This window comes from Stenotrophomonas sp. LC732 (assembly GCF_052446685.1).
Classification (GTDB): domain Bacteria; phylum Pseudomonadota; class Gammaproteobacteria; order Xanthomonadales; family Xanthomonadaceae; genus Stenotrophomonas; species Stenotrophomonas muris.
Window position 1 is genome coordinate 1113671 of sequence record NZ_CP199214.1, and the last position, 56380, is coordinate 1170050.

Genomic DNA, 56380 nt, shown 5'->3' on the forward strand with positions numbered 1-56380 from the left:
CGCGAGGCGCGCTCCAAAGACCTCCAATCCCCACAGCAGGAGACCAAGCAATGAACAATCACAATCATCACGAGAAAGATCAACAGTTCCGCGCTCAGATGGCATCGAGCAAGGAGCCTGTCGCAGAAAAATGGACGGAGTTGGACCGGAAGGCCCAAGAGTAAAAATCCGAAGTGGAGCGCATGCAGCGCTCCATGGAGCGACGTTTGGACCCGGAGCGGCTGGTGGCGCTGGAGGAGCGAGCAGCGGACTTGGCCAATCAGCGCCATGAAATGGAGGTGAGAGGGCGACCCAATCTCTTCCTGGTCAAGCAGCGGGCAGCGTATGACAAGCAAATGGCGGAGCTGGAGGCTGGTCTCAAAGAGACCCGCAAAGACATTCGAACGTGGCTTCGAAAGTCGGATCCGGCGGAGATTGCGAAGCATCAAGAGCGGATGGCGAGCAAGCAAGAGGAGCTAGTGAAGACCATCGAGCAGCGCCAGGGAGTGAGCCAGATGCCCTCTGAGCGCGCCAAGGAAGAGCAGCAACGCGCGGGACAGGTGGAGATTCCCATGATGCGCCTGGACGAGTGGCGCAAGCAGCGCCAGCGTAGCGATGACGTGCAGGTGGACTTTCCGAAATACGGCGCGGGCAAGTGGGGTGGGGCCACCTTTGCCGCAACGGCCTTGGCCGAGCAGAAGAAGATGCGCCTCTATGAGGAAGAGTTCGATTGGCAGAAGCAAGGTCGCGAGCGCCAACCCAATGTGTTCCGCCAGTAAACACACCACTCAGGGCCCTTCGGGGCCCTTTTTATTGGGCACGTTCCCTTGTTTGTGAGTGGATCGATCTACCCATAAAAGCAAACGTCGAAAGCGGCTCAAAGCAAGAGACGGGGTGGGGGTTGGGAAAGAGAAAAAAGGTTTTGACTAAACATCAAAAGTGTCGATCAATCGAGATTTTTAGGGTTGCCAGTTTTATGAGATGTGGTTGACTGTAATCAGTCAAACACAACCGGGGGAGGCCCTTATGTATATTTTTGCCGATGCTTACGAGTTCGCCGTGGACAACGTGGGGAACCTGCTGATCACCTTGCTTTCGTTTTCGGTGGTGAGCTACGTGGCCGCCAACGTGGCAGGGTTGCTGTCATGATGGCGTGGCTGAGGGAGGATTTGGAGCAGATGGATCTGCACACCGTCTCGCTTTTCCTTCAAACCGGAGTTCTGGTTGGCGTGGCTTTCATCATCAAGATCGCTTGCTGATTGCCAAAAACGAAAAACACGGTATGCAATGGGGATGGAACCCCAACGTGACAACGCAGCAGGCAACCCAGGTGGGGGCGATTTCTTGAATCGTGTGCAGGGGTGGGATATATGGGGGGCGGGGCTGAGATATATGCCGGAAGAACCCGTCCGTCCGATGGAGTCTCCGGAAGGGCCGTGGCACGTGATTGCGGCTCACGCAATCGAAGGGCATAAGATCACGCGGCCCTTCAGGTAATGGCTCGGCCTTGTCCTCATCACTGGGCTTGCGTGCCGAGATTCCAAGAGCAGAAGAGCCATACGCCCCTGTGCACATTAACGCGATCCAGCGCCGTGCCGAGGACAAACTTTCCAGGCTGACACGTCGCGCCATAGCAACATTGGCAGGCTGGATTCATGATGCGTGCTCGCGCTACATCGCTGAAAAATGGATGCCTCAACATCAGCGGCGTGAATCGCCCAGGGTTCCGTAGACACCTCGCAGCCATAAACTATGGCTTAGGCGGAGGTGGTTATGAGCACGAAGCGGTACACCGATGAGTTCAAGATCGAGGCGGTCCGACAGATCGTTGAGTACGGCCGTCCGGTAGCGGAGGTTGCCGAGCGACTGGGCGTGTCGATCCATAGTCTTTACGGCTGGAAGCGGCAACAAGGCAAAGGCGATGTTGGCCGGCGTGTCGAGCAGGACCAGAACGCGGAAGTGCGCCGCCTCAAGGCTGAGCTACGCAGGGTCACTGAAGAGCGAGACATCCTAAAAAAAGCCGCCGCGTACTTTGCAAAGGGGTAAGAGCAAAGTACGCCTTCATGAAGCAACACGCAGATGAGTTCGGCCTCGCGGCGATGTGTCGGATGCTTGGCGTCCATCGCAGTGGCTACTACGCCTGGCTAAAAGAGCCGGCAAGCGCTCGCGACAAGGACGATCAGCGGTTGCTCGGCCTAATCAAGCACAGCTGGCTGGAAAGCGGCTCTGTGTATGGCCACCGCAAAGTGACCACAGATCTGCGCGAGCTTGGCGAGACGTGTAGTCGTCATCGCGTGGCACGCTTGATGAAGAGCGAGGGGCTGCGGGCAATGGTCGGCTACGGTCGGCGACCACGCCCATTGAGCGGCCCTGTTGGATCAGTCGCCAAGAACGTTCTGGCTCGCGGCTTCAAAGTCAGTGAGCCAAATCGCGCGTGGGTCACGGACATCACCTACATCCGCACGTACGACGGCTTCCTGTACTTGGCGGTAGTGCTTGATCTGTTTTCGCGTCAGGTCGTTGGATGGGCAACCCGACCAACTCAACATACGGACCTGGTTTTGCAGGCGCTATTGGCTGCAGTGTGGCGGCGCAAGCCAAGCCCCGGGCTTCTGCTTCACTCCGACCAGGGAACCCAGTTCACCAGCGAAGACTGGCAGAGCTTCCTGCGCGAGCACGACATCGTGTGCAGCATGAGTCGACGAGGAAACTGCCATGACAACGCAGCGATGGAGAGCTTCTTCCAGCTACTGAAGCGGGAGCGTATTAAGCGGAGGATCTACAGCAATCACGACGAGGCACGGGCCGACGTCTTCCAGTACATCGAGATGTTCTACAACCCAAAACGGCGGCACAGTTCCAACGACGGGCTGTCCCCGGTAGAGTTCGAGAAGCAGTACGCACTAAACGGCTGACGACTGTCTAGAAAACCCTGGGCGATTCACTTCGCTGCTATAGGGGTCTCTCCGTTCAGAGACCTTGAGCGGTATCTTGAGGAAATTTCCGTCGCCCCGTCCTGGGAGTCAATTTCCGTGGACAGGCATGAGTAGAAAGTACGCAGTTTCCATGCACTCCTCGATCGTATTGCCTCAGCGCAGCGCGTGGGTCCGTGCAGCATGGGGTGACCTTCCCGTCTCCTACTTCCAGAGTGACGAGAATCTCAATGACTGCGGTTTTATTGACTTGAAGGTCAATAAGTGGGAGATCAGTGGCAGTCGATTGTAATGGGGTCTGGACCCCTTCATCAGGGTTGAAATACTCAAGGGTCGGGGCCCTGCGATGGCAGATGCCAGATTGCAGCCCTGACGGTAGTCGCGAAGCAGCGCGTTGTTCCTCTGGACAGAAGGGTGCCGGGATCGATGGGCTTCATCCTCCCCCTCCGTGCATCAAGTGACGGTTTCCGCGGTCACGACTCGCGAGCGCTGCGTGATGACTGCGATTGATGTGCTCGTACATTGATATGCCCGGCAGGAATAACCACCTCCATTAAGTGTGTCCTTCACACCTGTCTGCATAGTTCCAGAGATTTGGATCGATACAATAATATCGACCCATAAAGTTTCCCCGCGCTGCGCCGCCATCGATCGTACGGCCATGATCAAGGGAATTGAGATGCTCGCCTTACGCAACCTCCGAGTGGGATCCCGGCTGGGTGCCGGGTTTGGATTGCTGCTGCTGTTCATCGTGGCCATCGTTGGCCTGGCGCTGTACGGAAATCACCTGAAGTCCGCCCAGTTCGAGAAAGTGGTGGACGTCAACATGGTGAAGATGCGGCTGTTGAACGACATGCTGGATACCAACAACGCGCTGTTGATGCACCGACGGCTGATGGTGATCAAGCGCGGCGAGGATTTCGACAAGGATTATCAGAAGGCGCAGGAGCTGTCGCAGACCTACGACGGTATCTGGGCCAGGTACATCAGGATTCCGCGCGACGCGACCGGCGATACCCTGGTGGCGAAAATCGACGCGGCACGCAAGGCCACCGACGCCTCCACCCGGCATCTTCACGAGCGCATGAAGGCCGGGGATTTCGACGGCGCGGCCAAGGAACTGCTTGCCGAGCAGGGGCTGGCAACCGCGTGGAACGAAGCGATCTCGACCCTGCTGCGGCATCAGGAGACACTGACCGAGCGCAGCCGCGAGGAATACCGTTCAACCGAATCCTGGACCGGCACGCTGTCGATCGTGTTCGGCGTGTTGAGCCTGGTACTGGGCTCGCTGGCCGCGTGGGCCATCACCCGCAGCCTGACCCGCCCGCTGGAAGGCGCGGTGAAGCTGGCCGACGGCATCGCCAATGGGCGGCTGGACAACAGCATTGACGCCTCCGGCAACGATGAGGTCACGCAGCTGCTCAGGTCGATGCAGCGCATGCAGGCGCAGTTGCAGTCGGTGATGGCGGCGCAGGGCGAGTTGGCCCGCCAGCACGATGCGGGCAGCCTCAGCTATCGCATGGACGAGAGTGCCTTCCCTGGTGACTACGGGCGCATGGTGCACGAGACCAACGCGCTGGTCGGCTCACACGTGCAGGTACAGAACCGGCTGATCGAAGTGATGAAGCATTACGCCCGTGGCGACCTGTCGGTGGACATGGATCCGCTGCCGGGCGAGAAGGCGGCGATCACCCAGGCAATGGACGAGACCAAGGCCAGCCTGTCGGCGATCAACAGCGAGATCCGCCGGCTGGCGACGGCCGCGGCGGCGGGCGACTTCAGCCTGCGCGGCGATGAAGATCGCTTCGCCTACGATTTCCGCGACATGGTGGCCGGGCTCAATCGCCTGATGCAGACCACCGACCAGAACCTGGTGCAGGTGTCGAGCCTGCTGCAGGCGATCTCGCGCGGTGACCTCACCGTACGCATGCAGGGCGACTTCCACGGCGTGTTCGCCCGCATGCGCGATGACTGCAATGCCACCGTCGATCAGCTCAAGCAGATCGTCGGGCGCATCCAGGCCAGCGCGTCCAGCATCAATCTGGCGGCAGGCGAAATCGCCTCGGGCAACACCGATCTGTCGCGGCGCACCGAGCAGCAGGCGGCGAACCTGGAAGAGACGGCGGCGTCGATGGAGGAACTGACCTCCACCGTGAAGCAGAACGCCGAGCACGCCCGCCAGGCCAACCAGCTCGCCATCGGTGCGCACGGTGTCGCCTCGCAGGGCGGCGAGGTGGTCGGCCAGGTGGTCACCACGATGTCGGCCATCGAGGCCTCGTCGAAGAAGATCGCCGAGATCATCTCGGTCATCGATGGCATTGCCTTCCAGACCAACATCCTGGCGTTGAACGCGGCGGTGGAAGCCGCGCGTGCCGGCGAGCAGGGCAGGGGCTTTGCGGTGGTGGCCAGTGAGGTGCGCACGCTGGCACAGCGCTCGGCCGGTGCGGCCAAGGAGATCAAGGGGCTGATCGAGGATTCGGTTGGCAAGGTCGCCGATGGATCGGCGCTGGTCCGACAGGCAGGCACCACGATGGGCGAGATCGTTGCTTCCGTGCAGCGTGTGACCGACATCATGGCCGATATCTCTGCTGCCTCGCAGGAGCAGAGTTCGGGCATCGAACAGGTGAACCAGGCGGTGGTGCAGATGGACGAGACCACGCAGCAGAATGCGGCACTGGTGGAAGAGGCCAGTGCTGCGGCGCGTTCCATGGAGGAGCAGGCGAGCCTGCTGGCCGAGGCGGTTTCGGTGTTCCGCACCGGCGCGGTAACGGCGGCTGCAGCCGTGCGTCCGGCCCTGGCTGCGGTGGCCGCGAAGGTCACCCCGGTGCGCAGGGCGGCAACGCTGTCGCCGCGCATCGAGCCGACACTGGCGGCCAATGCCGGGGGGTGGGAAGAGTTCTAGCAGAGGGCAAATGCCGGCAGGGAGACGGCGCCCATCACGATGGCTGATCGTGATGGGCGCGGATTTTCTTCCTGAACGCGCGATGGCCGATGAGGCCGCGGACACGCGCATTTCACTTCCGGTTGCCAGCCGCGGGAGGACACTTGCGCCATACCGGAACCTAGGAGATGGCCATGAAGACCTCGACCCGATTGCTTGTGCTGGGCACCCTGCTGGCGGCTTCGTCGGTGGCCGGCGCGCAGACCTATGGTCCGCGCGATGAGGGACGCCGATTCAACGATGGCAGCCGCGTGGTCTGCAAGAACGTGGAAGTGCAGCGCAACTCGCGCGATCCGAACCGCATCGCCGGTACGGCCACTGGCGCGGTGATCGGCGGCCTGCTGGGCAACCAGGTGGGCGGCGGCAATGGCAAGAAGCTCGCTACCGTGGCCGGTGCTGTTGCCGGTGGTGCGGCGGGCCGCCAGATCCAGGGCAACAGCCAGCAGAAGAACGGCGACCGCGTGGTCGAGCGCCGCTGCGAACGCGTCTATCGCTGATCGATCGCCGACGGCCCCGTTTTTCCCCTTCCACATCGCAGTACTCGAACGCCGGCCTCGCGCCGGCGTTCTTCATTGCAGGAAAAGGGGACGGAGGGGATTAAGTCGCAATCCCCCCAACCGGCCGCTTACGACTTAATCCCCTCCGTCCCCTTTTTTGCGAGGAGGCGCCAGGTGGCGAGGCTGCCGTAGAGCAGCAGCAGGACGGTGAGGGTGATCAGTTCGTGGCAGACTTCGGCCAGGCTGGCGTCCATCTGGTTCAGGCGCACCATCAGGTTGATGCCGGAGGTGGTCGGCAGCAGCTGCGCCAGCCAGACCAGCGGTTGTGGCGTCATCACCGAGGGCCACGACAGGTTGGCGAGGAAGAACAGCGGGATCGAGGTGGCGATGATGTACTGGAAGGCGCGTTCGCGGGTGCGGAAGAAGCTGCCGACGAACAGGCCGAAGGCCACCGTCGCCGCGATGAACAGCGTGCCACCCAGCAGCTGGCCCAGCGGGTTGCCTCCGCGTGGATAGTCCTGCACCCAGGCAGTGAACCCGGCATACCAGAACAGACCGAACAGGCCGATCAGGCCGAAGCCCAGTGCCATGCCGGCCAGGGTCGGCAGGTCGAAGCGCAGGCGCCGGCCGAGCGCGAGGCGGCGGCCGCCGAGCAGGACGCCGATGCCCATCAGCAGCGTCTGGTGCACGATCAGCTCGGCCACGCCGGGAACGATGGCGCTGCCATAACCTTCCTGCGTGTTGTACAGGGGGCGCTGCACAAGCGTGACCGGCGGTGCCTGCGGTGCGCCCATGAAGGCCGCCTGGCCGACCACGGCATCACGCCCGAACGCACCCAGCGCGTCAGCCACGCTGCCCAGCACCCAGCTGGCGCGGCCCAGGTAGGCACCGTTGCCAAGCAGTACCAGCTTGGCCGGGTGGCCGCGCAGGATGTCGCGCTCCAGATTGGCCGGGATCACGACGATCCCCTCGGCATGGCCGGCTTCCAGCTGCCGGCGTGCGCTGTCGACGTCCGCGGGTTGACCGACCACGCGCGCAACGCGCAGTGCGTCGAGCTTGCGCAGCAGCTCGCGGCTGGTCGCGCTGTGGTCTTCGTCCACCACCAGCACCGGCAGGTTGCCGGCCACCTGGTGCCGGTAGGCGGCTGGATAGAAGAACGAGTACAGGATCACCGCCCCGACCATCACCACGATCGCGTAGCGGTCGCAGAGCACTGCCATCAGGGTCTGCCGCAGGCTGCGCCAGAGTGCGCTCATGCGTCGGCCCCTGCGGGTTGTGCGGCGGCAGGTGTGCGCGCAAAGGCGATCAGGCGCAGGCCGCCGACGCCTCCTGCCACCACCGCCATCAACAACAGCGTGGCCAGCGGCCACACCGAAACCTGCAGCGGCGAACCGATGAACTGCTGCTGGGTCTGCAGCTTGATGTAGGCGCTGAGTGGCAGCAGTTGATGCCAGATGCGGGTGAACAGAGGGCCGTCCAGCACCGGGAAGGTGGCGCTGGAGAAGGCCAACGCGGTGCCGATGCTGAGGCCGACTGCGGACAGCGCGGTACCCATGTCGCGGGTGACGCCGACGAAGAACAACGCGTAGGCGGCCGTGGCCAGGTAGAACAGTGGCTGTGCGAGCAGCAGCAGGAGCACGCTGCCGGCCACGCCGTCACCGCGCAGCCAGGCCAGGTAACCGATGCCGAGCGCGCCATACAGCGAGAACAGCAGGATGTATGGCGCGACCTTGCCGGCAATCGCCGGCCATGGCGTGCGGCCCAACGAGGCGGGCAGGGTGCCGTCGCGGATCTCGCGGCCAAGGCTGCCGGCCACTGCAAGTGCCAGTACCAGCGACAATACCGCCGGGAAGATCAACGGCAGCAGGAACAGCTCGTAGCTGCGTGCCGGGTTGTACAGAATGTCCGACTGCACCGCGATGGGTGCCGCGCGCAGCTTGCCCGGGCCGACCTGCAGGCCGATGCGCTCGCGCAGCAGGCGCGCGTTCCAGGCCGAGACCGCGTCGCCGATATCGCGCGACGCGGACTGGCCGGTGGTCATGTAGGTGGCGTTGTAATAGGCGAACACCGTGCCCTGGCGTCCACGCAACGCCTGCCGGGTGACATCGCGCGGCACCAGTACGATGGCGAACACATCCAGCCGACGCAGCTGCGAACGTGCGTCTTCCAGGTCCACCGGCTGGCTGGCGACGCGCACGCCGGGGCTGGCATCGAGCATGCGCAGCAGCAGGCGGCTGTCACTGCTGTGGTCGAGGTCGACCACCGCGATCGGGATGTCGCGCATCACCGAAGGCGTGAACATCCACGCCATCACCACCAGCATCAGCAGCGGCAGCACGGTGACCAGCAGCAGGTCGGCGCGGTTGCCGCGCAGCGACTGCAGCTCGCGCCGCCAGCTGGCGGCGAAGCCGCCGCGGCCGGGGCTCAGTGCTGGGGCCATGCGAACAGCACGCTCATGCCGGGGCGGAAGCCCTCGATGCGGCGTACCGGGCGCACCCGCACCTCGAAGCTGCGGACGTCGTAGCCGGACGACTGGCGGGTGGTACGCCAGGTTGCATAGTCACCGGCCGGATTGATGAAGTAGACCTCGAATTCGCCGTCCAGGCCGAGCGCCGGCACGCTGCCCTGCAGCTTGCTGCCGACCTTCAGGCCCTGCATCTGCGATTCGCGCAGGTTCATGGCGACCCACATGCGGTCGATGTCGACCAGGGTGAACACCGGGTAGCCGGCCGGCACCAGCTCGCCCGGGTCGGCCATGCGCTTGTTGATCTCGCCGGCCACCGGCGCGCGCCCTTCCACTTCGACACGCGCGGCGTTGACTTCGGCCACCGCGCCCTGTGCCTGTTGCACCTGGCCCTGCGCGGCACGCTTGTCCTGCTCGCGCGCGCCGGCCAGGGCCATGTCGTACTGCGCGCGCGCGGCACGGGCCAGCTCACGCGAACTGGTGGCCTGGGCATGCGCTTCATCACGCTTCTGCCGGGTCATCACCCCTTCGTTGAACAGGTTCTGCACGCGCTGGTAAGTGGCTTCAGCCAGCGCCGCACCGGCTTCGGCCCGCTTCCAGTTCGCTTCGGCGGCGCGGATGTCTTCGCTGCGCGCGCCTTCGTCGGCCTTGTCGGCCACTGCCTGTGCGGCGGCCAAAGCGCCGTGCGCCTGCTGTTCCTTGGCGGCCACTTCGGGGCTGTCGAGCAGGAACAGCACCTGCCCGGCCTGCACGCGGTCGCCCTCGCGCACCTTCAGTTCGGCCACGCGCGCGGTGATCTTGGCGGCCACGTTGATCGTGTCCGCATCGGCCATGCCCTGGATCTGGTCGGCCGGGCTGCGCCAGGCCAGCCACAGGCCGAGCACCACCACGACCAGCAGCACCACTACCAGGATCGGTCCCAACCGGCGCTTGCCCGGGGGCGTCGTCGCATCGTCGTGCAGCACATCACTCATGGTCGATCACCTCGTCCGCCCGCCGCCGGAACTCTTCGAAACGGTCCATCTGTCCACTGATCTCCAGCAACTGTGCCAGCGCAATATCGTATTGGTAGGCGGCCTGTGCGCGCTCGACGCGGGCGCCGCCCAGGCCGAGCCGCGCGTCGATCACATCCAGCGAAGTCGCCTGGCCTTCGCGGAACGCCAGCTCCTGCAGGCGCAGGTTTTCCTGTGCCTGGGCGATGCTGCTGTCGAGCAGCACGTACTGCTGGCGTGCGGTTTCCAGCTCGTTCCAGGCCTTGCGCACACCCAGCGCGACCTGGTTCTCGGCCTCGCGCAGGCCCGCTTCGGCCTGGTCCTGCTGCGCACGCGCGGCGCTGATCTGCGCCGGCCGCGAGTTCGGCGACAGGAAGGTGTACTTCAGGCCGATGCCGAACGCCCAGTCCGGATCGGTCAGCATCTCGTCGCGGCGACGGAAGTCGTACTGGCCGAAGGCGAAGATCTGTGGTTTCAGCTTGGCCTGCTGCACGCGCACGCCCTGTTCGGCCTGCGCCACCATCGCCCGCAGGCGCGCGATCTGCGGCTGCCGCGCCTGCGCGGTGCGTTCGAAGCTGGCCACCGGTTCCAGTGGCACGCGCTGCACGAACAGCGGCGACACCGGCTGCACCTCGCCGCCACTGCGCAGCAGCGTGGCCAGTGCGGCCTTCAGCGTGGCCAGGTCGTTCACCGTCTTCTGGTATTCGCGCTCGGCCTTGTCGCGGGCCACGGTGGCCTGCAGGCGCTGCGCGCGGGTGGCGAAGCCCTCGCGTTCCAGCTTCTCTGCGTCGGACAGGTGGCGGTTGAGGCCATCGCGCACATCGCGGCGCACGTCCACCGCCTGCTCGGCCAGGCGCTGGCCGAAATAGGCCTGGGCCAGCTGCACGGTCAGCGATTGGCGTTGTGCTTCGCGCTCGGCGCTGGCCTGTTCGTGGGCGGCACTGGCCGCACGTTGCGCGGCCGGAATCACGCCGCCGGTGTACAGCGGCAGCACTGCAGTCACCACCGGGCGGGTACGCCAGTCGCGTTCGGTGAACGACAGCGGCGAGTCGATGCCAAAGGCCTCGGCCACCGGAGCCAGCGAACCCAGGGGCAGGGTGAGCGTCTTCTGGAACTGCAGCCGGCGCACTTCGCCGGTGATCTCCGGCAGGCGCAGCAGGCGGGTCGCGTCCTGCAGGTCCTGCTTGTTGCGCACGGCGGCGTCGGCAGCGGCCAACGCATCGGAGACCTGCTCCAGGCGTTGCCGTGCCTGTTCCCAGTCCAATGCCGGTGCGTTGCTGGTGGGCTGCGCGGCGGCAGCGAATGGCAGGCAGGCTGCCAGCGCCAGCGCGGCCTTCGCGCGGTGCATCCTTGTACGTCGGCCGATCACGCCCATGCCGTCCCAGTAGTGAAGAAGTGCGCAAACGGTAGTGCGTGCAGCGTGAAGCCCGGGTCTGCGATCATCGGTTTGTCCTCAACGAAGGGTGCCTCTGGCCGCAGTGCGCAGCGCCTGGGTGATGTGCTGCAGCGTGCTTGAGCGCACGGCGGCATGCTGCCAGTACAGCGGCACATCGAGCCAGCGGCGGGGTTCCAGTACCACCACGCGGCCGGCGCGCACGGCGGGCGCGACCAGGGTTTCCGGAGCCATGCCCCAGCCGAGTCCGCACGCGGCGGCTTCGACGAAACCGGTGGAGGAGGGCAGGTAGTGTAGCGGCGGCTGCAGCCGCGCGCGGGTCAGGCGCCGCACGAAGCGCCACTGCAGTTCATCTTTGCGGTTGAACACCAGCATCGGTGCGTGCGCCAGGGTTGCGGCCTGCATGCCATCGCGGAAGTACTGGCGGGCGAAGCCGGGCGAGGCGATGGCGTGGTAGCGCATCGCGCCGAGCGGGTGCACGTTGCATCCCTTCACCGGTTGGCTTTCGGCGGTGACCGCGCCGAGCACGCTGCCATCGCGCAGCAGCTGCAGGGTGTGGTCCTGGTCGTCCATGCGCAGGTCGAACAGATAGCCGTGGCGCTGGTGCAGGTCGGCGATGGCCGGTACGAACCAGGTATCAAGCGAGTCATCGTTGACCGCCAGCGGGATCGGCGTGCGCGCAGCGTCGCTGCCACGCTCGGGTAGCAGCTCGGCCAATGCCTCGGCCTCCAGCGCCTGCATCGGTCGCACCCGGCGCAGCAGCGCTTCACCCGCGGCGGTCGGCCGGCAGGGTGCCTGGCGCACCACCAGTACCTGCCCGAGCCTGTCCTCCAGGGCCTTGATCCGCTGCGACAGTGCTGACGGGCTGATCGACAGGCGGCGTGCCGCAGCCTCGAAGCTGCCTTCCTCCAGCACCGCGGCAAACGCGGCCAGTTGCGGGTGTACCAGGTCCATGCCGGTGCCTCTTCAGTTTTCCTGCACAGGATAAAGAAAAATCAGTTTGTCTAATCAAGGCTGTTGGCCGCACCCTGCGCGTCCCCTCGCTGCCTGGCCTGTCCCGATGTGGATTGCCGCTACCGCCGCCGGCCTGTTCGCAGGTGCCGGCCTGATCATCGCCATCGGCGCGCAGAATGCCTTCGTGCTGCGCCAGGGCCTGCAGCAGCGCAATGTGGGGACGGTAGTGCTGGCCTGCGCCGGCGCGGATATCGCGCTGATCCTTGCTGGCGTTGGCGGCATGGGCGCGCTGGTGCTGCAGTGGCCGCTGCTGCTGCAGGTGCTGCGCTTCGGTGGTGCGGCCTTCCTGTTCTGGTATGGCCTGCGGGCGGGGCTGCGCGCGTGGCGCGGTGGCAGTGCCCTGGCCGCCGCCGAGGCGCAGGGCGGCAGCGGACGGCAGGTACTGCTGACCTGCCTGGCGTTCACGCTGCTCAACCCGCACGTCTATCTGGATACGGTGGTGCTGCTGGGCAGTCTGTCCACGCGCTACCCCGGTGACCTGCGCTGGGCGTTCGCCGCCGGTGCCTGCGCCGCCAGCGTGGCCTGGTTCTGCACGCTGGGCTATGGCGCGCGCCTGTTGCAGCCGGTGTTCCGCAGGCCGGGCGCCTGGCGGGTGCTGGATGCCGCCGTGGCGGTCTTCATGTCCTGCCTCGCCACGCTGCTGCTGTTGCGCCCGCTCTAGGCCGCGTCCACCGCGCACTGCGGGGTTTCGCCGGGGCGCAGGGTCAGCACGCGCACGCCGCTGCGGGTGACCGCCACGGTGTGCTCGAACTGCGCCGACAGCTTGCCGTCGCGGGTGTAGACCGGCCATTGGTCCGGCTGCTGACGGATGGCCGGCTTGCCCTGGTTGAGCATCGGCTCGATGGTGAACACCATGCCTTCTTCCAGCACCATGCCGGTGTTGGGATGGCCGTAATGCAGGATCTGCGGTTCCTCGTGCATCTGCTGGCCGATGCCATGGCCGCAGTATTCCTTCACCACGCTGTAGCCGTGGCTGCGCGCGTGGCGGGCGATGGCGTGGCCGATATCGCCCAGGCGCGCTCCCGGGCGCACCGCAGCGATGCCTTTCCACATCGCCTGGTAGGTGGCCTGCACCAGCCTGCGCGCGGCGTAGTCGACCTCACCGACCAGGTAGGTGGTGCTGGAGTCGGCGATGTAGCCGTTCTTCTCCAGGGTGATGTCGAGGTTGACGATCTGGCCGTTGCGCAGCACGTCGGTGGTGCTGGGAACGCCGTGGCAGACCACGTTGTCGATCGAGGTGTTGAGCACATACGGGAAGCCGTACTGGCCCTTGCTGGCCGGCCGCGCCTGCAGCTCATCGACGATCATGCGCTCGACGAAGTCGTTGATCTCCATCGTGCTGCGTCCCTGCAGCGGCAGCTGGTCGAGCGCGGCGAACACCTGCGCCAGCAGGCGCCCGGATTCGGCCAGCAACGCGATTTCGTGCGGCTGCTTGATCATCGTCATGTCAGGCCCGCCCGGGCGCCAGCGCCTGCGGCTGCACCCCGGCTGCCCGCAGTTCGCTGGCGACGATGTCCTGGAAGCTCAGCGTGGGGTTCATCTCGCACAGCATGCCGACCCGGATCCAGAAGGTGGCCTGGGCGTTGATCGAACGGCTGGAGACGGTGCAGGCACGGCGCAGCTGGTCGTGCAGGGTGTCATCGATGTTGACGATGCCCATGGGCGGTCCTGGCGGAATGGATATACGAAGCATATATGTTCCGTATATTCGCCTCAAGCCCGCATCGTTCAGTCCACGTGGGTGGCAAAGCGCAGTCGGTTGCCGTCCGGGTCACGCAGGAGCATCTCGCGGCTGCCCCATCCGGTGTCGTGCGGTGGCTGCTCGATCGGTACGTTGGCGGCACTGAAGGCGCGGTGCAGGGCGTCGACGTCTTCAACGATGAAGTACACCGCGCCGCCGACCTCGCAGTCGCCGCTGTGTTCGGTGAGGAAGATCGTCTGGCCGTCGCGGGTGAGCTGGGCGAACAGCGGGAAGCCGGGTTCGAAGCGGTGTTCCCAGTCGACCACGAAACCCAGCCCCTGCACGTAGAACGGCAGGGTGGTGTCGCCATGGCGCATGCGCAGTTGCGGGATGACGGTCTGGGGCATCGCGAGGCTCCGCGGCGGGAGTCCAGTGTAGTGCCGGCCGCTGGCCGGCATCCCGGCGAGCCTGGGAACGATGAGGTTGCCGGCCAGCGGCCGGCACTACCGAAGCCACGCCGGCCAGCGGCCGGCACGACCGGCGCGGTCAGCAGGCGGTCGGCACGGCGGCCATCGCCGCCAGCAGTTCGCGATTCACCTGCTGGTGCCGTGCCTGCCACATCGGCAGATCCTCGGCGCTGACGTCAGGTTGACCATCCAGCGACGACAGCCAGCGCTTGAAGCGGCTCTGGTAATTGGCCAGCGACACTTCGCCGGTGATGTCGCTGCCGACCAGGCCGCCGGCGCGCAGCGCTTCGATCACCACCAGTGCGTGTTCCAGCTGGAAGCGGCCCTGGTCCCAGTTGCTGCGGGCGACGTCCTCGGCGAACACATCCTTGTCGATCGACAGGTAGGTCGGTTGCGGCGACTTGGCCTGCTCGGCGGCGAACGCGGCAACCAGTGCCTCCGGGTGCTCGAACCGTCGGAATGCACGGCCGCTGCCGAGGCGGTGGCCCCAGCCCACGTCCACATCCATGCACCAGTAAGTCAGGCGCCCGCCCATCAGCGGGCGCCAATGGTTCTCCCAGGCGTGGCCCAGGCCGATGTCACTGGAGGTGATGCCGAGCACATGGATGTGCGAGATCTGCGGCAGCTTGCTGGCCGCGTTCACCCACGACCCGCAGTGCATGCCGAACGGGAAACGCATGTTGTCCGGATGGTTGTCCAGCACCACCAGCTGGAACGGCTGGTGCGCGCGCATGCGACGCAGCAGCGGCAGGCTGAGGTGGTGGAAGTCGCCACTGCCGAGCATCACCGTGCCGAGCTGGGCCGGCAGCGGTGCCAGCACTTCAGCGGCGAAACGGTCCAGGGTTGAAGTGCTGCAGGCGAAGCGCAGCGGATCGTGCCACTGCGGCAGCGCCAGGGTCTGCGCCTGTGGCAGCGGCAGTACGCCACCGTCCAGGTCCAGGATCAGCGGAAAACGCGACGACATCGTTCAACCGCCTCCATCAGGTTCGCCCTGCAGGTACGGGGCCAGCTTGCGCAGGGCAGCGCGCAGCAGCGGGGAGCGGGCGTGGATCGCGTGCCGGGTGGAGGTGAAGCGGGCGCCCAGCTCGGCCTTGATCCGCGAGTCGGTCCAGCCGGCCACGTAGTGGCTCAGGCCGTGCTGCAGCGCGTACTCGAGGTTGTGCATCCAGCTGACCGCGTACAGGTTGTGCTCGCGTGATTGCGGGTAGGCCAGGCCGATGTACTTGTCCACCAGCTTTCCGGCGTGGATGTAGCACAGGTTCCAGCCGATCAGCAGACCCTGGTGGCGGTACAGGAACATCCGTCCCTGGCCCTGGCTGTCGGCCAGCAGGTGTTGGAAGTAGGGCAGGTCGAGCTGGTCGAAATGCACCGCGCTCTGCGCGAACACGCCCAGGTACAGCGCGTACAGTTCGGCCTGCAGTTGCGGGTCGGCGAGGGCCGGATCGCCGGTGGCGATGCAGTCGATCTGCAGGCCATCGCGCGAGCGCAGCTTGCGCCGGATGTTCTTGCGGCGCGAGGACGACAGGCGTCCGAGATAGCCATCGATCGAATCGAAATCGATCGCCACCCAGGCCAGCGGCATGCCTTCCAGTTCGACGAAGCCGCGTGCCAGCAGCGCCTGCAGGAAGGCGCTGCTGTGTGCATTGGCCGCGTCGTCCAGCAGCGGCGAATCGATTGCCAGGTCCTTGACCACCAGCAGCCGGGAATCGCCGATCGCGTGACGCGTCACGTCCTCGGCCAATGCCTCTGGTGCGACGTGCGCGGGCAACGGGGTGTACTCGGTGCTGGTGGCACCGACGAAGCGGGTCTTCCAGGTGATCCAGGGCCGCCACAGGCGCGACAGCGGCAAGCCAAGCAGCTTGCCGCGCAGGTCGTCGTCCATCGTGGTGGTCAGGTCGAGCGGCGCACGGAAGGTCGGCAGGCCGCTGGGAAGCAGGCCTGCCTCGAATCCAAGCGGCGGGTGGGCCAGGAAGCCCTCCAGCAGCGCGGCCGGTTCCAGCGCGGTGCTGGATGCGCGTGACGTCATCTCCATCGGCACGGGAACCGGCAGCGCATCGACCTCAGCCCTTGGCCTTGGTCAGCGCCTGGTCGAGCAGGGTGATCGCCAGGTCGATCTCTTCGTAGCTGATGTCCAGCGACGGCGCGAAGGTGATCACGTTCTTGTACCAGCCACCCACGTCGAGCACGAGGCCCATGCGCTTGCCGTCGTGCAGGAGGTCACCGGCCAGGCCGATGTCGACCATGCGGTCCAGCAGTTCCTTGTTGGGGGTGTAGCCGTCGGTCTGGCAGATCTCGGCGCGCAGGGCCAGGCCCAGGCCGTCGACGTCGCCGATCTCCGGGTGACGCTTCTGCAGGCCACGCAGGCCGTCCAGGAAGTACGCGCCCTTCTCCGGCACGGTGCGCTCGTAATCCATTTCCTTGCCCAGCTTCAGCACTTCCAGGCCGAGGCGGGTGCCCAGCGGATTGGAGTTGAAGGTGGAGTGGGTGGAGCCCGGCGGGAACACGGTCGGGTTGATCAGTTCTTCGCGCGCCCACAGGCCCGACAGCGGGTTCAGGCCGTTGGTCAGCGCCTTGCCGAACACCAGCACGTCCGGGGTAACGCCGAAGTGCTCGATCGACCACAGCTTGCCGGTGCGCCAGAAACCCATCTGGATTTCATCGACGACCATCAGGATGCCGTACTTGTCCAGCACGCGCTTGAGGCCAGTGAAGAAGTTGCGCGGCGGGATGACGTAGCCGCCGGTGCCCTGGATCGGCTCGACGTAGAACGCGGCGTACTCGGCCTGGCCGACCTTGGGATCCCACACGCCGTTGTACTCGCTTTCGAACAGGCGCTCGAACTGCCACACGCAGTGGTCGGAATACTCGTCCGGGGTCATGCCCTTCGGGCGACGGAACGGGTACGGGAACGGGATGAACATCGCGCGCTCGCCGAAGTGGCCGTAGCGGCGGCGGTAGCGGTAGCTGGAGGTGATCGACGAGGCACCCAGGGTGCGGCCGTGGTAGCCGCCCTCGAAGGCGAACATCAGACTCTTGCCGCCGCGCGCGTTGCGCACGATCTTCAGCGAATCTTCAATGGCCTGCGCGCCGCCGACGTTGAAGTGCACGCGGCCGTCGAGGCCGAACTTCTGGTGCATGTCCACGGCAATGGTCTTGGCCAGCTGCACGCGGGTCGGGTGCAGGTACTGGCTGGCGACCTGCGGCAGGGTGTCGATCTGGTCCTTCAGCGCGTCGTTCAGGCGCTTGTTGCTGTAGCCGAAGTTGCAGGCCGAGTACCACATCTGAAGGTCGAGGTAGGGCACGCCCGCACCATCGAACATGTAGCTTCCTTCGCCGCGCTGGAAGATCTTCGGCGGGTCGACGTAGTGGACGGTGTCGCCGAAGGAGCTGTAGCGGGCTTCGTCGGCCAGCAGCTGCGCGTCGGAGGCAGCCGCGTCGGCGTTCTTGTCAAAAATGTTCATGCAGTTCGGTTCCGTGAAGGACGTTCGAAAGGGGTGACGGGGGAGCGCGCCTGGAAGGGAGTGCTCAGGCGGTGGCCAGCAGCAGGGGCAGTGCGGCGGGCTGCGGGCTGGCGTCGAGGCGACGTGGCTGCAGCAGGCTGCCATCGAGCAAGCGCGGCAACAGTGCGATTGCATCGTGGAAGGTATCGATGGCGGCATGCTCGATGCCGGCCTTCGTGCAATGCGTGATCAGGCGGCGCTTGGCGAACACGAAGTCGGCATCTTCGGAGACGCAGAAATCCGAGCTGCCATCGCCGATCATCAGCACGCGTGGTGCTTCGTCGGCACGCGCCTGCGCGGCGCAGGTGCACTTGCAGGTACCACTGCGGCATCCTTCGGCCTGGTAGGGCGACTCCAGTTCCCAATGGTCTTCGCACCAGCGCAGGTGGTTGGCCACCACCGGCAGTCGCGACAGGCCGTGGTTGGCGAGGATGCGGTGGATCGCATAGTCCAGCCCGTCGCTGACGATGCGCAGCGGCACGCCCAGCTGTTCGGCACGGCTGACAAAGGCGGCGAAGCCCGGATCGATCTGCACCTGGTCCAGGTGCGCGTCGAGCGTGGCCGGGTCCAGCTTCAACAGCCGCACCTGGCCCTGCATGCATTCACGCGAGCCGATCTTTCCCGCCTTCCACTGGTCTTCCAGTTGCTGCCAGCCCGGCTGGCCGTACTTCTCCAGCAGCGAGTCGATGACATCTTCGAGGCTGATGGTGCCATCGAAGTCACACAGGATGCTCCAGTGCATGGGCAGGTCCGTCGATGAAAGAAACGTCCGGCACGATGCCGGGGCAGGCTCAATGTAGGCAGGCAGCCTTTCTCGTTCCTTTCCTGTTGAAAGCCTGCACCGCCGGGTGGGGAAAGTGTTCAGGAATCGAGCGTGCTGAATGGGCGTGATGCCGTGAAAACCGCGCTTTCAGGGCTGCGCAGCGGCCAGCGCCCGCAGGATCTGCGCGGTCTCTTCCCGGGTCTGCCAGGCGCTGTTGCCGAGGGTCAGCATGCGTGCGGCGAAGTCGCGCGCGTTCGGCATGTCGTCCTGCGGCACGATGCCACGCAGGTAGGCGTAGTCGGGCAGGGCATGGATGAACATGCGGCTGGCACCGAGGCCGCGCGGCCACAGTTCGTCCAGTGCGGCATCGCGCGCGCGCTGGCTGGGCAGCAGCAGCATCAGCATCGGCCAGGTGCCGCCGGTGCCGGCCAGGCCATCGACCACCTCCACCGCCGGCAGCTGTGCCAGCTGCACACGCAGCTGCAGTGCGCGCAGGCGCCCGGCCTGCAGGAACGCAGGCAGCCGCCGTGCAGCGTGGGCGCCCACGTTCTGCCGCCACTGACTGACCCGGTGCTGGGGGATGTCCAGCGGGAAAATGTCTCCGACCGCGTCTTCCAGATCGCCGCGTTGCAGGGCGCTGCGCAGCGGATTGCCGTACACCAGCGACAGCAGCGAGGGGCGGTAACAGGCGGCAAGACCCAGCAGCTGCACGCTGCGAAGCAGCTCCCAGCGCAGGCTGAAACGTACCTGTTCGGCGGCATGTTCGGCCAGCGCGGCGCGCAGCTCGTCATCGCGGCTGACCAGCAGGCCGCCTTCATGCAGGCTCAGCCCCTTGCCGGCGGCCAGGCTGAAGAATCCGATGTCGCCACGCAGGCCCACGCTGCTGTTGCCGACCCGTGCGCCCAGCGCCTGTGCGGCATCTTCGATCACCCAGGCGCCGGCGCCGCGTGCGACCTCGCAGGCCCGTTCGACATCGGCGATGCGCCCGCCGAGGTGGGTGGGCAGGATCGCCAGCGTCCGCGCGTCGGCCAGGCGCGAGAGCTGTGCCGGATCAAAGTCGAAATGGCCACGCCGGGTATCGCACAGCTGCACGCGCAGGCCGAGGCTGTGTACCGCGATCGGCACCAGCGGACAGGTATAGGCCGGCAGGATCACGGTATCGCGCTTGGGCGCGCGCTTGCGCAGGGTGCGCAGCGCGATCAGCAGCGCGTGGGTGCCGGAACAGGTCAGCTGCAGCGGCGGTGTGCCGAGCTGGGTGGCCAGGATGTCGCGCAGGTCGCCGCCGCCGGGAAGGAAGTCGCTGGCCTGCATCGGCAGGCCAGCGGTCGGCGGCAGTTCGCGCGCGAACAGGCTCATCGCAGCCCGCTCACGAAGTGCTGTCGGCGGGGCTGTGCGGGTCGTCCGCTTCGGCGCGGCCGAGGCAGACGATGCCAGCCACGATCAGTACCGCACCGACAAGGTGGTGCAGGGTGAGCGGCTCTTTCAGCAGCCAGGCCGACAGCAGCAGCACACTGATCACCTCCAGGTGCGAGGCCGCGAACGCCGGGCCGATCGGCGCATGGCGCAGCAGGCTCATCCAGGTGAAGAACGCGCCGATGTAGCCGAGGACCGCGCCGTATACCCACGGCTGCGACAGCACGCGCAACAGCCACGCGGTGTTGGCCTCGACCGGCATCGCGGCGTCACCGGCGTACTTGAAGCACAGCTGGGCCAGCGTGTCGAAGGCCATCAGCAGGGGAAAGCCGATCACATACAGGCGCCTCATGAGCCGGCCCCCACCACCGCCACGCCCGCCGTGACCAGCAGCATGCCGGTCACCCGCAATGGCGTGAGCTTTTCGCGGAACAGGATGCGGCCGGCGATCATCAGCGCGACGATGTTGATCGAGCCCAGCAGCACGCCCTTGGACAACGGCACCAGCGACAGGAACGCGATCCAGGCAACGAACTCAAGCACGTAGCAGGCGATGCCGATCCACAGCCAGGGGCGGCTGAGCATGTGTTTCCAGCGTTGCAGTCCTTCGCCATCCTGCGGGTCGCTGGCGGCGGCCTTGAAGGCGAGCTGGCCACCGGTATCGAGCACCACATTGGCCAGCCACAGCAGCGTGGCGAGTGCCCCCATCTCAGGCCACCGCCTTGAGCACGCCGCTGCGTTCACCTATTTCGGTGAAGAATCGCGCGCTGCGGCGGATCACCTCGCGGCGTTCGCGGTCGATCGTGATCATGTGGTAGCTGTCTTCCAGCACCACCAGTTCCTTCGGGCCGCTGACCCTCGATATCACCAGTTCGGCGTTGCCCATGCTGGCCACGTCGTCTTCGCGGGCGTGCATCACCAGGCACGGTGCGGTGACGTGGTGCAGGTGGCGGCGGGTCCAGTTGCTCAGGGCGCGCATCTCGGCCAGCGCGTGCCAGGGGTTGCCCGGCAGGCCGGCCGCGGCGCTGTCGCCGGACAGCATGGCGGCACTGACCTGCGCACGCAGGCGCTCGTCACGCAGGCCATAGGGCGGTTCTTCCATGAACATGCGGTCGCGGCCGATGTTGAAGCGCTTGAACCACGGCAGCAGGAACGACAGGCGGGCCACGGCGGGAATGTTCCAGCCGTCGTAGCGGAAGGTGGCGCCATACACGCCGACGCCGGACACCCATTCGGGGCGGCGTGCAGCCAGCGCCAGCGCCAGTACCGCGCCCATCGACAGGCCGCCGACGAACAACTGGTCGACCTTGCCACGCAGGCTCGCCGCTGCATCTTCCACGCCCTGGTACCACTGTTCCCAGGTGGTCGCCAGCAGGTCATCCACGGTGCCGCAATGGCCGGGCAACTGCACGCCGTGTACGGTGAAGCCGGCGTTGTTCAGGTCCTTGCCCAGCATGCGCATTTCCGCCGGGGTGCCGGTCAGGCCGTGGACCAGCAGCACGCCCTGCGGGCCACCGGGGAGGAAGAAGTCGTGCGATTCGGTCACCTGGCGGCTCCGGGACGGCAGTGGGGATGGTCAGGATCGCAAGCGCGATTTTCGCCAGCCTTTCAGCGCCCCGGTACGGGTCAGGGGGCCTTCAGCAGCGGCAGTGTGATGGCGACCTTCAGGCCCCCACCGGCGCGGTTGAGGAAGGTCAGGCGGCCGCCGGAATGCTCCACCGCTTCGTGCGCGATGGCCAGGCCCAGGCCGGTGCCGCTGGCTGCGGTGCCAGGCGCTCGGAAGAAGCGCTCGCCCAGCCGTGGCATCACGTCCTCGGGCACGCCGGGGCCGTTGTCCTCCACGTACAGTTCGACGTCATTGTCATCCAGCGCATGCACGCCGACCGTGACGGTCGCATCGCGGCCGGCATAGCGCAGCGCGTTGTCGATCAGGTTGTCCAGTGCTTCGTGCAGCTGGGCACCATTGCCGAGCACGCGCAGCGGGTGGGGGCTGCCGCGGTAGCCCAGATCGATGCCATCGCGGATCGCTTCGGGCACGCGCATGCCGACCCACTGCGGCACCAGCTCGCACAGGTCCAGTGCCTCCACGGTATCGGGCACGGTCTGCGCCCGGCTCAGTGCGAGCAGCTGGGTGCTGACCCGGGCGGTGCGCTGGTTGAGCCGGCGGATGTGCTGCAATGCCTCGCGCACCGTGTCCGGGTCACCATGGGCCAGCGCCTGGTCCACATGCAGGGCCATGCCGGCCAGCGGCGAACGCAGCTGGTGCGCGGCATCGGCGATGAAGCGGTTCTGCAGCGTGATCATTTCCGCCTGGCGGGCAAACAGATCGTCGATGGTGCTGATCAGTGGCTGGATCTCCTCCGGCACGTCGGCGTCGGAGATCGGTGCCAGTTCGCCACGGCGCTGCGCCAGGCGGCTCCTCAGCGGTGTGAGGATGCGCAGGCCGTAGGTCACGCCGAACCAGACCAGCGCTGCGGTGCCCAGCGCCAGCATGGTCATCAGCGGGATGATGATCATCAGGATCTCGCGCGCACGCTGGCGGCGGTCGGCCATGCTTTCGGCCACGGTCACTGCCAGCTCGTCCTGCGGATCGTTCATCGCCTGCGTGCAGACGGTGGCCATGCGCACCTGCTGGCCATTGAGGTTGCCGTCGTACAGGGCCGGATGCACGCCGGTGCAGTCCTGAGAAGGGGCATACGGGCTGAAATCCGCATTGCCGCTGAGGGTGCCCTTGCGGCTGCTGTCGACGTTGAAATAGCGATGGCCGTCGGGGTCGTACTCGATCAGGAAGCGCGCCTGCGGAGACAGGTCGCTGGTCACCGGCATGGTGCTCAGCATCTGCGCGAACGAGTGCGTGTCGTCGATCAGGTTACGGTCGTGGATGCGGTTGGAATAATCCAACGCAACGTAATAGGCCAGGATCGTATTGAAGGTAAGCAGGCCCAGCATCGGCAACGCCAGGAAGGCGAGCAGGCGCCGGCGCAGGCTGGGGGGGCCACTGATCACGGGGCGCTGTCGTCCTGCGCGTCTTCCAGCATGTAGCCCAGTCCGCGCACGGTGCGGATGCCCATGCCGCCGGGCTGCAGCTTGCGGCGCAGGCGGTGCAGGGCGATGTCCAGGCCGTTGTCGGTCAGGTCCTGGCCCCAGTCGCACAGCGCCTCCACCAGCTGTGCGCGCGAGACGATGCGCTCGGCGCGTACCGCCAGTGCCGACAGCAGGCCGAACTCGCGTGCGGTCAGTTCCAGCGACTGGTCGTCGATCCACACCCGATGCCCGGCCAGATCGATGCGCAGGCGGCCGATGCGCAGGTCCGGGTTGCCATTGCTGGTCACGCGGCGCAGCTGTGCGCGCACGCGGGCTTCGAATTCGTCCAGTGCGAATGGCTTGACCAGGTAGTCGTCGGCACCGAGGTCGAGCACGCGCACGCGTTCGGCCAGGCCGTCGCGGGCGGTCACCACCAGTACCGCCAGGCCATCGCCGCGCTGGCGCAGGCGCTGCAGCACGTCGCGGCCATCCAGCTGCGGCAGGCCCAGGTCCAGCACCAGCAGCGCGTATTGGGTCGAACCCAGCGCGGCGTCGGCGTGCGCGCCGTTGTCGACGTGGTCGACCACATGCCCCTGCCGGCGCAGCGAGGCGCACAGGCCGGAGGCGATGTCCGGGTCGTCTTCAGCAATCAGAACGCGCATGCGCGGGGAGCTCCTGTAACGGTCGGGCCCAGCGGGTGGACGGGGCGGGCCTCTCGGCTGCCGAGGGTAGCCGCAAACCGGGTGAAGGTGGAGCGCGCCGGCACCTCCCGGCACCGTCGCGCTGTCCCGCCATTCAGTCCTGCAGGCCCGGCTCACCCAGTGCCAGCGGCACCCGTGAGCCGTCCAGCAGGCCGCGGCTGAGCCTGCCATCCTCGATGAACAGCAGTTCGCCGTTCTCGCCGTTCCTGATGCTGCTGTCGATGGCGATCACGCGGTCGCCGTGGAAGCTGCTGACGTGTGGCATCGAGGTATGGCCAACCACGATGCGCGTGAGCTGCAGGCGGTTGAGCACGGTCTGTACCCCCGCTGTGTCGAGGCGGCCATCGAAGTAGCCGCGGTACCAGATCGGGCTGGTCTTGCCGTCATACAGCGGTGCGGTGGCCGGGTCGGCCTTCACTTCGGCCTTGGGCAGGCCCAGAGAGGCCTGGTAGGCCGCATTGGTGCGTGCCGGGTCCAGCGCCAGCTGCACCGCTTCGGGCGAGATGCCGCCATGCAGGAACAGGGTATCGCCGATCTTCAGCAGCACCGGGCGGGTGCGCAGCCACTGCCCGATCACCGAGTCGGCGCCATACAGTTGCGGGTAGCTGCGGCCCAGCAGCTGGGCGCTGCGCAGGTACTTCGGGTTGACGTAGCGCAGGTCGTCGTACAGCACCATGGTTTCGTGGTTGCCTAGCACGAAGTGCACTGCGCCACCGGCGGCGGCGGCCTGCTGCTGCAGGCCGTACAGCAGCCAGAACGCCTCGGTCACCTGCGGGCCGCGGTCGAATACATCGCCAGCGATGACCAGCGTGTCCTTGCCCAGGGCCCAGCGATCCTGGGCGTCGATGACCTGGTGGGCGCGCAGCAGGCGCACCAGCAGCCCGTACTGGCCATGGATGTCCGACAGCGCGACGATGCGCGGCGCGGCCGGCAGCACGGAGACCGAGGCCGCATTCGGCGCGGCCACGTGCACGGTGTGTTCGTAGCCACAGCGCGGCGCGATATCGGTGCCCGTCGTGTTGATGGCCAGCGAGCGCGACTCGACCTTGTCGTCGCAGATCCACTTGGCCTGCAGCTGGTCGCCCTGGCGGAATACATAGGGGCCATCGGCCTGCACGTGGTCGGCGGGCGCGGCAACCTCGCGGGCCTGCGTGGTTGCTGTGGCGCAGGCCAGCAGCGGCAACAGCAGGGCGGTCAGCAGGAAAGGGCGATAGCGCGGCATCGGCGGCGTCCGGCGGCGGAAACCTCCGATGCTAACCGGCGCGGCCCGATCGTGGTGTGCGCGAATGGGCGGATCAGGCGCCGCGCCGGTCGTCCTTGAGCTTGCGCACGCGGGTGGCGGCGGCCTGCAGCGGCTGACCGTCGCGCCCGTGTGGCTGCATGTAGGGCAGTGGTCGCCGCGTGCTGGATTCGATCAACTGCGAATGGGCTTCACCGGCGCTGAAGCGATGGCGTTCTCCCCACTGGCGCAGCGCGACCAGCAGCGGGAACAGTTCCTGGCCGGCGTGGGTGAGCACGTATTCCTGGTAGGCCGAGCCATCGGAGGCCGGTTGCAGTTGCAGGATGCCGGCCTCGACCAGCCTGCGCAGGCGATCGCTGAGGATGTTGCGCGCCGCGCCGAGGCTGCGCTGGAAGTCGCCAAAGCGCGTGACGCCGTCGAAGGCATCGCGGATCACCAGCAGTGCCCAGCGATCACCGAGCAGGTCGGCGCTGCGGGCAACGGGGCAGGGACTGTTGGCGTGCATGCTGTGGCCTCCGAATGTGGTTGCAGTTTAAAACCAATGACGATAGCCTGCATCAAGTTTCAAATTGCAACTACACCATGAGCGCATCGATGTCCCGCCCATTGCTGACCCTGCTCGCGGTCGCGGCCGGCGCCAGCGTTGCCAACGTCTATTACGCGCAACCGCTGCTGGATCGGCTGGCACAGGCCTTCGCACTGGACCGTGCCGTGGCGGGCGCAGTGTTGGCGGCAACCCAGGCCGGCAGTGTGCTGGCATTGCTGGGCCTGCTGCCGCTCGCCGATCGCGGTGACCGGCGACGCCTGCTGCGGATGCAGTTGATGGCGCTGGTGCTGGCCCTGCTGTGGCTGGCAGCGGCACGCACGGCCGGTTGGCTGTTGTCGGGCATGCTGCTGGCCGGGCTGTTGGGCACCGCGCTGACCCAGGGCTTGATCGCCTATGCCGCCACGCTTGCGCCGCCCGAGCAGCGCGGGCGCCTGGTGGGCGTGGTGCAGGGCGGCGTGTTCATCGGCCTGTTGCTGGCGCGCGTTGTATCGGGCGCGGTCGCGGCCACCGTCGGCTGGCGGGCGGTCTATCTGCTGTCGGCAGCGCTGATGGCGGCCCTGGCCGTGCTGCTGTGGCGGCGTCTGCCGGCGGTGCCGGTGCCGGCGGTACCACCGCGCTGGCGCGAACTGCTGGGTTCGATGCTGGGCATGCTGCGCCGGGACCGCGCGCTGCGCGAGCGTGGGCCGCTGGCATTGCTGCTGTTTGCTGGCCTCAACGTGTTCTGGGCGGCGGTGCCGCTGCCGCTGTCGGCGCCGCCGTTGCAGTGGTCCACCGCGGCCATCGGCGCACTGGGCCTGGCCGGCGTAGTGGGCGCCTTGATGGCGGCGCGGGTCGGGCACTGGATGGACCGTGGTTTCGCCGGTCGGGTCAGTCTTGGCGCGTTGCTGCTGATGCTGGCCGCGTGGTGGCCGCTGCTGGGCCTGCCGCAGTCGCTGTCGTTGCTGCTGCTGGGCGTGATCGTGCTCGACCTCGGTGGGCAGGCACTGCACGTATCGAACCAGGCGCTGCTGCTGCGTGCGCCGGCAGAACAGCATGGACGCCTGGTGGCGTTGTACATGCTGTTCTATGCAGTGGGCAGTGGTGCCGGTGCGGCTGCCGGGCCCTGGATGCAGGCCCGGCATGGCTGGCCTGCGGTGTGCCTGCTGGGTGCAGGCATCGCGGCACTGGCGCTGCTGTGGTGGGCAGCATGGCGGGTGGTGGCGTCCAATGCATCGGCTGGCGGGCGAACCGGTAGAGTCGACTGTCGGTAGAGTCGACTGTCAGTCGACTGCTCTTCGCCCCGCGTGCGAAAAATCCCGCGCTGCGTGCGATAGTCGACCAGCGGTCGACTCTACCTGTCCTGTCCTCATCGCTGCAGTGCACGCCGTCCCGGTGCTTCCTCAAGGTCCGCGCTGGCCACTACCACGCGGTTGCGGCCGCTGCGCTTGGCCTCGTACATCGCCGCATCGGCCCGTGCCATCAGCCGCTCGTAGTCCGGGTGGCCGTCATGGCCGGCTACGCCGATGCTGGCGGTCAGTGCCAGTACCTGGCCGTTGGCCAATGCCACCGGTGACTGCGCGATCTGCCGCCGCAGGCTTTCGGCGATCACCGCGGCCTGTGATTCGCTGGCCGCGACCAGCACCACCACGAACTCCTCGCCGCCATAGCGGAACAGGTAGTCACTGCCGCGGGTCAGCTGGCCGAGCAGGCCGGCGACGTGCTGCAGCGCGCGGTCCCCGGCGTCGTGGCCGTGGCCGTCGTTGATCGCCTTGAAGTGATCCAGGTCGAGCAGCAGCAGCGAGAACGGCGTGCGGTTGCGCGTGGCCAGCTCGATCTCCCGGCGCAGCACGGTAGGCAGGAAGCGGCGGTTGAGCAGGTTGGTCAGCGCATCGCTGCCGGCATCCAGCTCGCCGATGCGCTCGAACAGCAGCGTCATCAGGGTGCGGATGGCGGCCAGGTCCTCGCGGATGGCCGGCAGCACCGCCAGTCGTTGTGCCGGGGCATCGTTGCTCGCCCGCTGCAGGTTGCTGTCGATGCGGGCCATCAGCTGGCCGACCTGCCGGGTCTCGCTGCTCTCGCCGAAGCTGGGGATGCCCTTGTGGGTGAACCACAGGCCGAACTCGGAAGTGGCCAGGCTGGCGCTGTCGCTGGCCTGTACGTGGCCAGCGAGCGCGTAGAGCAGGGCGTTCTCCCAGTCCAGCAGCAGTGCGCGCTGGCGTTCGCGTTCGGTGCCGACGTTCTGCACCAGCGAGAACAGCCGGTACGCCGCATCGGCACGGGTCGAACGCTCGCGTGCATGGGTGTAAGCCAGGGTCATGCCTTCCATGGCGATGTCCATGACCGCGCTGAGGCAGTCGATGGCGGCGAACGCAGTGGCACTGTCGGGCGCGTCGTCGTGCAGTCGCACGAACAGTTCGTGCTTGAGCACGCGCGCGCCGCGGGTGACCAGGTCGACCGGAATACCGACCCGGGCATGCACATCGCCGATCACCCGCTGCGAGGCAACGGCGCCGGCAATATCGTCGGCATTGGTGGTCAGCAACTGCACCAGCCAGCGCTGCATGGCCGGCTGCAGGCGCTGCTTGACCTGGTCATGGGACAGGAAGCGGCGTGCACGCCCGTCCTGCAGCAGCACTTCGTAGAAGCGTTGGGCCAGCGCCGGCGGGGCATCGGCGGCGGCGGCGTGCAGCAGCGCGGTGGCGGCAGGGCCGGCCTGTTGCAGGCAGTGCTGCCAGGCCTCGGCCAGCGGTTGGCTGGCATCGTCCAGTTGGGGTGGTTCCACGTCGATCTCTGACTGCGTACGGCAAACCACGGGTATCGGCTGCGGTGGCGCACGGTTGATGGCGGGTTGGCCGGTCAGTTTATGCGCGATGCAGGGTTGCACGGCGCGCAAAGCACGTCGGCGCCGCGGCGGCAATGAGTGAACGCATTTGAGAATCACTCGCATTGATGGGAGAATGCGCGCACGGATCGGCCCGCAGGCGACTGCAGCGACGCTCCGCCTCCCCCTCGTCGTTGCCTCAAGCCCTTTGCCAGAGGCCCCGTTGCCCTGCCAGAAGGTCCAGATCATGTCTCCTGCCGTTGTCCTTTCGCCGCGCCCGCTGGCGCTCGCCGTTGCCGCCCTGCTGGCGGGAAGCGCCCTGACCGCCCGGGCTGAAACCGACGCCACCGATATCGACACGGTGCATGTCACCGCCTCGCAGATTGCCCGCCAGGCACTGGGTACCTCGACCATCACCGCCGAGGACATCGCCAAGCGCCCGCCGGCCAACGACATCGCCGAGCTGCTGCGCACCATGCCAGGCGTCAACCTCACCGGCAACAGCGCCTCGGGCCAGTACGGCAACAACCGCCAGATCGACCTGCGTGGCATGGGCCCGGAAAACACCCTGATCCTGGTCGACGGCAAGCGCATCGGTGCGCGTGATGCCGTGCGCATGGGCCGTAGCGGTGAGCGCAATACCCGCGGTGATACCAACTGGGTGCCGGCGGAAATGATCGAGCGCATCGAAGTGCTGCGCGGCCCTGCGGCGGCACGCTATGGCTCCGGTGCGTCCGGCGGCGTGGTCAACATCATCACCAAGCGCCCGACCGGCGACCTGACCGGAGCGGTCGACCTGTATGGCCTGGTGCCCGAGCACAGCGCCGAAGGCGGCAGCGAGCGCGTCGGCCTGCAGCTGAGCGGGCCGATGACCGACACCCTGTCGTTCCGCCTGTACGGCAACCTCAACAAGACCGACGCCGACTCACTGGACCTCAACCGCCAGTACGCCACCAACCCGAACGCGGTGCCACCGGCTGGCCGCGAGGGTGTCAAGAACCGCGACGTCAACGCGTTGCTGCGCTGGGACATCACCACCGACCAGGTGGTGGAGTTCGAAGCCGGCACCAGCCGCCAGGGCAACATCTACGCCGGTGACCGCGCGGTCAGCACTACCGGTACCTCGACCGGCGTTGACCTGGCGGCGCTGGCCGAAGGCGAAGCGGAAACCAACCGCATGTACCGCAACACCGGCGCGATCACCCATCGCGGCCGCTGGGGCGACGTGACCTCGCGGGTGACCGCCGCGGTGGAAGCGGTCAACAACTCGCGCATCAATGAAGGCCTGGCCGGTGGCCCGGAAGGCAGCTTCAACGGCACCGACTGGTCGACCTCGCGCCTGCGCAACTACCAGCTGGATGGCGAAGTGAGCTTCCCGACCTCGCTGGGCAGCGCCGAGAACATCTGGACGTTGGGCTTTGAATACCTGGACAGCCGCCTGACCGACCCGTACTCGATGAGCCAGTCCAGCAGCAGCGGCGGCGGTATCCCGGGGCTGTCGGCCGATCGCGCGCGGGGCAAGGCCGACGCGCAGACCACCGCAGTGTTCGTCGAAGACAACATCTACCTGGGTGAGCGCTGGATCGTCACCCCGGGCCTGCGCTTCGACCACCACAGCCAGTTCGGCAACAACACCAGCCCCAGCCTCAATGCGCAGTTCCGCATCAACAGCGACTGGGTGGTGAAGGGCGGCATCGCCCGCGCGTTCAAGGCGCCGAACCTGTACCAGTCCAATCCGGACTATCTGTACTACACCCGTGGCAACGGCTGCCCGAATGCACTGCCGAGCCTGGGTGCCGGTTGCTACATGCGCGGCAACGCGGACCTGAAGGCGGAAACCAGCCTGAACAAGGAACTGGGCATCGAGTGGGCACCGCAGAGCGGCTGGCAGGCCTCGTTGACCTACTTCCACAACGACTACAAGGACAAGATCCAGGCCGGCTACACCCAGATTGGCCTGACCGCCGACACCAAGGGCCGCATCTTCCGCTGGGAGAACGCGCCCAAGGCGATCGTGCAGGGGCTTGAAGGCAACCTGGTGATCCCGCTGCTGGGCGAGCAGGGCAACCGCCTGAAATGGAGCAACAACTTCACCTACATGGTGGAAAACGAGAACAAGAGCACCGGCCAGCCGCTGTCGGTGATCCCGAAGTACACCGTCAACACGATGCTGGACTGGCAGGCCACCGACAAGCTGTCGGTGCTGCTGACCGGCACGTTCTACGGCAAGCAGGAACCGGCCACCGCCAACATCAACAATGATCCGCGCTGCACCGGCAGCTGCGATCCCTCGATCGCGCTGCAGGACCGCGGTGCCTACAACATCTGGGGCGTGAGCGCGCGCTACAGGGTGACCGGGACCGTCAGCTTCGGCTTCGGCGTCAACAACCTGGCCGACAAGCGCCTGTTCCGCGAGGCCAACAGCAGCGATGCCGGTGCGGCGACCTACAACGAACCGGGCCGCGCCTACTGGGCCAGCCTGCGCTTCGGGTTCTGACCGCACGCGGACGCCGGTCCGCTGCGGTCGCCAGGCCAGGCCAGGCGCTGCCGGCCACGCTCCGGTAGCGCCGGGCCTTGCCCGGCGACACCGGCGCCGCGTGCCTGCAATGTTATAAACACCGTAATAGTCTCCCCCGCCAGCACGGCGTAGCCTGCACCGCATCGCAAAGGAGCTGTTGCCATGGGCCACGACCACGATCACCTGCCATCCCAGATCCGCCACGAGAAACCCTTGTGGTGGGCGCTCGGCCTGACCTCCACCTTCCTCGTCATCGAGGTGGTGGGCGCGTTCTGGACCAACAGCCTGGCGCTGCTGTCCGACGCGGCACACATGGCCACCGATGCACTGGCACTGATGATCGCGCTGGTCGCGGTGCGGTTGAGCCGACGCCCGCCGGACGCGCGCCGCACCTACGGCTATGCACGCCTGGAAGCGCTGGGCGCGATGATCAACGGCGCCATGCTGTTCGTGGTCGCCGCCTACATCCTGTGGGAGGCGATCGGTCGTTTCCGCGAACCGCAGGAGATCGCATCTTCGGGCATGCTGGTGATCGCCGCCGCAGGCCTGGTCATCAACCTGATCTCGATGCGCCTGCTGCAGGCCGGCAGCGGCGAGAGCCTGAACGTGAAGGGCGCCTACCTGGAAGTGTGGGCGGACATGCTTGGCTCGGTGGCGGTGATCGCCGGTGCGTTGTTGATCAAGTGGACCGGCTGGAAGCCGATCGACCCGATCCTGGCGGTGCTGATCGGCCTGTGGGTACTGCCGCGCACCTACGTGCTGATGCGCGAGGCGATCAACGTGCTGCTGGAAGGCGTGCCCAAGGGCATGGACGTGGCCAAGGTGCGCGACAGCCTGTCCGGTCATGCTGCGGTGCTGGACGTGCATGACCTGCATGTGTGGGCGCTGGCCTCCAGCACGCCGGCGCTGACCGCGCACATCGTGATGCGCGACGGCACCGACGCCGATGCGCTGCGCCGTGAGCTGGGCGGGCGCCTGCACGATGACTTCGGCATCGAGCACGTGACGCTGCAGATCGAAGCGGACCACTGTGGTGAAGCCTGCGCTGGACCGGCGTCGGCCAAGGGCGGCGCGCAGCAGGGCCATGAAGGCCACGACCACGGTGAGGACGCGCAGGGCCATCGCGGCCACGTGCATCATTGAATGAAAATGAAAGCCGCACCGGGGAATGCCCGGTGCGGTCATTCGTCGCGTCGCGAGGCCAGCCGATCCGCCAGCCGGGTCGGTTCCGGCAGCCGGTAACCGCGCAGCGTGCGCTGCACCCAGTCCAGCGCGGTATCGGCACTGACCCGATGGCCGCCGGCCACGAACAGCGGCTTGCAGCGCACCTTGCTGCGCAGCACCCAGCCCAGTTGTTCGTCGCCATCCTGCAGCGGCGCATGTGCACCGGCCTCGGCGCCCGGTTCGACGAACCGGCCCACCAGCTTCGACTTGGCCACGCCGATGCTGGGCAGGTCGGTGACCACGCCCAGATGCGCGGCCACGCCCAACCGGCGCGGATGGCTGATGCCATGGCCATCGACGAACACCAGGTCCGGCGTGCGCGGCAGCAGCGCCAGCGCGGCCAGCAGTGCCGGCAGCTCGCGGAAGCTGAGCAGGCCGGGGATGTAGGGCATCACCGTGGGGATGCGCGCGATCTCCTGCGCCACGGGCTTCAGCGTCTCCACGTCCAGCAGTACCGCCGCGGCGCGGGTGATGGCGCCGTCGTCTTCAAAGCCAACATCCAGCCCGGCCAGCCAACGGACGTCGCGTGGCAGGCGGTCCTGGCGCTCCACGCGGCCGGCCAGCTGGAGCTGCTGCGCGCGTGCCGCGGAGACGCTGCCTTCCCAACATCCGGGATCGATCACCGTATTCATCGGTCACAGCATCGCACGGGCGGCGCCACGGCCCGGTGAGCGGCGGCCGGGCTACAATGGCGGCCTGCCTTTCCTCGCGTTGGAGACCCTGCAGTGACCCGTAAACTCGTACTGTTGCGCCATGGCCAGAGCCAGTGGAACCTGGACAACCGCTTCACCGGCTGGGTCGATGTCGACCTGACCGAGCAGGGGCGCCGGGAAGCGGCCGCCGCCGGTCGCCTGATGCGCGAGGAAGGCCTGCAGTTCGACGTCGCCCACACCTCCGTGCTCAAGCGTGCCATCCACACCCTGCAGGGTGCGCTGGCCGAGCTGGAGCAGGACTGGCTGCCGGTGAACAAGTCCTGGCGCCTCAACGAGCGGCACTACGGCGGCCTGCAGGGGCTGGACAAGGCCGAGACCGCGGCCAAGCACGGCGAAGAGCAGGTCAAGGTCTGGCGCCGTTCGTACGACATCCCGCCGCCGCCGATGGACCTGGAAGATCCGGGCCACCCGATCCATGACCGCCGCTACGCCGGTCTGGACCGCAACGCGCTGCCGGGCACCGAATCGCTGGCCACCACCCTGGACCGCGTTCTGCCGTACTGGCACGACGCCATCGCGCCGCAGCTGAAGGACGGCAAGACCGTGCTGGTCACCGCCCACGGCAACTCGCTGCGCGCGCTGTACAAGTACCTCAACAATGTCTCGCGCGAGGAGATCCTCGAGCTGAACATCCCGACCGGCATCCCGCTGCTGTTCGAACTGAACGACGACCTGACCGTGCAGTCGTTCCGCTACCTGGGCGACCCGGAAGCAGCGCGCAGGGCCGCCGAAGCCGTGGCCAACCAGGGCAAGGCGAAGTAAGAAGCACAAGGCCGGCGCAAGCCGGCCTTCGCTTTTGTCGAGCCGAGCCCACGCTCGGCCGGCGCTGTCGCAACCCGGTAGAGCCAACCCATGGGGGCTGCATCAGCCAGCTACGAGGGATCCATGCGGCGCACCTTCGGCGGCTGCAACGCGGCAATGTCGATGACGTGTTCCTGGCATATCACCTGATAGTGCGTGAATGGGCCCGGGTAACTGACATCGGCAAAGGTGGCATGGTCCAGATAATCGAGGAACTTCGAACGGCTGTAGCGGCGGAACAGGTTGCCGCTCCAGGTTTCGGCGTCGTCCCAGCTCTGGTAGGACTCGTTGTGCACGGCGTAGCTGATGTAGTGGTCCCAGATCAGCTCAAAACGCTGCGAGTGGGGCATCACCTCTATCGCACGCGCATCATCGATTGAACGTCCATGAGCGAGCTCCACACGGGAGGGCTTTCCGACCACCAGGCCTTCCTCGACGACCAGGCGCAGACGATTCGCTTCCGGCTCGCCGATGCCCGCCAGGAACAGACACTCACAAGCGTCGATGGCCTGCAGCAGCGCAGCTTCGTCCATGGTCATGAAGTCCAGTGATCGCGGAAGCCAGAGCATAGCGGCATGCAGACGGAGCCGCGCCATGCGCTCGTGACCTTTGGCCGGTCCCCAGCGTCGCTCCCGCGGCTACCCTGTGAAATTACCCGCAGGAGAGCCTCATGAACGTCCGCAACCTGGTCCCGCTGGGCCTGACCATCGCCATCGCTGCCTCACTGGCGGCCTGTGGCAAGAACGAAACCGCCCCGGCGGCCAGTGCCGACGCCAAGCCGGCCTTCGACCTGTCGCAGATCAAGACGCCGCTGATCTCGCTCAACAGCGCCGACCTCGATCCGGCCATTCCGGCCTGTACCGACCTCAATGGTTTCGTCAACAGCAAGTGGCTGAAGGCCAACCCGGTGCCGGGCGACCAGACCACCTGGGGCAGCTTCGAGATCCTGCGCGAGCGCTCGCTGGAAGTGCAGCACGCGCTGGTGCAGCAGGCGGCCGCCAGCCAGGCCAAGGCGGGCTCGGTGGAAGCGAAGATCGGTGACATCTGGAAGACCGGCAACGATGAAGCGAAGATCGAAGCTGCCGGCCTGGCGCCGCTGCAGCCGCAGCTGGACAAGATCACCGCGCTGAACGACACCGCCGCCATCACCCGGTACCTGCGCGACAGCCAGGCCGAGGGCAAGGGCGTGCTGTTCTCGCTGTTCGCCAATGCCGACTACAAGGATTCGGCCAACGTCATCGCCTACGTCGGCCAGGGTGGCCTGGGCCTGCCGGAGAAGGGCTACTACTTCGACGATGCGCAGGCCAAGATCCGCGACGCCTACGTGGCCTATATCGCACAGGTGCTGACCCTGTCCGGCGTGGACGCGGCGCAGGCCGCCGAGCAGGCGAAGGCCGTGATGGCCTTCGAAACCCGCCTGGCCAAGGCCTCGATGTCGCGCATCGAAATGCGTGACCCGGCCAAGCGCTACAACCCGCTCAGCGCGGCTGAGGCCGACAAGCTGACCCCGAACTTCAGCTGGACCGCGCTGTTCGAGACCCTCAAGGTGCCGGCCGCGCAGAAGTTCTCGCTGGCCCAGCCGGGCTTCTTCGCTGAAATGGACAAGATGCTGGCCGATGTGCCGGCCAGCACCTGGCAGGCCTACCTGCGCTTCCACACCATCGACGATGCCTCGCCGTACCTGAGCAGCCAGTTCGAGAAGGCCAACTTCGATTTCTATGGCACCACCCTGCGTGGCCAGAAGGAAATGCAGCCGCGCTGGAAGCGCGTGCTGGAGTCGGTCAACGGTGGCATGGGCGAAGCCCTGGGCCAGCTGTACGTCGACGCCGTGTTCCCGGCCGAGTCGAAGGTCGCCATGCAGCACCTGGTGGAAAACCTGTCGCAGGCGCTGAAGGCGCGCCTGGAGCAGCTGCCGTGGATGGGCGAAGAAACCAGGAAGAAGGCCCTGGAGAAGTGGGCCAGCTTCACCCCGAAGATCGGTTACCCCGACAAGTGGCGTGACTGGGCGGGCCTGCAGACCAACGGCGACAGCTACCTGGGCAACATGCAGGCGGCGCGTGCGTTCAACTACCGCTACATGCTGGACAAGATCGGCAAGCCGGTGGACAAGACCGAGTGGGGCATGACCCCGCAGACCGTCAACGCGTACTACAACGCCACCAAGAACGAGATCGTGTTCCCGGCGGCGATCCTGCAGGCACCGTTCTTCGACGCCAAGGCCGATCCAGCGCTGAACTACGGCGGCATCGGTGCGGTCATCGGCCACGAGATGATGCACGGCTACGATGACTCGGGCAGCCAGTTCGCCGCCAACGGCAACTTCGACAACTGGTGGACCGACGCCGACCGCAAGGCCTTCACCGAGCGTACCGACCAGCTGGTCGCGCAGTTCGACGGCTATGAATCGGTGCCGGGCGTGTTCGTGAAGGGCAAGCTGACCCTGGGCGAGAACATCGGCGACCTCGGCGGCCTGACCGTGGCCTACGACGCGTTGCAGATGGCGCTGAAGGAAGACCCGAAGGCGAATGTCGAAGTGGATGGCCACAGCCAGGACCAGCGCTTCTTCATGAACTGGGCCACCGTGTGGCGCCGCAACTTCACCGATGGTGAGCTGCGCGTCCGCCTGAACACCGATCCGCACGCCCCGGCCAACTTCCGTGCCAACGGCGCACCGTCGAACATGCCGTCCTATGCCGCTGCATTCCAGTGCAAGGCCGGCGACGCGATGGTGCGTGCCGACGACAAGCGCGTGGTGATCTGGTAATCGATCACCCGTGACTGCGTGATGCGAAAGGCCCGGCGAATGCCGGGCCTTTTGTCTTCCAGGCCGGTAGCGCAGCGCCGACTGGTAGAGTCGACTGTCAGTCGACTATCGCGCGCAGCGCGGGATTTTCGCGATCTGGACGAAGAGCAGTCGACTGACAGTCGACTCTACCGACGGGTCGTTTCACCTTCCGGAAGATCTCAGGCCAGCTCCGGCTCCCGCGCCAGCATGCGATGGAAGCGCTGCAGCACGTAGGGATCCACCAGCCCTCCAGACTGCGAATCGATGATCCGCAACGCGGTTTCGTGCTCCATCGCGTCGCGGTACGGGCGCACGCTGGTCATCGCATCGTAGGCATCGGCGATGGTGACGATGCGCGCGCCCAGCGGGATGGATTCGCCGCGCAGCCCATCGGGATAGCCGCTGCCATCGAAGGCTTCGTGATGGGCGCGGATCAGCCGCGCCACGGGCGCGGCGTCGCTGCGGCCGGTGGCCAGGAAGATGTGCTCGCCGCGCACCGGATGCTCGCGCATGATCGCGCGCTCCTCATCGGTATGCCGGCGCGGTGCCAGCAGTACGTCGTCGGGAATGCCGATCTTGCCGATGTCGTGGAAGCGCGCGGCCAGGCCGACCTGCGCACAGGCCTCGTCGTCGAGATCGCAGTGCGCGGCCAGCCGCTGCGCGAACAGGCCGACGCGGTCGCAGTGATGGCGGGTGTAGGCGTCGCGCATCTGCAGCGACATCGAGAGGGCATCGATCAGGCAGGCCTGCGCGTGCAGCAGGTCGGGGGCGGGTACGGCGTCAGGAAACATGGTCATCCGCCCGCACCGGGTGGGGACCGGTGCGGGGTGTTCGGGGGGCGATCAACCCGGGGCGAGGGTGGTCAGAAGGGCGCGGGCCGCGTTGAAGCGGTCTTCCGGCAACGGCAGCGGGTGCTTGATGCGCAGCTTGTCGGGCCCTTCCATGGCGTACAGGTTCGGTTGCTTCTGGATCAGCTGGATCACCGCCATCGGGTCGATGTTCGGCTTGGATTCGAACACGATGCGGCCACCATTTTCGCCAAGGTCCAGCTTGCGGATGCCCAGCGTGTTGGCCTTCAGCTTCAGCTCGGCGATGGCGAACAGGTGCTTGGCCGCATCCGGCAGCAGGCCGAAGCGATCGATCATCTCCACCTGCAGTTCGCGCAGCGCATTGCTGTCGCGCGCGCTGGAAATACGCTTGTACAGGGTCAGGCGGGTATGCACGTCCGGCAGGTAGTCTTCCGGGATCAGTGCCGGCACATGCAGTTCGACCTCGGCACCACGCACTTCCTCGCCGGCATCAAGGTCGGGCAGCTTGCCCTGCTTGATGCTGCGCACCGCGCGCTCCAGCAGCTCGGTGTACAGGCTGAAGCCGACCTCGGCCATCTGCCCGCTCTGGTCCTCGCCGAGCAGTTCGCCGGCACCGCGGATTTCCAGATCGTGCGTGGCCAGGGTGAAGCCGGCGCCCAGCTCGTCCATCGAGGCGATCGCTTCCAGGCGCTTCTCAGCGTCGGGGGTGATCGCGCGGCGGTCGGGCGTGATCAGGTACGCGTAGGCGCGGTGGTGCGAACGTCCGACGCGGCCACGCAGCTGGTGCAGCTGGGCCAGGCCGAAACGGTCCGCACGGTTGATGATGATGGTATTGGCGTTGGGGATGTCGATGCCCGACTCGATGATCGTGGTCGACAGCAGCACGTTGAAGCGCTGCTTCTGGAAATCCAGCATCACCTTTTCCAGCTCGCGCTCGGGCATCTGCCCATGGGCGATGCCGATGCGCGCCTCCGGCACCAGCTCGGACAGCTCGCGCTGCATGCGGCCGATGCTTTCCACGTCGTTGTGCAGGAAATACAGCTGGCCACCACGCGCCAGCTCGCGCTGGAAGGCTTCGCGCAGCAGCGCGTTGTCCCACTGGGTGATGAAGGTCTGCACCGCCAGCCGGTTCGGCGGCGGCGTGGCGATGATCGACAGGTCGCGCAGGCCGGCCATGGCCATGTTGAGCGTGCGCGGAATCGGTGTGGCGGTCAGGGTCAGCAGGTGCACGTTGGCGCGCAGCGCCTTCAGCGCTTCCTTCTGGCGTACGCCGAAACGCTGCTCCTCGTCGACGATGACCATGCCCAGGTCCTTGAACTTCACGTCCGGCTGCAGCAGGCGATGGGTACCGACGATCACGTCGATGGTGCCGGCGGCGACCTTTTCCAGCTCGGCCTTGATTTCCTTGGTGGTCTTGAAGCGCGACAGCACCTCGACCTTCAGCGGGTAATCGGCGAAGCGGTCGCGGAAGTTGCGGTAATGCTGTTCGGCCAGCAGCGTGGTCGGCACCAGCACAGCCACCTGCTTGCCGGCACTGGCGGCCGCAAAGGCCGCACGCACCGCCACCTCGGTCTTGCCGAAGCCGACGTCGCCGCAGACCACGCGGTCCATCGGCTGGCTGCTGGCCAGGTCGCGCAGGGTGGCGTCGATCGCGGCCAGCTGGTCCGGGGTCTCCTCGAACGGGAAACCGGCCGCGAACGGCTCGTACATCGCGCGGTCGACCTGCAGTGCCAGGCCGGCACGCGCCTGGCGGCGGGCCTGGATCTCCAGCAGTTCGGCGGCGACGTCGCGTACTTTCTCGGCGGCCTTGCGCTTGGCCTTGCTCCACTGCTCGCCACCGAGCGAATGCAGCGGCGCGGTTTCCGCCGACGCACCGGAATAGCGGCTGATCAGGTGCAGCTGGGCGACCGGCACATACAGGCGGTCGCCCTTGGCATATTCGATTTCGAGGAACTCGCCGGGCATGCCGCCGACGTCCATCGCGATCAGGCCACGATAGCGGCCGACGCCATGATCCTCGTGCACGATCGGCGCGCCCTCGGTCAGTTCACCGAGGTCGCGGATGATCGCTTCCGGCTCGCGGCCGGCACGGCGCGTGCGCCGGGTGCTGCCGGCGCGCTCGGGGAACAGCTGGCGCTCGGTCAGCACCGCGATGCGCGGATCGTCCAGCGCGAAGCCATCCTCCAGCGGTGCCACCGCGATCGCGAAGCGCGCGTCGTCGGCGAGGAAGCTGGGCAGGTCGGCCACCACCGGCGGCTTCAGCTCGGCGGCCTGCAGCACTTCCAGCAGCGCCTCGCGGCGGCCGGGTGAATCGGCGGCGATCAGTACCCGGCCCGGATAATGGCCGAGGAAGGATTTCAGCGCATCGCCAGCGGGGGCTTCGCGCGCGGCCACCGGCAGCGGTGGCAGCGGCTGGTCTCCCAGCGCGTGCGCGTCGGCGATGCGCGCATGGTCAGCCGACCACACCTCGATGCGCGGGGCATCGTTCAGGCGCTCGCGCAGCAGCTCCGGCGACAGGTACAACGCCGACGGCGGCAGCAGCGGGCGCTCCACATCATGGCGGCGCTGCTCATAGCGGTCCGCAGTCTGCGCCCAGAACGCGACGGACGCTTCATACGCACCGGCACAGACCACCGGCAGGCTGCCGCTGGGCAGGTAGTCGAACAGGGTTGCGGTGCGTTCGAAGAACAGCGGCAGGTAGTACTCGACGCCGGCCGGCGCCAGTCCGGACTTCAGGTCCTGGTACAGCGAACTGCGCCGGGTATCGACATCGAACCGCTCGCGCAGCGTGGCCAGCACGCGGGCGATGCTGGCTTCATCCATCGGCACTTCGCGGCCGGGCAGCATGTGCACCGCCTCGACCTTGTCCAGCGAACGCTGGCTTTCCGGGTCAAAGGCACGGATCGAGTCGATGTCCTCGTCCAGCAGTTCCACCCGCAGCGGCTCGTCGGCACCCATCGGGTACACGTCGAGCAGGCCGCCGCGCACAGCGAAGTCGCCCGGGTCCATCACCTGCGGCACGTTGCGGTAGCCGGCGCTTTCCAGGCGGCGCTTCTCGGCTTCCAGGTCCAGGCGCTGGCCGACCTTCAGGTCGAAGCTGCCACCGATCACGTAGCTGCGCGGGGCCAGCTGCTGCAGCAGGGTCTGCACCGGCACGATCACCAGGCCACGCTTCAGCGCGGGCAGGCGGTGCAGGGCGGCCAGGCGCTGCGAAATGATGTCCGGATGCGGACTGAAGCGGTCGTAGGGCAGGGTTTCCCAGTCCGGGAAGGCGACCACCGGCAGGGCCGGATCGCCGCCGAGCAGGGTGTGCAGGTCGGCTTCGAGCTGGTTGGCACCGTGGTTGTCACGGGCGATCACCAGCAGCGGGGCGTCGTGCGCACGCGCGGCCTGGGCAAGGTACCAGGCCAGGGCGGTCGGCGAGGCGGGGGCGCGCCACCAGGCGCGGAGCTGGCCGGCGCGCGGCAGCGGCGGGGCGGGGTATGAGGTACGCGACATGGACCCCGGATTTTAGCAGAAGCCCGATCGAAGCCCGGTGGGTCGTGCCGGCCGATTGCCGGAGCCTGATGTGCCGTTGGGGTAACGCAGTTCAGGCCAGCGGCCGGCACTACCGGCAGGCGTCGCCGGGCGGGGCCCGGCGCATCTGTCAGTTGTCCAGCTCCAGCACCATCCGCACCAGGCCTTCGGCACCGGCCGGGTGCGGGACCGGCTTGAAGCCCAGCGAGGCGGCCAGCTGTTTCATCGGCTCGTTCTCGGCGGCGACGTCGCCGTACAGGCGGTCCAGGTACTTGCCGCGGCCCCACTTCACCAGCTTGCGCATCAGCTGCCGGCCCAGGCCCTGGCCAATGAGGAAGCGGCTGATCAGGATCGCGTACTCGGCTTCACGGGTGCCGGGGATGATCGAGGCCCGGGCGACCGCGCCGACCACCGCTTCGCCAGCAGGCAGGGATTCGGCTGCGACCAGGGTGATCTCGGTCTTGGGATTCGGGTGGGTCAGGCGCTGGGTGGTTTCCGGCGAAAGCTCGGTCACCGCCTGCAGGAAACGATCACGGATTTCTTCCGGCCCGAACAGGCTGAACGCCGCTTGCAGCGGTGCGCCATCTTCCGGGCGGATGGGGCGGATCAGCAGCTCGTGGCCGCTGGGAGCCTTGAAGATCTCATGCCAGGGCGGCATGCGGTTGCGAGTGGCCATACCGGGTGATTCCTTGGTGGTCCATCGATTGTGGCATCACCGGGGCTGCATTCCGTGAACGAAAGGCTCACGGCGGTACAGCCTCGTGAAGGCCGTCATTCGGGGGCTTTGAGCCAATCCAGGCGGGTGCTGGCCCCCGGTTCGCCCAGGTGCTGGCGCAGCGCCGGCAGGGCCGGGCCGACCACCCGGTCGAACTGCCACGGCGGGTTGAGCAGCAGCATGCCGCTGCCGTTGAGGCGCAGCGGCGAGTCGTCCGGGCGCACCAGGAACTCGATCGTCATCGCCGATTTCACCGGCAGGGCGGTGGCCTTGCGCAGGAAGTGCAGGATGGTGCGGCGCTGCTTGATCGGGAACCACACCGCGCAGGTCGCCTGTGGCCAGCGCGCCAGGGTCTCGGCCAGGGCGGCCAGAACGGCCTGGTACTCGGCGTCCTGGGCCTCGTACGGCGGGTCGATCAGCACCAGGCCACGGCCGATCTTGCTGCCGTTGAACTTCGGCGGCAGCAGCGAGCGCAGCAGGGCATAGCCATCGCCAGCGCGCACATCGACGCGGCTGTCATGGGCGAACAGGGCCTTCAGCGTGGCCGTTTCGGCTTCCTGCAGCTCGCAGACCGCCATGCGGTCCTGCGCGCGCATCGCCTGTGCGCTCAGCAGCGGCGAGCCCGGGTAGTTGGTCAGCGCGCCCACCGGGTTGTCGGCCTGCACCGCCTTCAGGTAGCGCTCGACCACCTCCGGCAGCCGGGGCTGGGCCATCAGCCGCATGATCCCGGATTCGGCCTCCAGGGTCTTGCGGCTCTCTTCGCTGGCCAGCAGGTAGCGGCCGGCACCGCCGTGGGTGTCGAGCACGAAGAACGGGCTGTCCTTGCGCTTGAAGCTGTCGATCAGGGCCAGCTGCACGATGTGCTTGAGCACATCGGCGTGGTTGCCGGCGTGGAAGGCGTGGCGATAGTTCATGGGCGGCAGTGTACGGGGCGGCGGCCGCAGCGGCTATGCTGCGCGCCATGACAGCTCCCGTTGCCCATGTCCTGGTGGTCGAGGACGAAGCCGCCATCGCCGAAACCGTGCTCTATGCGCTGCGCAGCGAAGGCTATGCCGCCAGCCACTGCCTGCTGGGCGGCGAGGCCCTGCAACGGCTGCGGGCCGGCGATATCGACGTGGTGGTGCTGGACGTGGGCCTGCCGGACCTGGGCGGTTTCGAGGTCTGCCGGCGGCTGCGTGCGCAGCCCGGACCGGCGGCGCAGCTGCCGGTGATCTTCCTGACCGCCCGCAACGATGAAGTGGACCGCGTGCTCGGCCTGGAACTGGGCGCCGACGATTACATGACCAAGCCGTTCTCGCCGCGTGAGCTGGTGGCGCGGGTGCGCGCGCGCCTGCGTCGCGTGGCACCGGTCGTGGCAGCCCCCGGCGCAGATGCGGGCTGGCAGGAACACGGGGCGTTCGCGATCGACCGCGAAGGCCGGCGTATCCGCTTCCGCGGCCATGCGCTGGACCTGACCCGCTACGAGTACGCGTTGCTGGAAGCGCTGCTGCAGCGCCCCGGAGCCATCCTCAGCCGCGCGCAGCTGATGGACCGGGGCTGGGACAGCAGCGCCGACAGTGCCGACCGCACCGTCGACACCCATGTAAAGACGTTGCGCGCCAAGCTGCGTGCGGCTGGTGCCAGCGACGACCCGATCCGCACCCACCGTGGCCTTGGCTACGCGCTGGAGGTCTAGCCGATGCGCCTGGTACTGAAGCTGTTCCTCGGCTTCTTCCTGATCACCGGCATCGCCGCGTTCTTCGTGATGCGCGTATTCGTCAACGAGGTGAAGCCCGGTGTGCGCCAGGCGATGGAATCGACCCTGGTCGATGCGGCCAACGTGCTGGCCGAGATGGCCGCCGCCGACGTCAAGGACGGCACCATCCGCAGCGGCAGCTTCACCCGCAACCTGGCCAAGGCGCGGCAGCGCGACCTGAAGGCGATGGTCTGGCGTTTTCCCAAGCGATCGCTGGATTACCGGGTGACCATCACCGATGCCAGGGGCATCGTCATCTACGACTCGCTGGGCCGCGACCTCGGGCGTGACAATTCGCGCTGGAACGATGTCTACCGCACCCTGCGTGGCGAGTACGGCGCCCGCTCCAGCCCGGAAATACCAGGCGAAGAAGGCGATACGGTGATGCACGTGGCGGCGCCGGTATACGACCCGGCCGATGGGCGCACCCTGATCGGCGTGCTCAGCCTGGCCCAGCCCAACCGCAGCATCGATCCGTTCATCGCCGCCAGCCAGCGCGCCATCATCGAGCGCGGCGCCTGGTTGATCGGGCTGTCGGCGCTGGTCGGCGTGCTGGTGACGATGTGGCTCACCACCGGCCTCGGCCAGCTCAGCCGCTATGCACGCGCGGTCAGCGCCGGCGAACCGGTGCCACCGCCACGGCGCCGCCGCGACGAGATCGGCGACCTGGGCCAGGCGCTGGAAACCATGCGCCGCAAGCTGGAGGGCAAGGCCTATGTCGAACAGTACGTGCAGTCACTGACGCATGAAATGAAGAGCCCGCTGGCGGCGATCCGCGGTGCCGCCGAGCTGCTGCAGGAGCCGCTGCCCGAGGCCGACCGCGTGCATTTCGCGCGCAGCATCGTCGACCAGCAGGAGCGGCTGACCGAGACCATCGACAAGCTGCTGGCGCTGGCCGAAGTGGAACAGCACGGCTGGCTGCAGACCCGCGATCCGATCGCGCTGCCAACGTTGCTGGCCGATGCGGCAGCGGCGGCGCAGGTGCGTGCGCAGGCGGCCGGCGTGCAGGTCAGCATCGGCAGCGCGCCCGACCTGCGCGTGCAGGGCGATGCCTATCTGCTGCGGCAGGCGTTGCACAACCTGATCGACAACGCCATTGCCTTCTCACCGCCCGGCGCGGACATCGCACTGCAGGCCGAGGTGGACGGGCAGGGCGTGCGCCTGCAGGTGGCGGATCGCGGTGCCGGCATTCCCGACTACGCGCGCGAACGGGTGTTCGAACGCTTCTATTCGCTTGCCCGCCCGGGCAGCGGCCGGCGCAGTTCCGGCCTGGGCCTGCCGTTCGTGCAGGAGGTCGCGCGCCTGCACGATGGTCGCGCCAGCCTCGACGCGCGCGACGGCGGTGGCACCGTGGCCAGCCTTTGGCTGCCGTTGTCAGTGCCGGGCCAGCGTCCGCGCCGCTGACTTCACACTCGCTTCAACTTCGCCACAAACCCTGCTCACCGCAGCGGTCCATCCTGCAGCCCTCTCCAACGAGGATGGACCATGAAATCCCTGAAGATGCTGCTGAGGTTCGCCATTGTCGGCGGGCTGATCCTGTTGCTGCTGGTGCCGCTGATGATGATCCGCGGGGTCATCACCGAGCGCAGCCAGTACCGCGACGAGGCCTTTGCCCGGGTGGCCGACAGCCGTGCCGGCACGCAGCAGCTGGTGGGCCCGGTACGGGTGGTGCCGTGGGTGGAACGCAAGCAGGTTGAACTGGTTGACCCGCTGGGCGTCAAGAAGACCGAGATCCAGGTGACCGAGGGCCACTGGCTGCAGATGCCGGCGTCGCTGGAGGTGGGCGGCGAGATGCTGCCGAGCCAGCGCGAGGTCGGCCTGTTCAAGGTGCCGGTGTACAGCTGGAATGGCCAGTTGAAGGCGACCTTCGCCGAAGACGACTATCCGGTGAAGAACGGCCGCACCTATGGCCAGCCCTATGTGGCGCTGGGGGTTTCCGATGTGCGCGGCCTGGTGGGCACGCCGAACCTGCGGGTGGACGGCAAGCAGCTGCGGTTGCTGCCCGGTGTAGGCGTGGCCAGCGAAATCGGACGTGGCCTGCATGCGCCGGTGAGCGGTTTCGCCGCGGATCAGGGCGGCGCGCTGGCCGCCAGCACCGTTGAACTGGAGCTGCGCCTGGATGGCAGCCGCATGCTGTCGGTGGTGCCGGTGGGCGATGACACCCGGATCGCGCTGCGGTCGAGCTGGCCGCATCCGTCGTTCAGCGGCGCCTTCCTGCCCAACGAACGCCGTGTCGATGCACAGGGCTTCGATGCACGCTGGGCGGTGTCCTCGCTGGCCTCCGATGCACAGCGCCAGCTGCGCAGCGAGGGCTCGATCGATTCGCAGGCCGTGACGGTGTCGCTGGTCGATCCGGTCGATACCTACACCCAGGCCGACCGTGCCTCGAAGTACGGCGTGCTGTTCGTGGTGCTGACCTTCGTCGGCTTCATCCTGTTCGAACTGATCAAGTCGCTGCGCATCCATCCGCTGCAGTACCTGATGGTCGGCCTGGCGCTGGCGATCTTCTTCCTGCTGCTGATCAGCCTGTCCGAGCACATCGCGTTCTGGAAGGCCTACCTGGTCTCGGCCGTGGCCTGCATCGGCCTGCAGGCGGTGTACCTGGCCAACGTGCTGGGCCACTGGAAGCGCGGCCTTGGCTTCGCTGCGCTGCTGACCGTGCTGTACGGCGCGCTGTATGGCCTGCTGGTGTCGGAGAACAACGCACTGCTGATGGGATCGCTGCTGCTGTTCGTGATCCTGGCGCTGGCGATGTGGGTGACCCGCCGGGTCGACTGGTACGCGCTTGGCGCGGACCTGAAGTAAGGAGCACGCCATGAGCTGGCGCCAGGGATTGCGGCAACGGGCGCGGCAGGGCATTCCGGCCCTGCTGGAAGTGGATGCACTGCTGCAGGCACATGGCGTGCTGGCGGCCCTGCCGGGGGCACGGATCGCCCCCGGCCTGGTCCGCTTCCAGCTGGCCGCGGTGACCTGCGAGGGATTGCAGGGCAATGGCCTTGCCTGGTTGCAGGGCGCGCGGCAGGGACGCGGTGCGCTGGCGGGGAAGGTGCCGCGCTACCGGCCATGGAAGGCCGGGGCGGAAGCACTTGCGGAAATCGGCATTGGTGGCCTGCCCGATGACTGGCCCGCGCATGCGGCTGTGTATGGCTGCAGCAGCATCGACCGGCGGCACTGGTTGCTGCTGCTGCCGGAGCGGGCACAGTTGTGGTTGGGATGGAGCGGGTGATTGGGCTGTTCATCCACGCATGGCGTGGACCTACTGTTGTGGGTGCGAACCTTGGTTCGCACGCTCCTGCCCATGACCGATGGGACGGTATCGCGGCGCCGCTGCTGGCTAGACTCGATGGGTTGATGAGCAGGCCGGAAGGCAGGGGTGCGATGTGTTGAAGTGGGGCGTGCTGGCCGTAGCGCTGGCAATGGGTGGCAATGCAGCGGCGCAGCAGCGCGAATCAGTGGACCTGGACATGGTCAGCCGCATCCGCCAGGAGGCCTTCCACCGTTCGCAGGTGATGGACACCTTCAGCTATCTCACCGAACGCATCGGCCCGCGGCTGACCAACTCGCCGGCGATGGGCCGCGCCAACGCCTGGACCCGCGGCAAGTTCAACGAATGGAAGCTGGACAACGTCCACGACGAAGCGTTCGATGACTTTGGCCGTGGCTGGGAGTTCACCTCGGCCAGCGTGGAAATGCTGGGTGACCGTTTGCAGCCGCTGCATGCACTGCCCAAGGCCTGGACGCCGGGCACCAAGGGGCCGGTTGAAGGCGAGCTGGTGCAGGTCGAGATCAAGAAGCCCGAAGACATCGAAAAGTACCGCGGCAAGCTGCGCGGCAAGATCCTGCTGCTGGGCGAGGCGCGCGAGTACAAGCGCGGCACCGAGCCGGATTCGCATCGCCACGACGCGACCTCGCTGGAAGGCCTGCAGGCGTTCACCCTGCCGAAGGACCAGGACGCCACCGCCGAACGTGCCAAGCGGGTCAAGGAGTACCAGGAACGCCAGCAGCTGGCGACCAGGGTCAATGCGTTCTTCGTCGAAGAAGGGGCGCTGGCCGCGATCAGCATCAGCAGCTGGGACAACGGCATCATCCGCGTTGCCGGTGGTGGTTCGCGCAAGGCCGGCGAGCCGGTCGGCATCCCCGAGCTGGCGATGATCAGCGAGCACTTCAACCCGCTGGTGCGCGCGCTGAAGGCCGGGCAGACCGTGCGCCTGCGCGTGGATGTGGCCGCGCGCTTCACCGATGACGCCGACCAGCCCGGCTACAACACGCTGGCCGAGATCCGCGGCAGCAGCAGGCCTGATGAAGTGGTGATGATCGGCGCGCACCTGGATTCCTGGCACAGCGGCACCGGCGCGGCCGACAACGCCGCAGGCGTGGCGGTGATGATGGAGGCCATGCGCATCCTCAAAGCCACCGGCGCCAGGCCCAAGCGCACCATCCGCGTGGCGCTGTGGAGCGGCGAGGAGCAGGGCCTGATCGGCTCGCAGGCCTATGTGGCCAAGCATTTCGGCCGGTTCCCGGAGCCCACCGACCCGGCGCAGAAGGCGCTGCCGGCGTCGCTGCGCGAGCCGACCGGTGCACTGCAGAAGACCCGCGATTACAGCAAGTTCCAAGTCTACTTCAACATGGACAACGGCTCCGGCCGCTTCCGGGGCATCTACGCCCAGGAAAACCTGGCGGCGATGCCGATCTTCGAAGCCTGGCTGGCGCCGTTCCATGACGTCGGCGCCACCACCGTGGCGACCCGCAACACCGGCAGCACCGACCACATCAGCTTCGACCGCATCGGCCTGCCGGGCTTCCAGTTCATCCAGGACCGGCTGGACTACTTCACCAATGTCCACCACAGCCACCTGGACACCTGGGACCACGCCGAACCGGAAGACCTGAAGCAGGCCGCAGCCATCGTCGCCTCGTTCGCCTACAACGCCGCGATGCGCGAGCAGCCGTTCCCGCGCAAGGTGGAACCGTAAAAGGGGACGGAGGGGATTAAGTCGCATCTCCCCTCCGTTTCCCGGTTGCAGTACCCACGGGCTGGGCAATCGCGACTTAATCCCCTCCGTCCCCTTTTTCCGTCGGGGGCGGCGGGCTGGTAAAATCGGGGGATTCCCGTTCCTCGAGCCGTCCATGACCTGCCGCACCCGCTTCGCCCCCAGTCCCACCGGCTACCTGCACATCGGTGGTGCCCGCACCGCGCTGTACTGCTGGCTGGAGGCCCGCCACCGTGGCGGCGAGTTCGTGCTGCGCATCGAGGACACCGACCGTGAACGCAGCACCCAGGGCGCGATCGACGCCATCCTGGAGGCGATGGAGTGGCTGGGCCTGGACTACGACGAAGGCCCGATCTATCAGACCGACCGCGTCGCCCGCTACCGGGAAGTGGCAGAGCAGCTGATCGCCGACGGCAAGGCCTACTACGCCTACGAAACCCGCGAAGAGCTGGACGCGATGCGCGAGGCCGCCATGGCCAGGCAGGAAAAGCCGCGTTACAACGGCGCTGCACGCGAACTGGGCCTGCCGTACAAGGACGACCCGAACCGCGTCATCCGCTTCAAGAACCCGCTGGAAGGTACGGTGGTGTTCGACGACCTGATCAAGGGCCGCATCGAGATCGCCAACAGCGAGCTGGATGACATGGTCATCTTCCGCCCGGACGGCTACCCCACCTACAACTTCGCGGTGGTGGTGGACGACTGGGACATGGGCATCACCGAGGTCATCCGCGGCGACGACCACATCAACAATACCCCGCGCCAGATCAACCTGTACGAGGGCATTGGTGCGCCGGTGCCGAAGTTCGGCCACATGCCGATGATCCTGGACGAGCAGGGCGCCAAGCTGTCCAAGCGCACCGGTGCGGCCGACGTGATGCAGTACAAGGACGCCGGCTACCTGCCCGATGCGCTGCTGAGCTACCTGGCCCGCCTGGGCTGGTCCCACGGTGACCAGGAGCTGTTCAGCCGCCAGGAGCTGATCGACCTGTTCGACGTGAAGGACTGCAATTCCAAGGCCTCGCGTCTGGACATGGCCAAGCTGGGTTGGGTCAACCAGCACTTCCTGAAGACCGAGGACGTGGCCGCCATCGTGCCGCACCTGGTCTACCAGCTGCAGAAGCTGGGCCTGGACGTGGCCGCCGGCCCGGCCCCGGAGGATGTGGTGATCGCCCTGCGTGAACGCGTGCAGACCCTGAAGGAAATGGCCGAGAAGGCCGTGGTCTGGTACCAGCCGCTGACCGGGTACGACGAAGCGGCGGTGGCCAAGCACCTCAAGGCCGGTGCCGAGGTGGCGCTGGGCAAGGCCCGCGAGCTGCTGGCGGCGCTGCCGGAGTGGACCGCCGAGTCGGTGGGCATCGCCCTGCACGACACGGCCGCAGCGCTGGAAATCGGCATGGGCAAGGTCGCCCAGCCGCTGCGCGTGGCGATCACCGGCACCCAGGTCAGTCCTGACATCTCCCATACCGTGTACCTGGCCGGCCGCGAGCAGGCCTTGAAACGCATTGATGTGGCCATCACCAAGGTAGCAACGGCCTGAGGCATCCTTGCCAGGCCCGAACCGGAGAACACGCATGCCCGCCAAGACCGCCACTGCCTGTACCGCCCCGCACCACCACGTCCACGACGCATCGGATTTCGTGGCGGTGGTCGAGCGTGTCTCGCGCGAACGCGGGCTGCGCCTGACCCCGATCCGCGCCAACGTGCTGAAGCTGATCGCCGAGGCCGGCAAGCCGGTCAAGGCCTACGAGCTGCTGGAATGGGTGCGCAACGGCAAGGGCGTGGGCGCCGATGCCCCGCCCACCGTGTACCGCGCGCTGGACTTCCTGATGGCCAATGGCTTCGTGCACAAGCTGGAATCGGTCAATGCCTTCGTGGCCTGCCATCACCCCAGCAGTGCCGCGCATTCGGTGCCGTTCCTGATCTGCAACAGCTGCCACAGCGCGGTGGAGCTGGAAGACCGCGAGATCGTCACCCAGCTGGAGAAGCGCGCCAAGGAGCTGGGCTTCCAGCCGCAGGCACAGACGCTGGAAGTGCATGGCCTCTGCGCGCGCTGCGCCGGCTAACGCAACGGTAGTGCCGGCCGCTGGCCGGCATTTTGGAAACGGGGTCAGATCCCTTTGCCAGTGGCAAAGGGATCTGACCCCGTTTCATATCGGTGCGGCAGGGCCTGCGTCCTAGTCCATCGGCTTGGACCGGGTATCCACCCGCACGATCACCGACATGCCGGGCCGCAGCTGCTTTGCCAGCTTCTGATCCCTGTTGATCGATATCCGCACCGGCAGCCGCTGCACCACCTTGGTGAAGTTGCCGCTGGCATTGTCCGGGCGCAGCACGCTGAATTCCGACCCGGTCGCTGGGGCGATCTCCTGCACGCGGCCCCGCAGCACCTGGCCCTGGAACGCGTCCACCGAGAACGTCGCCGGTTGGCCGATCGCCATGCCCCAGGTCTGGCCTTCCTTGTAGTTGGCCACCACCCACAGCGTGTCAGGTACCAGGAACAGCAGCTGCGAACCGGCAGCGACGTACTGGCCCACGCGTACGCTGGCTTCGCTGATCTGGCCGTCGCGTGGTGCGTGGATCACCGTGTTGGCCAGGTCGATGCGGGCCAGTTCCAGCTGCGCCTGCGCGCTTTCCACCTGCGCTTCCAGGCTCTTGCGCGCGACCTGGGTCGACACCAGCGTTTCCTCGGCGATGCGGATCTGCGCCTGCGACTGTTGCACGCTGGCCTGTGCCGACGCCTGGGTGGTGCGGAACTTGTCGCGGTCGTTGATGGACACCAGCTGCTGCGCCGCCAGTTCCTCGTAGCGTTTCAATTCATTGCGCGAACGCTGCAGTTCGGCCTGGCCGGCCGACAGCGTGGCGCGGGCGGAGGCAATCTGTGCGCGGTTCTGCGCCTGTGACTGGTCCGAGTTGGCCAGCGCCGCGCGCGCGCTGTCCAGCGTCGCCTGCGCCTGGGCCACGCGCTGCGCATAGATGCGGTCATCGATGCGCAGCAGCGGCTCGCCCTGCTTCACATGCTGGAAATCCTTCACCAGCACTTCGGTCACATAGCCGTTGACCTGCGGCGCCATCACCGTGATCTGGCCGCGTACATAGGCGTTGTCGGTCACCATCACGCTGCTGGTGAACGGCCACAGGTGCCAGGCGCGCAGGATCAGCGCAATGCCCAGCAAGGCCACTACCACCATCACCACCACGCTGCGGGCGCTGGGCTTGAGGTACTTCGGCGCGACCGCAGGTTCTACCGGCGTGGCCGCGGGCGCCGCGTCGGTCGGCGGCGGTGGGGTGACGTTGTCGGTGTCGTCGGGGCGGGGCGGGACGGGAGGCATGGGAGGACTCAACGGGACGCGGCCGGCGTGGACGCGGTGGAAAGGGCGGGGTGGCGCTTGCGCCATTGCTTGAGCACGGCGGTGCGCAGCGACAGCAGCAGCAACCAGCACAGGAAGCCGATCGCCAGCCAGCCGCTCAGCGTGAACACGTCATTGAAGCCACGTACGTTGGCTTCGCGGCGCGTGGTCTGCGCCAGCTGCGCGCTGCCCTGCGCACTGCGCAGCACCGGGTCGGTGATCTGCGCAGCGTACAGCTGCTGCTGGATGCGCAGCCGTTGCGCGACCACCGGATCGGCCGGATCGAGCTGGCTGGTCAGCGCGCTGGAATACAGCTGCTCGCGATGCAGCTGGAAGGTCCCCAGCACCGCCGAACCTGCCAGGCCACCCAGGGTCTGCGTGATCGACAGCGTCACCAGGAAGGTGATCATGTGGTCGACGCCCTGTTTCAACGCGGCGGAGATGCCGAGCATGATCAGCGGGCCCATGAACATGCCGGCACCGACCGAGGCCAGGAACTGGCTGGCGTAGAAGTCGTGCGGCCGGTCCAGGCTGGTGCGGTGCTGGTCGAAGAACGCGGCGGCGCCCAGCAGCAGGATCGCCATCAGCAGCTGCGCGATCAGCCGCTTCGGTCCGAAGGTGAGCGAGGCGCCGGCGATGCCGACGATCACCCCGGCCAGGATCACTACGAACAACGGCCGCATCTGGTCAGGCCCCATGCCCAGCGTGCGCATCAGGTTGACCACGCCGTAGGACTGCTCGGTGGTCAGGAAGCGGATCAGGAACGCGCCGACGATGAAGTGCAGCACCGGCAGCTTCGACAGCCAGCGGATCTGCAGCAGCGGATTGCGCCGGTAGTGTTCGATGATGAAGGCGGTGGTGGACAGCACGATCGAGGCGACCAGCGCCCAGCCCAGCCATGGGGTGTTGAGCCACCAGCGCGTGTAGCCCTGCGCCAGTACGATCACCAGCAGCGCGACCGCCGGCGCGAGCAGGGCGAAAGTGAGGAAGTCCAATGGCTCGAACGCCTTTACCTGGATGCCCGGCGGCAGCTTCAGCACCACCACTGCCGCGAACGCGCACAGGGCCAGGCCGGCTTCGAAGGAGTACAGCTGGTGCCATTGGCCGGTATCGACCAGGCCTGGTGAAACGATCCAGGCGATCGGCACCGCCAGCTGCGACAGGCCGACACCGACCACCAGCAGATTGCCGGTGAATCGGCGCGGCAGCGCCTGCAGCATGTACAGCGTGCCCAGCGTCGAACAGGCCGCACCCGCGAAGCCGCTGGCGGCTCGGGTCAGCATCGTGGTCTCGAAGCTGCCGACGAACAGGTGCAGCACCGCCAGCGCCGCATACAGGCCCAGGCCGATCTCGGCGAACAGGCGGATGCCGTACTGCTGGCGGAACTTGAAGGCCAGCAGATTGGCGGTGACATTCACCATCGCATACGCGGCCACCAGCCAGCTGCCCTGGGTCGGAGTGAGCGCCAGCTGGCCCTGCAGGAACGGCAGGTTGGCGGTGACCAGCGCATTGCCGAGGCCGCCGGTGATCGCCACCAGCAACGATACCAGCGCATAGGCCGCGCGCCGGTACGGCGGGTGCCAGGGCATCGACGCCGAGCCGGGCATGGTCGGCTTCTCATGCTCCTCCCAATCCGGAACCGGCTTCAGATACGGCTGGACCATCAACGGGCCTCGCTGGCAGCTCCCTGGAGACCCCCACGCAGCAGCTGCAGGGCACGCCCGGCCAACTGGGCGCGCTCGTCGCGGGTCTTGCCGCGCAGGGCCGCACCCAGCATGCCCGAGATCAGTGAAATATCCGTCTTTTCCAGGTCGTCACGGCACAGCCCGGCGGCCTTGGCGCGCGCGATCGGTTCCTCCAGCAGGTCGCGCACGGTCTCGCGCGCGGCGCGCATGGACGGCACGTCCGAATCAACCGCACGCCAGTAATCGGCCAGTGCCGGCGAATCGATGATGCGCTGGGCCATGCCCTCGAACACCTCGAACAGGGCGTCATCGCGGTCACCGAGCTGTTCGACCTGGCGCCGGATGCGGTCGACCGTGCGCTGCAGCAGCGCCTGGATCAGCGCGGTGCGGTCGGGGAAGTTGCGGTACAGGGTGGCGCGGCCCACCTGGGCGCGTTCGACCACCAGATCCAGCGGGGCGGTGACGCCATGTTGGCCGAAGACATGATCGGCGGCGTCGAGGATGAGGGCACGGCGGGCAGCAGCATCGGCACGTTGAGCGGTCATGGAATCATTTTCGGACAAAAATGTCCGATTGGCGAGACTTTGAGTGACGGGATTGTCCGGTTGTTGTCGTACGCACACCTTTGTGACGGATGTGTGATGGCGTGGGACGGAATGAAAACGGGGGCCCGAAGGCCCCCGTGGAATGGGGTGGGGCCAGAGCCCTTTCCTTCGGAAAGGGATCCGACCCCGCCGTGCGCGATCAGAAGAACGCGCGGATCCCGAATGCGACACCACGGCCTGGCAGCGGCGAGTAGTCGCGCAGCAGCGAGGTATGCGGGCGCACTTCGCGGTTGGTCAGGTTGCTGCCATCCAGGAACACCTCGTAGCTGTTGCCCGCGTTGCGATCCCAGCGGTAGGCCAGGTGCGCGTCGACCAGGGTGTAGCCGTCGCTCGGGGCTTCGTTCTGGGCAACGTCCTTCTGGCGGCTGTAACGCACCGCACCGACCGAGGCGCGCCAGCCGTCCTTCGACCAGCGCAGGTCGGCACCCACGCGGGCCGGGGCGATACGCGGCAGGTAGCCGGTGTTGGCCAGCTCCACGTTGTAATTGTGGTTGTGGTCGCCGTGCGGCACGGCGATGTCGAGGTTGCGGCTGCCGCTGCCATCCAGCTTGGCCTTCACATAGTCGCCGAACAGGCGCAGGTCCCAGTCACCGGCGCCGCCCTCGAACAGGTGCACCAGCGCTTCGGCCTCGGCGCCGCGGAACACCGCGTCCTGCTGGGTCCAGGCGCGCACCGGCAGCCCCTCGGTAACGCCGGTGTCGGCCAGGTAGATGAAGTCCTTGAACTTCGTCTGGTAGACCGAGGCGGAGAAGTCCAGGCGTTCGCTGTGGGTATGGATGCCCAGTTCGACGCGCTGGCCGCGCTCGGTCTTCAGGTTGGCGTCGCCGATCTCCAGCGAGCGGGTGGCGATGTGCGCGCCGGCGGCGTACAGCTCTTCGTTGGTGGGTGCACGCTCTGAGCTGTCCACGCCGATGCGCAGGTCAACGGCATCGTTGAGCTTCCAGATACCGGCGGCAGACAGGTTGGTGGCACCGAACGTGCGGCGGCGGTAGTCACCGGTCGGGTCCAGCTTGACCTGGTCGTGGCGGCCACCCAGTTCCAGCTTGAACGGGCCGAACTGCTTTTCCTGCAGCACGAACAGGCCGATGTTCCTGGTGCCGGTATCCGGTACGAACGCTTCTTCGCCCTTGGCGCCGAAATCGCTGTTGCCGAACTGCAGGCCGAACGCGCCGTCCCAGCCGCCGATCTGCTGCTGCACGGCTTCCAGGCGCGCTTCGATACCACGGTTGGTGAAGCGCGTCGACGGCGTGCCGGCCTCCAGCTCCACGTGCTCGTAGTCGGTGTAAGCCACGCGTGCGTTGATGTTCTTCAGGAACGAGACCGGGTTGTAGATGCCGGCCTTGGTCTCGAAGCGGTTCTGCACCATGTCGATGCGCACGTCATGCTCGTCGCCGCCTTCCTCTTCATCGCCGTGGTCGTGACCGTGGTCATGGCCATGGTCATCACCATCGGCATGCACGTGCGCGCCGTTGGGAATGCCGTAGTTGGTGCGATAGGTGCTGGCCGACACACCGAAGTAACCACCGTCGCCCAGCCACGTTGCGCCGACGCCGCCGGCGCGGGTGCGGATCGAACTGTTGTCCAGGCGGCCGCGGCGCGGTTCTTCGCCCTCGGCTGCGTCGTGATCATGGTCGTGATCGTGGTCATGGTGGTCTTCAAGGCTGTCGATCACCGCGTAGCCGGGAATGCGGTAGTCGTCGCCATTGCGCACCAGGCCATCCACGTGCAGCACGACGTTGCCGCTGACACCATCGAGGCGGAACATGCCGCTGCGCTCATTGTTCACCGAGTTGCCGCGCAGCTCGGCGCGGCCGCTGAGCGGGCGCTCCGGCAGTTCGCGCGCGATGCGGCCATCCACCACATTGACCGCACCACCGATGGCGCCGCTGCCGAACAGCAGCGTGGCCGGACCCTTCAGCACTTCGATCTGGTCGGCCAGGAACGGCTCGATGCTGGTGGCATGGTCGGCGCTGACCGTGGAGGCGTCCATGTTGCCCATGCCATTGGACAGCACGGCAACGCGCGGGCCTTCCTGGCCGCGGATGATCGGGCGGCCGACGCCGGGGCCGAAGAAGGTGCTCTGTACGCCGGGCAGCTTGGCCACGGTATCGCCCAGGGTGCCGGCCTTCTGCTCGTCCAGGCGCTCACCGGCCAGCACGTCCACCGGGCGCGCCAGGGATTCGGCATCGCCCTGCAGCGGCGACGCGGTGACCTGTACCGAGGAGAGTTCGGTCAGGTGGCGGTCACGGTGGGAGGTGTCCTGGCCGGCTGCAAAGGCGACGGACGGCGACAGGGCGGCGAGGGCCAGGGCCAGGGAATGCGGCTTGAGCCGAGGGGTGTGGGCGGGCATGGGCAGGTCCTTTGTTACAATGTATCAATCGCAGGGCGCACGAATCCCGTCGAGGGGACAGGGGGAGGGGAAACCGTGCGGTTCGGAGAGGGATGTTATATTATTCCATAACGATTCGCCGACCCTGCTGGAAGTCATGTCCCTGTCCTCACGCCTGCGCCACCTGCTCGACCGTTTCGGTGCCACTGGTTCGATGCTGTGCGCAGTGCATTGCGCGGTGATCCCCGTGCTGCT

Annotated in this window: 51 protein-coding genes (2 of these 51 cut by a window edge); 20 read left to right on the forward strand and 31 right to left on the reverse strand. The window is 67.0% G+C overall.

The window, feature by feature from the left end; translation table 11 throughout:
- The 6 genes from ACT6SE_RS05410 to ACT6SE_RS05435 all read left to right on the forward strand — a co-directional run.
- Window positions 1-54 carry the 3' portion of a hypothetical protein gene (locus ACT6SE_RS05410; RefSeq protein WP_444811110.1) on the forward strand. 2877 nt of this gene lie to the left of the window's left edge, so 54 of the gene's 2931 nt are visible here — the last part of the coding sequence; the start codon falls outside the window, past its left edge; the stop codon is at window positions 52-54.
- Between the two features lie 128 nt (window positions 55-182).
- A complete protein-coding gene (locus tag ACT6SE_RS05415) occupies window positions 183-758 on the forward strand; it encodes a hypothetical protein (protein ID WP_444811111.1) in 576 nt (191 codons plus the stop codon).
- Between the two features lie 247 nt (window positions 759-1005).
- Window positions 1006-1128, forward strand: a complete 123-nt coding sequence (locus ACT6SE_RS05420; RefSeq protein ID WP_258014395.1) for a hypothetical protein — start codon at window positions 1006-1008, stop codon at window positions 1126-1128.
- Window positions 1129-1752: 624 nt separating this feature from the next.
- Window positions 1753-2894 (forward strand): IS3-like element ISStma9 family transposase gene (locus ACT6SE_RS05425; protein ID WP_087944428.1). Its coding sequence is split into 2 segments (ribosomal slippage): window positions 1753-1990 and window positions 1990-2894, totalling 1143 coding nucleotides; the frame shifts between segments, so codons are not numbered across the junction.
- Between the two features lie 697 nt (window positions 2895-3591).
- Complete coding sequence (locus tag ACT6SE_RS05430; RefSeq protein ID WP_046429609.1) at window positions 3592-5814, forward strand: methyl-accepting chemotaxis protein; 2223 nt, start codon at window positions 3592-3594, stop codon at window positions 5812-5814.
- A gap of 167 nt (window positions 5815-5981) precedes the next feature.
- Window positions 5982-6350: a glycine zipper 2TM domain-containing protein gene (locus tag ACT6SE_RS05435; RefSeq protein ID WP_014646414.1), complete on the forward strand. Its 369-nt coding sequence runs from the start codon at window positions 5982-5984 to the stop codon at window positions 6348-6350.
- 128 nt (window positions 6351-6478) lie between these two features.
- Here the strand turns inward: ACT6SE_RS05435 and ACT6SE_RS05440 are convergent, their stop codons facing one another.
- The 5 genes from ACT6SE_RS05440 to ACT6SE_RS05460 all read right to left on the reverse strand — a co-directional run bounded on the left by ACT6SE_RS05440 (window position 6479) and on the right by ACT6SE_RS05460 (window position 12153).
- Complete coding sequence (locus ACT6SE_RS05440) at window positions 6479-7606, reverse strand: ABC transporter permease (RefSeq protein WP_046429611.1); 1128 nt, start codon at window positions 7604-7606, stop codon at window positions 6479-6481.
- A complete protein-coding gene (locus ACT6SE_RS05445) occupies window positions 7603-8790 on the reverse strand; it encodes an ABC transporter permease (RefSeq protein ID WP_046429612.1) in 1188 nt (395 codons plus the stop codon). Before ACT6SE_RS05445 ends, ACT6SE_RS05440 begins: the two co-directional genes overlap by 4 nt.
- Window positions 8775-9788, reverse strand: coding sequence for an HlyD family secretion protein (locus tag ACT6SE_RS05450; RefSeq protein WP_046429613.1), 1014 nt, complete (start codon window positions 9786-9788; stop codon window positions 8775-8777). The genes ACT6SE_RS05445 and ACT6SE_RS05450 overlap by 16 nt, the downstream gene beginning before the upstream one ends.
- Window positions 9781-11181, reverse strand: coding sequence for a TolC family protein (locus ACT6SE_RS05455; protein ID WP_014646418.1), 1401 nt, complete (start codon window positions 11179-11181; stop codon window positions 9781-9783). Before ACT6SE_RS05455 ends, ACT6SE_RS05450 begins: the two co-directional genes overlap by 8 nt.
- 78 nt (window positions 11182-11259) lie before the next feature.
- On the reverse strand, window positions 11260-12153 hold the full coding sequence (locus ACT6SE_RS05460; protein WP_046429615.1) for a LysR family transcriptional regulator ArgP: 894 nt from the start codon (window positions 12151-12153) through the stop codon (window positions 11260-11262).
- A 106-nt stretch (window positions 12154-12259) separates the two neighbouring features.
- Here ACT6SE_RS05460 and ACT6SE_RS05465 point away from each other — a divergent pair, with 106 nt between their 5' ends.
- A complete protein-coding gene (locus ACT6SE_RS05465; protein WP_014646420.1) occupies window positions 12260-12874 on the forward strand; it encodes a LysE/ArgO family amino acid transporter in 615 nt (204 codons plus the stop codon).
- Here the strand turns inward: ACT6SE_RS05465 and map are convergent.
- From map to ACT6SE_RS05540, 15 genes are all read right to left on the reverse strand, one after another.
- Window positions 12871-13653 (reverse strand): type I methionyl aminopeptidase, encoded by a 783-nt coding sequence (map, locus tag ACT6SE_RS05470; RefSeq protein ID WP_014646421.1) that lies wholly within the window; start codon window positions 13651-13653, stop codon window positions 12871-12873. The genes ACT6SE_RS05465 and map overlap by 4 nt on opposite strands.
- Before the next feature lie 7 nt (window positions 13654-13660).
- The gene (locus tag ACT6SE_RS05475) at window positions 13661-13873 is read right to left on the reverse strand and encodes a ParD-like family protein (RefSeq protein WP_014646422.1); all 213 of its coding nucleotides are present in this window, start codon (window positions 13871-13873) and stop codon (window positions 13661-13663) included.
- Window positions 13874-13941: 68 nt separating this feature from the next.
- Window positions 13942-14301 (reverse strand): bleomycin resistance protein, encoded by a 360-nt coding sequence (locus ACT6SE_RS05480; RefSeq protein ID WP_046429617.1) that lies wholly within the window; start codon window positions 14299-14301, stop codon window positions 13942-13944.
- Window positions 14302-14440: 139 nt separating this feature from the next.
- Window positions 14441-15325, reverse strand: a complete 885-nt coding sequence (locus ACT6SE_RS05485; protein WP_046429619.1) for an arginase family protein — start codon at window positions 15323-15325, stop codon at window positions 14441-14443.
- Between the two features lie 3 nt (window positions 15326-15328).
- Window positions 15329-16393, reverse strand: coding sequence for a GNAT family N-acetyltransferase (locus tag ACT6SE_RS05490; RefSeq protein WP_046429621.1), 1065 nt, complete (start codon window positions 16391-16393; stop codon window positions 15329-15331).
- A 28-nt stretch (window positions 16394-16421) separates the two neighbouring features.
- Complete coding sequence (locus ACT6SE_RS05495) at window positions 16422-17822, reverse strand: aspartate aminotransferase family protein (RefSeq protein WP_014646426.1); 1401 nt, start codon at window positions 17820-17822, stop codon at window positions 16422-16424.
- A gap of 64 nt (window positions 17823-17886) precedes the next feature.
- Window positions 17887-18603, reverse strand: a complete 717-nt coding sequence (locus ACT6SE_RS05500; protein ID WP_014646427.1) for an MtnX-like HAD-IB family phosphatase — start codon at window positions 18601-18603, stop codon at window positions 17887-17889.
- Window positions 18604-18771: 168 nt separating this feature from the next.
- Complete coding sequence (locus ACT6SE_RS05505; RefSeq protein ID WP_014646428.1) at window positions 18772-19980, reverse strand: DegT/DnrJ/EryC1/StrS family aminotransferase; 1209 nt, start codon at window positions 19978-19980, stop codon at window positions 18772-18774.
- Window positions 19981-19990: 10 nt separating this feature from the next.
- The gene (locus ACT6SE_RS05510; protein WP_041863179.1) at window positions 19991-20389 is read right to left on the reverse strand and encodes a DMT family transporter; all 399 of its coding nucleotides are present in this window, start codon (window positions 20387-20389) and stop codon (window positions 19991-19993) included.
- On the reverse strand, window positions 20386-20745 hold the full coding sequence (locus ACT6SE_RS05515) for an EamA family transporter (RefSeq protein ID WP_014646430.1): 360 nt from the start codon (window positions 20743-20745) through the stop codon (window positions 20386-20388). The genes ACT6SE_RS05510 and ACT6SE_RS05515 overlap by 4 nt, the downstream gene beginning before the upstream one ends.
- Before the next feature lies 1 nt (window position 20746).
- The gene (locus tag ACT6SE_RS05520; protein WP_444811112.1) at window positions 20747-21583 is read right to left on the reverse strand and encodes an alpha/beta hydrolase; all 837 of its coding nucleotides are present in this window, start codon (window positions 21581-21583) and stop codon (window positions 20747-20749) included.
- Between the two features lie 80 nt (window positions 21584-21663).
- The gene (locus tag ACT6SE_RS05525; protein ID WP_046429625.1) at window positions 21664-23043 is read right to left on the reverse strand and encodes a sensor histidine kinase; all 1380 of its coding nucleotides are present in this window, start codon (window positions 23041-23043) and stop codon (window positions 21664-21666) included.
- Window positions 23040-23723 (reverse strand): response regulator, encoded by a 684-nt coding sequence (locus ACT6SE_RS05530; RefSeq protein ID WP_014646433.1) that lies wholly within the window; start codon window positions 23721-23723, stop codon window positions 23040-23042. Before ACT6SE_RS05530 ends, ACT6SE_RS05525 begins: the two co-directional genes overlap by 4 nt.
- 133 nt (window positions 23724-23856) lie before the next feature.
- On the reverse strand, window positions 23857-24984 hold the full coding sequence (locus tag ACT6SE_RS05535) for a metallophosphoesterase (RefSeq protein ID WP_046429627.1): 1128 nt from the start codon (window positions 24982-24984) through the stop codon (window positions 23857-23859).
- Between the two features lie 73 nt (window positions 24985-25057).
- Window positions 25058-25507, reverse strand: a complete 450-nt coding sequence (locus ACT6SE_RS05540; RefSeq protein ID WP_014646435.1) for a winged helix-turn-helix transcriptional regulator — start codon at window positions 25505-25507, stop codon at window positions 25058-25060.
- A gap of 89 nt (window positions 25508-25596) precedes the next feature.
- Here ACT6SE_RS05540 and ACT6SE_RS05545 point away from each other — a divergent pair, with 89 nt between their 5' ends.
- On the forward strand, window positions 25597-26799 hold the full coding sequence (locus ACT6SE_RS05545; RefSeq protein ID WP_414616876.1) for an MFS transporter: 1203 nt from the start codon (window positions 25597-25599) through the stop codon (window positions 26797-26799).
- A gap of 95 nt (window positions 26800-26894) precedes the next feature.
- Here the strand turns inward: ACT6SE_RS05545 and ACT6SE_RS05550 are convergent, their stop codons facing one another.
- Window positions 26895-28310, reverse strand: a complete 1416-nt coding sequence (locus tag ACT6SE_RS05550; protein ID WP_046429634.1) for a GGDEF domain-containing protein — start codon at window positions 28308-28310, stop codon at window positions 26895-26897.
- A gap of 286 nt (window positions 28311-28596) precedes the next feature.
- Here ACT6SE_RS05550 and ACT6SE_RS05555 point away from each other — a divergent pair, with 286 nt between their 5' ends.
- Both ACT6SE_RS05555 and ACT6SE_RS05560 read left to right on the forward strand, forming a co-directional pair.
- Window positions 28597-30846: a TonB-dependent siderophore receptor gene (locus tag ACT6SE_RS05555; protein ID WP_046429635.1), complete on the forward strand. Its 2250-nt coding sequence runs from the start codon at window positions 28597-28599 to the stop codon at window positions 30844-30846.
- 183 nt (window positions 30847-31029) lie between these two features.
- On the forward strand, window positions 31030-32010 hold the full coding sequence (locus tag ACT6SE_RS05560; RefSeq protein WP_032958024.1) for a cation diffusion facilitator family transporter: 981 nt from the start codon (window positions 31030-31032) through the stop codon (window positions 32008-32010).
- A gap of 38 nt (window positions 32011-32048) precedes the next feature.
- On the opposite strand, the gene nfi is transcribed toward ACT6SE_RS05560, so the two are convergent.
- A complete protein-coding gene (gene nfi / locus ACT6SE_RS05565) occupies window positions 32049-32723 on the reverse strand; it encodes a deoxyribonuclease V (protein WP_014646440.1) in 675 nt (224 codons plus the stop codon).
- A 93-nt stretch (window positions 32724-32816) separates the two neighbouring features.
- Here nfi and gpmA point away from each other — a divergent pair, with 93 nt between their 5' ends.
- The gene (gene gpmA / locus ACT6SE_RS05570) at window positions 32817-33566 is read left to right on the forward strand and encodes a 2,3-diphosphoglycerate-dependent phosphoglycerate mutase (protein ID WP_032958022.1); all 750 of its coding nucleotides are present in this window, start codon (window positions 32817-32819) and stop codon (window positions 33564-33566) included.
- Between the two features lie 110 nt (window positions 33567-33676).
- Here gpmA and ACT6SE_RS05575 read toward each other — a convergent pair whose 3' ends face one another.
- Window positions 33677-34138: a hypothetical protein gene (locus ACT6SE_RS05575; protein WP_227863652.1), complete on the reverse strand. Its 462-nt coding sequence runs from the start codon at window positions 34136-34138 to the stop codon at window positions 33677-33679.
- Window positions 34139-34275: 137 nt separating this feature from the next.
- On the opposite strand from ACT6SE_RS05575, the gene ACT6SE_RS05580 reads away from it, so the two are divergent.
- Window positions 34276-36369 (forward strand): M13 family metallopeptidase, encoded by a 2094-nt coding sequence (locus ACT6SE_RS05580; protein ID WP_046429631.1) that lies wholly within the window; start codon window positions 34276-34278, stop codon window positions 36367-36369.
- 200 nt (window positions 36370-36569) lie between these two features.
- Here the strand turns inward: ACT6SE_RS05580 and ACT6SE_RS05585 are convergent, their stop codons facing one another.
- The 4 genes from ACT6SE_RS05585 to ACT6SE_RS05600 form a co-directional block, all read right to left on the reverse strand.
- Complete coding sequence (locus tag ACT6SE_RS05585; protein WP_014646442.1) at window positions 36570-37187, reverse strand: HD-GYP domain-containing protein; 618 nt, start codon at window positions 37185-37187, stop codon at window positions 36570-36572.
- Window positions 37188-37232: 45 nt separating this feature from the next.
- Complete coding sequence (mfd, locus tag ACT6SE_RS05590; protein WP_049420620.1) at window positions 37233-40697, reverse strand: transcription-repair coupling factor; 3465 nt, start codon at window positions 40695-40697, stop codon at window positions 37233-37235.
- 148 nt (window positions 40698-40845) lie between these two features.
- Window positions 40846-41391 (reverse strand): GNAT family N-acetyltransferase, encoded by a 546-nt coding sequence (locus ACT6SE_RS05595; protein WP_014646444.1) that lies wholly within the window; start codon window positions 41389-41391, stop codon window positions 40846-40848.
- A 95-nt stretch (window positions 41392-41486) separates the two neighbouring features.
- The gene (locus ACT6SE_RS05600; protein WP_014646445.1) at window positions 41487-42344 is read right to left on the reverse strand and encodes a 23S rRNA (adenine(2030)-N(6))-methyltransferase RlmJ; all 858 of its coding nucleotides are present in this window, start codon (window positions 42342-42344) and stop codon (window positions 41487-41489) included.
- Window positions 42345-42379: 35 nt separating this feature from the next.
- Here ACT6SE_RS05600 and creB point away from each other — a divergent pair, with 35 nt between their 5' ends.
- The 7 genes from creB to ACT6SE_RS05635 all read left to right on the forward strand — a co-directional run bounded on the left by creB (window position 42380) and on the right by ACT6SE_RS05635 (window position 50222).
- Complete coding sequence (gene creB, locus ACT6SE_RS05605; protein WP_014646446.1) at window positions 42380-43105, forward strand: two-component system response regulator CreB; 726 nt, start codon at window positions 42380-42382, stop codon at window positions 43103-43105.
- A 3-nt stretch (window positions 43106-43108) separates the two neighbouring features.
- Window positions 43109-44569: a two-component system sensor histidine kinase CreC gene (gene creC, locus ACT6SE_RS05610; RefSeq protein ID WP_046429643.1), complete on the forward strand. Its 1461-nt coding sequence runs from the start codon at window positions 43109-43111 to the stop codon at window positions 44567-44569.
- A gap of 81 nt (window positions 44570-44650) precedes the next feature.
- The gene (gene creD / locus ACT6SE_RS05615; RefSeq protein ID WP_032961974.1) at window positions 44651-45970 is read left to right on the forward strand and encodes a cell envelope integrity protein CreD; all 1320 of its coding nucleotides are present in this window, start codon (window positions 44651-44653) and stop codon (window positions 45968-45970) included.
- Window positions 45971-45980: 10 nt separating this feature from the next.
- On the forward strand, window positions 45981-46391 hold the full coding sequence (locus ACT6SE_RS05620) for a hypothetical protein (protein ID WP_046429648.1): 411 nt from the start codon (window positions 45981-45983) through the stop codon (window positions 46389-46391).
- A 154-nt stretch (window positions 46392-46545) separates the two neighbouring features.
- Window positions 46546-48138, forward strand: a complete 1593-nt coding sequence (locus ACT6SE_RS05625; RefSeq protein WP_046429650.1) for a M20/M25/M40 family metallo-hydrolase — start codon at window positions 46546-46548, stop codon at window positions 48136-48138.
- Between the two features lie 154 nt (window positions 48139-48292).
- The gene (gene gltX / locus ACT6SE_RS05630) at window positions 48293-49696 is read left to right on the forward strand and encodes a glutamate--tRNA ligase (protein WP_046429651.1); all 1404 of its coding nucleotides are present in this window, start codon (window positions 48293-48295) and stop codon (window positions 49694-49696) included.
- 34 nt (window positions 49697-49730) lie between these two features.
- Entirely contained in the window at window positions 49731-50222 is a 492-nt protein-coding gene (locus tag ACT6SE_RS05635; protein WP_004150412.1) for a Fur family transcriptional regulator, read from the forward strand.
- A 111-nt stretch (window positions 50223-50333) separates the two neighbouring features.
- Here the strand turns inward: ACT6SE_RS05635 and ACT6SE_RS05640 are convergent, their stop codons facing one another.
- The 4 genes from ACT6SE_RS05640 to ACT6SE_RS05655 all read right to left on the reverse strand — a co-directional run bounded on the left by ACT6SE_RS05640 (window position 50334) and on the right by ACT6SE_RS05655 (window position 56146).
- The gene (locus tag ACT6SE_RS05640) at window positions 50334-51488 is read right to left on the reverse strand and encodes an HlyD family secretion protein (protein WP_049420618.1); all 1155 of its coding nucleotides are present in this window, start codon (window positions 51486-51488) and stop codon (window positions 50334-50336) included.
- Between the two features lie 8 nt (window positions 51489-51496).
- Window positions 51497-53170 (reverse strand): MFS transporter, encoded by a 1674-nt coding sequence (locus tag ACT6SE_RS05645; RefSeq protein ID WP_032956775.1) that lies wholly within the window; start codon window positions 53168-53170, stop codon window positions 51497-51499.
- Window positions 53170-53736 carry a TetR/AcrR family transcriptional regulator gene (locus ACT6SE_RS05650; protein WP_014646454.1) on the reverse strand — a complete coding sequence of 189 codons (567 nt, stop codon included), beginning with the start codon at window positions 53734-53736 and terminating at the stop codon, window positions 53170-53172. The genes ACT6SE_RS05645 and ACT6SE_RS05650 overlap by 1 nt, the downstream gene beginning before the upstream one ends.
- A 199-nt stretch (window positions 53737-53935) precedes the next feature.
- Window positions 53936-56146, reverse strand: coding sequence for a TonB-dependent receptor (locus tag ACT6SE_RS05655; RefSeq protein WP_049420616.1), 2211 nt, complete (start codon window positions 56144-56146; stop codon window positions 53936-53938).
- Window positions 56147-56282: 136 nt separating this feature from the next.
- Here ACT6SE_RS05655 and ACT6SE_RS05660 point away from each other — a divergent pair, with 136 nt between their 5' ends.
- Window positions 56283-56380 carry the 5' end (the start) of a MerC domain-containing protein gene (locus tag ACT6SE_RS05660; RefSeq protein ID WP_008264835.1) on the forward strand. The gene runs 316 nt beyond the window's last position, so 98 of the gene's 414 nt are visible here — the first part of the coding sequence; it begins with the start codon at window positions 56283-56285; its stop codon lies beyond the right edge, outside the window.

Excerpts from the sequence above, each read along its gene's own strand:
- ACT6SE_RS05415 (WP_444811111.1), top strand. The coding sequence starts at position 183 with ATGCAGCGCTCCATGGAGCGACGTTTGGACCCGGAGCGGCTGGTGGCG.
- ACT6SE_RS05420 (WP_258014395.1), top strand. The coding sequence starts at position 1,006 with ATGTATATTTTTGCCGATGCTTACGAGTTCGCCGTGGACAACGTGGGG.
- ACT6SE_RS05430 (WP_046429609.1), top strand. The coding sequence starts at position 3,592 with ATGCTCGCCTTACGCAACCTCCGAGTGGGATCCCGGCTGGGTGCCGGG.
- ACT6SE_RS05435 (WP_014646414.1), top strand. The coding sequence starts at position 5,982 with ATGGCCATGAAGACCTCGACCCGATTGCTTGTGCTGGGCACCCTGCTG.
- ACT6SE_RS05440 (WP_046429611.1), bottom strand. The coding sequence starts at position 7,606 with ATGAGCGCACTCTGGCGCAGCCTGCGGCAGACCCTGATGGCAGTGCTC.
- ACT6SE_RS05445 (WP_046429612.1), bottom strand. The coding sequence starts at position 8,790 with ATGGCCCCAGCACTGAGCCCCGGCCGCGGCGGCTTCGCCGCCAGCTGG.
- ACT6SE_RS05450 (WP_046429613.1), bottom strand. The coding sequence starts at position 9,788 with ATGAGTGATGTGCTGCACGACGATGCGACGACGCCCCCGGGCAAGCGC.
- ACT6SE_RS05455 (WP_014646418.1), bottom strand. The coding sequence starts at position 11,181 with ATGGGCGTGATCGGCCGACGTACAAGGATGCACCGCGCGAAGGCCGCG.
- ACT6SE_RS05460 (WP_046429615.1), bottom strand. The coding sequence starts at position 12,153 with ATGGACCTGGTACACCCGCAACTGGCCGCGTTTGCCGCGGTGCTGGAG.
- ACT6SE_RS05465 (WP_014646420.1), top strand. The coding sequence starts at position 12,260 with ATGTGGATTGCCGCTACCGCCGCCGGCCTGTTCGCAGGTGCCGGCCTG.
- map (WP_014646421.1), bottom strand. The coding sequence starts at position 13,653 with ATGATCAAGCAGCCGCACGAAATCGCGTTGCTGGCCGAATCCGGGCGC.
- ACT6SE_RS05475 (WP_014646422.1), bottom strand. The coding sequence starts at position 13,873 with ATGGGCATCGTCAACATCGATGACACCCTGCACGACCAGCTGCGCCGT.
- ACT6SE_RS05480 (WP_046429617.1), bottom strand. The coding sequence starts at position 14,301 with ATGCCCCAGACCGTCATCCCGCAACTGCGCATGCGCCATGGCGACACC.
- ACT6SE_RS05485 (WP_046429619.1), bottom strand. The coding sequence starts at position 15,325 with ATGTCGTCGCGTTTTCCGCTGATCCTGGACCTGGACGGTGGCGTACTG.
- ACT6SE_RS05490 (WP_046429621.1), bottom strand. The coding sequence starts at position 16,393 with ATGGAGATGACGTCACGCGCATCCAGCACCGCGCTGGAACCGGCCGCG.
- ACT6SE_RS05495 (WP_014646426.1), bottom strand. The coding sequence starts at position 17,822 with ATGAACATTTTTGACAAGAACGCCGACGCGGCTGCCTCCGACGCGCAG.
- ACT6SE_RS05500 (WP_014646427.1), bottom strand. The coding sequence starts at position 18,603 with ATGCACTGGAGCATCCTGTGTGACTTCGATGGCACCATCAGCCTCGAA.
- ACT6SE_RS05505 (WP_014646428.1), bottom strand. The coding sequence starts at position 19,980 with ATGAGCCTGTTCGCGCGCGAACTGCCGCCGACCGCTGGCCTGCCGATG.
- ACT6SE_RS05510 (WP_041863179.1), bottom strand. The coding sequence starts at position 20,389 with ATGAGGCGCCTGTATGTGATCGGCTTTCCCCTGCTGATGGCCTTCGAC.
- ACT6SE_RS05515 (WP_014646430.1), bottom strand. The coding sequence starts at position 20,745 with ATGGGGGCACTCGCCACGCTGCTGTGGCTGGCCAATGTGGTGCTCGAT.
- ACT6SE_RS05530 (WP_014646433.1), bottom strand. The coding sequence starts at position 23,723 with ATGCGCGTTCTGATTGCTGAAGACGACCCGGACATCGCCTCCGGCCTG.
- ACT6SE_RS05535 (WP_046429627.1), bottom strand. The coding sequence starts at position 24,984 with ATGCCGCGCTATCGCCCTTTCCTGCTGACCGCCCTGCTGTTGCCGCTG.
- ACT6SE_RS05540 (WP_014646435.1), bottom strand. The coding sequence starts at position 25,507 with ATGCACGCCAACAGTCCCTGCCCCGTTGCCCGCAGCGCCGACCTGCTC.
- ACT6SE_RS05545 (WP_414616876.1), top strand. The coding sequence starts at position 25,597 with ATGTCCCGCCCATTGCTGACCCTGCTCGCGGTCGCGGCCGGCGCCAGC.
- ACT6SE_RS05555 (WP_046429635.1), top strand. The coding sequence starts at position 28,597 with ATGTCTCCTGCCGTTGTCCTTTCGCCGCGCCCGCTGGCGCTCGCCGTT.
- ACT6SE_RS05560 (WP_032958024.1), top strand. The coding sequence starts at position 31,030 with ATGGGCCACGACCACGATCACCTGCCATCCCAGATCCGCCACGAGAAA.
- nfi (WP_014646440.1), bottom strand. The coding sequence starts at position 32,723 with ATGAATACGGTGATCGATCCCGGATGTTGGGAAGGCAGCGTCTCCGCG.
- ACT6SE_RS05575 (WP_227863652.1), bottom strand. The coding sequence starts at position 34,138 with ATGGACGAAGCTGCGCTGCTGCAGGCCATCGACGCTTGTGAGTGTCTG.
- ACT6SE_RS05580 (WP_046429631.1), top strand. The coding sequence starts at position 34,276 with ATGAACGTCCGCAACCTGGTCCCGCTGGGCCTGACCATCGCCATCGCT.
- ACT6SE_RS05585 (WP_014646442.1), bottom strand. The coding sequence starts at position 37,187 with ATGACCATGTTTCCTGACGCCGTACCCGCCCCCGACCTGCTGCACGCG.
- mfd (WP_049420620.1), bottom strand. The coding sequence starts at position 40,697 with ATGTCGCGTACCTCATACCCCGCCCCGCCGCTGCCGCGCGCCGGCCAG.
- ACT6SE_RS05595 (WP_014646444.1), bottom strand. The coding sequence starts at position 41,391 with ATGGCCACTCGCAACCGCATGCCGCCCTGGCATGAGATCTTCAAGGCT.
- ACT6SE_RS05600 (WP_014646445.1), bottom strand. The coding sequence starts at position 42,344 with ATGAACTATCGCCACGCCTTCCACGCCGGCAACCACGCCGATGTGCTC.
- creB (WP_014646446.1), top strand. The coding sequence starts at position 42,380 with ATGCTGCGCGCCATGACAGCTCCCGTTGCCCATGTCCTGGTGGTCGAG.
- creC (WP_046429643.1), top strand. The coding sequence starts at position 43,109 with ATGCGCCTGGTACTGAAGCTGTTCCTCGGCTTCTTCCTGATCACCGGC.
- creD (WP_032961974.1), top strand. The coding sequence starts at position 44,651 with ATGAAATCCCTGAAGATGCTGCTGAGGTTCGCCATTGTCGGCGGGCTG.
- ACT6SE_RS05620 (WP_046429648.1), top strand. The coding sequence starts at position 45,981 with ATGAGCTGGCGCCAGGGATTGCGGCAACGGGCGCGGCAGGGCATTCCG.
- gltX (WP_046429651.1), top strand. The coding sequence starts at position 48,293 with ATGACCTGCCGCACCCGCTTCGCCCCCAGTCCCACCGGCTACCTGCAC.
- ACT6SE_RS05635 (WP_004150412.1), top strand. The coding sequence starts at position 49,731 with ATGCCCGCCAAGACCGCCACTGCCTGTACCGCCCCGCACCACCACGTC.
- ACT6SE_RS05640 (WP_049420618.1), bottom strand. The coding sequence starts at position 51,488 with ATGCCTCCCGTCCCGCCCCGCCCCGACGACACCGACAACGTCACCCCA.
- ACT6SE_RS05645 (WP_032956775.1), bottom strand. The coding sequence starts at position 53,170 with ATGGTCCAGCCGTATCTGAAGCCGGTTCCGGATTGGGAGGAGCATGAG.
- ACT6SE_RS05650 (WP_014646454.1), bottom strand. The coding sequence starts at position 53,736 with ATGACCGCTCAACGTGCCGATGCTGCTGCCCGCCGTGCCCTCATCCTC.
- ACT6SE_RS05655 (WP_049420616.1), bottom strand. The coding sequence starts at position 56,146 with ATGCCCGCCCACACCCCTCGGCTCAAGCCGCATTCCCTGGCCCTGGCC.